Annotated in this window: 56 protein-coding genes, 2 pseudogenes and 1 riboswitch (1 of these 59 cut by a window edge); of the genes and pseudogenes, 44 read left to right on the top strand and 14 right to left on the bottom strand. The window is 57.2% G+C overall.

Annotated features, from left to right (window positions below; translation table 11 throughout):
• From murG to FC75_RS01320, 16 genes and pseudogenes are all read left to right on the top strand, one after another.
• Positions 1-321, top strand: the final stretch of a protein-coding gene (gene murG, locus FC75_RS01390; protein ID WP_056988912.1) for an undecaprenyldiphospho-muramoylpentapeptide beta-N-acetylglucosaminyltransferase. 777 nt of this gene lie to the left of the window's left edge; the window shows 321 of its 1098 coding nt (coding positions 778-1098); the start codon falls outside the window, past its left edge; it ends in the stop codon at positions 319-321.
• A 25-nt stretch (positions 322-346) separates the two neighbouring features.
• A complete protein-coding gene (locus tag FC75_RS01385; RefSeq protein WP_082623074.1) occupies positions 347-1171 on the top strand; it encodes a cell division protein FtsQ/DivIB in 825 nt (274 codons plus the stop codon).
• A 119-nt stretch (positions 1172-1290) separates the two neighbouring features.
• Positions 1291-2592: a cell division protein FtsA gene (gene ftsA, locus FC75_RS01380; RefSeq protein WP_056988911.1), complete on the top strand. Its 1302-nt coding sequence runs from the start codon at positions 1291-1293 to the stop codon at positions 2590-2592.
• 22 nt (positions 2593-2614) lie between these two features.
• Positions 2615-3566 (top strand): annotated as a pseudogene (gene ftsZ / locus FC75_RS01375) (cell division protein FtsZ); the annotation flags it as partial.
• Positions 3567-3655: 89 nt separating this feature from the next.
• A pseudogene (locus tag FC75_RS13210) lies at positions 3656-3868 on the top strand (cell division protein FtsZ); the annotation flags it as partial.
• Between the two features lie 284 nt (positions 3869-4152).
• A complete protein-coding gene (locus FC75_RS01370) occupies positions 4153-4623 on the top strand; it encodes a cell division protein SepF (RefSeq protein WP_054663583.1) in 471 nt (156 codons plus the stop codon).
• Between the two features lie 8 nt (positions 4624-4631).
• Positions 4632-4916, top strand: coding sequence for a YggT family protein (locus FC75_RS01365; RefSeq protein ID WP_056988909.1), 285 nt, complete (start codon positions 4632-4634; stop codon positions 4914-4916).
• Between the two features lies 1 nt (position 4917).
• Positions 4918-5532: a YlmH family RNA-binding protein gene (locus FC75_RS01360; protein ID WP_225350751.1), complete on the top strand. Its 615-nt coding sequence runs from the start codon at positions 4918-4920 to the stop codon at positions 5530-5532.
• 180 nt (positions 5533-5712) lie between these two features.
• Positions 5713-6447: a DivIVA domain-containing protein gene (locus tag FC75_RS01355; protein ID WP_054663579.1), complete on the top strand. Its 735-nt coding sequence runs from the start codon at positions 5713-5715 to the stop codon at positions 6445-6447.
• A gap of 287 nt (positions 6448-6734) precedes the next feature.
• A complete protein-coding gene (gene ileS / locus FC75_RS01350) occupies positions 6735-9521 on the top strand; it encodes an isoleucine--tRNA ligase (RefSeq protein WP_054663577.1) in 2787 nt (928 codons plus the stop codon).
• Between the two features lie 2 nt (positions 9522-9523).
• A complete protein-coding gene (locus FC75_RS01345; RefSeq protein ID WP_054663572.1) occupies positions 9524-9751 on the top strand; it encodes a cold shock domain-containing protein in 228 nt (75 codons plus the stop codon).
• A gap of 138 nt (positions 9752-9889) precedes the next feature.
• A complete protein-coding gene (locus FC75_RS01340; RefSeq protein ID WP_054663569.1) occupies positions 9890-10453 on the top strand; it encodes a hypothetical protein in 564 nt (187 codons plus the stop codon).
• Positions 10450-11025: a hypothetical protein gene (locus tag FC75_RS01335; protein ID WP_054663567.1), complete on the top strand. Its 576-nt coding sequence runs from the start codon at positions 10450-10452 to the stop codon at positions 11023-11025. Before FC75_RS01340 ends, FC75_RS01335 begins: the two co-directional genes overlap by 4 nt.
• 9 nt (positions 11026-11034) lie before the next feature.
• Positions 11035-11253, top strand: coding sequence for a helix-turn-helix domain-containing protein (locus tag FC75_RS01330; protein WP_054663564.1), 219 nt, complete (start codon positions 11035-11037; stop codon positions 11251-11253).
• The gene (locus FC75_RS01325) at positions 11246-11728 is read left to right on the top strand and encodes a prolyl-tRNA synthetase associated domain-containing protein (protein ID WP_054663561.1); all 483 of its coding nucleotides are present in this window, start codon (positions 11246-11248) and stop codon (positions 11726-11728) included. Before FC75_RS01330 ends, FC75_RS01325 begins: the two co-directional genes overlap by 8 nt.
• A gap of 60 nt (positions 11729-11788) precedes the next feature.
• The gene (locus tag FC75_RS01320; RefSeq protein WP_056988908.1) at positions 11789-13978 is read left to right on the top strand and encodes an alpha-galactosidase; all 2190 of its coding nucleotides are present in this window, start codon (positions 11789-11791) and stop codon (positions 13976-13978) included.
• Between the two features lie 52 nt (positions 13979-14030).
• Here FC75_RS01320 and FC75_RS01315 read toward each other — a convergent pair whose 3' ends face one another.
• Positions 14031-15506: an MFS transporter gene (locus tag FC75_RS01315; protein WP_054664662.1), complete on the bottom strand. Its 1476-nt coding sequence runs from the start codon at positions 15504-15506 to the stop codon at positions 14031-14033.
• Between the two features lie 130 nt (positions 15507-15636).
• Positions 15637-16545, bottom strand: a complete 909-nt coding sequence (locus FC75_RS01310) for a phosphate ABC transporter substrate-binding protein PstS family protein (protein ID WP_056988906.1) — start codon at positions 16543-16545, stop codon at positions 15637-15639.
• A gap of 195 nt (positions 16546-16740) precedes the next feature.
• Here FC75_RS01310 and FC75_RS01305 point away from each other — a divergent pair, with 195 nt between their 5' ends.
• The gene (locus tag FC75_RS01305; protein ID WP_054664658.1) at positions 16741-18165 is read left to right on the top strand and encodes an MFS transporter; all 1425 of its coding nucleotides are present in this window, start codon (positions 16741-16743) and stop codon (positions 18163-18165) included.
• 63 nt (positions 18166-18228) lie between these two features.
• Here the strand turns inward: FC75_RS01305 and FC75_RS01300 are convergent, their stop codons facing one another.
• Positions 18229-18906 carry an MmcQ/YjbR family DNA-binding protein gene (locus FC75_RS01300; protein ID WP_054664655.1) on the bottom strand — a complete coding sequence of 226 codons (678 nt, stop codon included), beginning with the start codon at positions 18904-18906 and terminating at the stop codon, positions 18229-18231.
• Positions 18907-19115: 209 nt separating this feature from the next.
• Between FC75_RS01300 and FC75_RS01295 the strand changes: the two genes are divergently transcribed.
• On the top strand, positions 19116-19919 hold the full coding sequence (locus FC75_RS01295; protein ID WP_054664652.1) for a MerR family transcriptional regulator: 804 nt from the start codon (positions 19116-19118) through the stop codon (positions 19917-19919).
• 51 nt (positions 19920-19970) lie between these two features.
• The gene (locus tag FC75_RS01290) at positions 19971-20948 is read left to right on the top strand and encodes a zinc-binding dehydrogenase (RefSeq protein ID WP_056988904.1); all 978 of its coding nucleotides are present in this window, start codon (positions 19971-19973) and stop codon (positions 20946-20948) included.
• Between the two features lie 100 nt (positions 20949-21048).
• On the opposite strand, the gene FC75_RS01285 is transcribed toward FC75_RS01290, so the two are convergent.
• Together FC75_RS01285 and FC75_RS01280 are read right to left on the bottom strand one after the other, a co-directional pair.
• A complete protein-coding gene (locus FC75_RS01285) occupies positions 21049-22275 on the bottom strand; it encodes a toxic anion resistance protein (protein WP_056988902.1) in 1227 nt (408 codons plus the stop codon).
• On the bottom strand, positions 22268-23011 hold the full coding sequence (locus tag FC75_RS01280; RefSeq protein WP_054664648.1) for a 5-bromo-4-chloroindolyl phosphate hydrolysis family protein: 744 nt from the start codon (positions 23009-23011) through the stop codon (positions 22268-22270). Before FC75_RS01280 ends, FC75_RS01285 begins: the two co-directional genes overlap by 8 nt.
• Positions 23012-23189: 178 nt before the next feature.
• Between FC75_RS01280 and FC75_RS01275 the strand changes: the two genes are divergently transcribed.
• From FC75_RS01275 to FC75_RS01250, 6 genes are all read left to right on the top strand, one after another.
• Positions 23190-23726 carry an NUDIX hydrolase gene (locus tag FC75_RS01275; RefSeq protein ID WP_054664645.1) on the top strand — a complete coding sequence of 179 codons (537 nt, stop codon included), beginning with the start codon at positions 23190-23192 and terminating at the stop codon, positions 23724-23726.
• Complete coding sequence (locus FC75_RS01270) at positions 23719-23988, top strand: hypothetical protein (RefSeq protein ID WP_056988900.1); 270 nt, start codon at positions 23719-23721, stop codon at positions 23986-23988. The genes FC75_RS01275 and FC75_RS01270 overlap by 8 nt, the downstream gene beginning before the upstream one ends.
• Before the next feature lie 65 nt (positions 23989-24053).
• A complete protein-coding gene (locus FC75_RS01265) occupies positions 24054-24746 on the top strand; it encodes a 5'-methylthioadenosine/adenosylhomocysteine nucleosidase (RefSeq protein WP_054664642.1) in 693 nt (230 codons plus the stop codon).
• Between the two features lie 12 nt (positions 24747-24758).
• Positions 24759-25919: a cysteine desulfurase family protein gene (locus tag FC75_RS01260; RefSeq protein WP_054664639.1), complete on the top strand. Its 1161-nt coding sequence runs from the start codon at positions 24759-24761 to the stop codon at positions 25917-25919.
• A gap of 157 nt (positions 25920-26076) precedes the next feature.
• Complete coding sequence (locus FC75_RS01255; protein WP_056988898.1) at positions 26077-28359, top strand: HAD-IC family P-type ATPase; 2283 nt, start codon at positions 26077-26079, stop codon at positions 28357-28359.
• A gap of 99 nt (positions 28360-28458) precedes the next feature.
• On the top strand, positions 28459-28800 hold the full coding sequence (locus tag FC75_RS01250) for a DUF1831 domain-containing protein (RefSeq protein ID WP_054664636.1): 342 nt from the start codon (positions 28459-28461) through the stop codon (positions 28798-28800).
• Positions 28801-28860: 60 nt separating this feature from the next.
• Here the strand turns inward: FC75_RS01250 and FC75_RS01245 are convergent, their stop codons facing one another.
• A complete protein-coding gene (locus FC75_RS01245; RefSeq protein ID WP_054664633.1) occupies positions 28861-30255 on the bottom strand; it encodes an FAD-binding oxidoreductase in 1395 nt (464 codons plus the stop codon).
• 238 nt (positions 30256-30493) lie between these two features.
• Between FC75_RS01245 and FC75_RS01240 the strand changes: the two genes are divergently transcribed.
• The 7 genes from FC75_RS01240 to FC75_RS01210 all read left to right on the top strand — a co-directional run bounded on the left by FC75_RS01240 (position 30494) and on the right by FC75_RS01210 (position 38062).
• Positions 30494-31024, top strand: coding sequence for a helix-turn-helix domain-containing protein (locus FC75_RS01240; protein WP_056988896.1), 531 nt, complete (start codon positions 30494-30496; stop codon positions 31022-31024).
• A gap of 133 nt (positions 31025-31157) precedes the next feature.
• Positions 31158-32276: a tRNA 2-thiouridine(34) synthase MnmA gene (gene mnmA / locus FC75_RS01235; RefSeq protein WP_275453009.1), complete on the top strand. Its 1119-nt coding sequence runs from the start codon at positions 31158-31160 to the stop codon at positions 32274-32276.
• A 129-nt stretch (positions 32277-32405) separates the two neighbouring features.
• A complete protein-coding gene (locus FC75_RS01230; protein WP_056988892.1) occupies positions 32406-32942 on the top strand; it encodes a methylated-DNA--[protein]-cysteine S-methyltransferase in 537 nt (178 codons plus the stop codon).
• Positions 32943-33019: 77 nt separating this feature from the next.
• Entirely contained in the window at positions 33020-33685 is a 666-nt protein-coding gene (locus FC75_RS01225) for a histidine phosphatase family protein (protein WP_056988891.1), read from the top strand.
• 12 nt (positions 33686-33697) lie between these two features.
• The gene (locus FC75_RS01220) at positions 33698-34363 is read left to right on the top strand and encodes a tetratricopeptide repeat protein (RefSeq protein WP_056988889.1); all 666 of its coding nucleotides are present in this window, start codon (positions 33698-33700) and stop codon (positions 34361-34363) included.
• Positions 34356-36827 (top strand): SF1B family DNA helicase RecD2, encoded by a 2472-nt coding sequence (recD2, locus tag FC75_RS01215; RefSeq protein WP_056988887.1) that lies wholly within the window; start codon positions 34356-34358, stop codon positions 36825-36827. The genes FC75_RS01220 and recD2 overlap by 8 nt, the downstream gene beginning before the upstream one ends.
• A gap of 17 nt (positions 36828-36844) precedes the next feature.
• Positions 36845-38062 carry a GNAT family N-acetyltransferase gene (locus FC75_RS01210; RefSeq protein WP_056988885.1) on the top strand — a complete coding sequence of 406 codons (1218 nt, stop codon included), beginning with the start codon at positions 36845-36847 and terminating at the stop codon, positions 38060-38062.
• A 79-nt stretch (positions 38063-38141) separates the two neighbouring features.
• On the opposite strand, the gene FC75_RS01205 is transcribed toward FC75_RS01210, so the two are convergent.
• From FC75_RS01205 to FC75_RS01195, 3 genes are all read right to left on the bottom strand, one after another.
• Positions 38142-39101, bottom strand: coding sequence for a diacylglycerol/lipid kinase family protein (locus tag FC75_RS01205; RefSeq protein WP_056988883.1), 960 nt, complete (start codon positions 39099-39101; stop codon positions 38142-38144).
• Positions 39102-39575: 474 nt separating this feature from the next.
• Entirely contained in the window at positions 39576-41258 is a 1683-nt protein-coding gene (gene rnjA, locus FC75_RS01200; RefSeq protein WP_054664191.1) for a ribonuclease J1, read from the bottom strand.
• 2 nt (positions 41259-41260) lie between these two features.
• Complete coding sequence (locus FC75_RS01195) at positions 41261-41473, bottom strand: RNA polymerase epsilon subunit (RefSeq protein WP_054664194.1); 213 nt, start codon at positions 41471-41473, stop codon at positions 41261-41263.
• A 183-nt stretch (positions 41474-41656) separates the two neighbouring features.
• On the opposite strand from FC75_RS01195, the gene FC75_RS01190 reads away from it, so the two are divergent.
• Entirely contained in the window at positions 41657-42103 is a 447-nt protein-coding gene (locus FC75_RS01190; RefSeq protein WP_056988881.1) for a hypothetical protein, read from the top strand.
• 68 nt (positions 42104-42171) lie between these two features.
• On the opposite strand, the gene def is transcribed toward FC75_RS01190, so the two are convergent.
• The gene (gene def, locus FC75_RS01185) at positions 42172-42726 is read right to left on the bottom strand and encodes a peptide deformylase (RefSeq protein WP_054664200.1); all 555 of its coding nucleotides are present in this window, start codon (positions 42724-42726) and stop codon (positions 42172-42174) included.
• Positions 42727-42936: 210 nt separating this feature from the next.
• Positions 42937-43098, top strand: a riboswitch (M-box (ykoK) riboswitch).
• Positions 43099-43347: 249 nt separating this feature from the next.
• Here def and FC75_RS01180 point away from each other — a divergent pair.
• A complete protein-coding gene (locus tag FC75_RS01180; RefSeq protein WP_156314371.1) occupies positions 43348-44157 on the top strand; it encodes a hypothetical protein in 810 nt (269 codons plus the stop codon).
• Positions 44158-44374: 217 nt separating this feature from the next.
• Here FC75_RS01180 and FC75_RS01175 read toward each other — a convergent pair whose 3' ends face one another.
• Positions 44375-44812: an Rrf2 family transcriptional regulator gene (locus FC75_RS01175; protein ID WP_054664206.1), complete on the bottom strand. Its 438-nt coding sequence runs from the start codon at positions 44810-44812 to the stop codon at positions 44375-44377.
• Between the two features lie 76 nt (positions 44813-44888).
• Positions 44889-45755 carry an SDR family oxidoreductase gene (locus FC75_RS01170; protein ID WP_056988879.1) on the bottom strand — a complete coding sequence of 289 codons (867 nt, stop codon included), beginning with the start codon at positions 45753-45755 and terminating at the stop codon, positions 44889-44891.
• A 321-nt stretch (positions 45756-46076) separates the two neighbouring features.
• On the opposite strand from FC75_RS01170, the gene FC75_RS01165 reads away from it, so the two are divergent.
• The 10 genes from FC75_RS01165 (at position 46077) to FC75_RS01120 (ending at position 54870) form a co-directional block, all read left to right on the top strand.
• Complete coding sequence (locus FC75_RS01165) at positions 46077-46964, top strand: Rossmann-fold NAD(P)-binding domain-containing protein (RefSeq protein ID WP_054664217.1); 888 nt, start codon at positions 46077-46079, stop codon at positions 46962-46964.
• Between the two features lie 2 nt (positions 46965-46966).
• Positions 46967-47281, top strand: a complete 315-nt coding sequence (locus FC75_RS01160; RefSeq protein ID WP_056988877.1) for a UPF0223 family protein — start codon at positions 46967-46969, stop codon at positions 47279-47281.
• Complete coding sequence (locus FC75_RS01155) at positions 47253-48023, top strand: inositol monophosphatase family protein (protein WP_056988875.1); 771 nt, start codon at positions 47253-47255, stop codon at positions 48021-48023. The genes FC75_RS01160 and FC75_RS01155 overlap by 29 nt, the downstream gene beginning before the upstream one ends.
• A 177-nt stretch (positions 48024-48200) precedes the next feature.
• A complete protein-coding gene (typA, locus tag FC75_RS01150; RefSeq protein WP_054664220.1) occupies positions 48201-50051 on the top strand; it encodes a translational GTPase TypA in 1851 nt (616 codons plus the stop codon).
• Between the two features lie 190 nt (positions 50052-50241).
• Positions 50242-51615 (top strand): Nramp family divalent metal transporter, encoded by a 1374-nt coding sequence (locus FC75_RS01145; RefSeq protein WP_054664223.1) that lies wholly within the window; start codon positions 50242-50244, stop codon positions 51613-51615.
• Between the two features lie 121 nt (positions 51616-51736).
• A complete protein-coding gene (locus FC75_RS01140) occupies positions 51737-52105 on the top strand; it encodes a GntR family transcriptional regulator (protein ID WP_054664226.1) in 369 nt (122 codons plus the stop codon).
• The gene (locus FC75_RS01135) at positions 52102-52974 is read left to right on the top strand and encodes an ATP-binding cassette domain-containing protein (protein WP_056988873.1); all 873 of its coding nucleotides are present in this window, start codon (positions 52102-52104) and stop codon (positions 52972-52974) included. The genes FC75_RS01140 and FC75_RS01135 overlap by 4 nt, the downstream gene beginning before the upstream one ends.
• Positions 52964-53695: a hypothetical protein gene (locus FC75_RS01130; RefSeq protein WP_054664232.1), complete on the top strand. Its 732-nt coding sequence runs from the start codon at positions 52964-52966 to the stop codon at positions 53693-53695. Before FC75_RS01135 ends, FC75_RS01130 begins: the two co-directional genes overlap by 11 nt.
• 12 nt (positions 53696-53707) lie before the next feature.
• Entirely contained in the window at positions 53708-54457 is a 750-nt protein-coding gene (locus FC75_RS01125) for a hypothetical protein (RefSeq protein WP_056988871.1), read from the top strand.
• A 65-nt stretch (positions 54458-54522) separates the two neighbouring features.
• Positions 54523-54870, top strand: a complete 348-nt coding sequence (locus tag FC75_RS01120; protein ID WP_056988869.1) for a hypothetical protein — start codon at positions 54523-54525, stop codon at positions 54868-54870.
• A gap of 398 nt (positions 54871-55268) precedes the next feature.
• On the opposite strand, the gene FC75_RS01115 is transcribed toward FC75_RS01120, so the two are convergent.
• Both FC75_RS01115 and FC75_RS01110 read right to left on the bottom strand, forming a co-directional pair.
• Positions 55269-55796, bottom strand: a complete 528-nt coding sequence (locus tag FC75_RS01115; protein ID WP_054664238.1) for a nuclease-related domain-containing protein — start codon at positions 55794-55796, stop codon at positions 55269-55271.
• 49 nt (positions 55797-55845) lie between these two features.
• A complete protein-coding gene (locus FC75_RS01110; RefSeq protein WP_056988867.1) occupies positions 55846-56724 on the bottom strand; it encodes a hypothetical protein in 879 nt (292 codons plus the stop codon).
• Positions 56725-56782 lie beyond the last annotated feature (58 nt).

Raw genomic sequence — 56782 nt, 5'->3', positions numbered from 1 at the left:
CCGGACGTGACCTTGGTCGTCGGGCGCAGCGGGGCGACCAGCATTGCTGAACTCACGGCGCTGGGGCTGCCCAGTGTGCTGATTCCGAGTCCTAACGTCACGCACAACCACCAGTTCGTCAACGCGAAAAGCCTGGTGGATGTGGGCGCCGCCGAGGTCATCACGGAGCCGGAGCTGGACGCGAACTTTGCCTCGCAGGTGGCGGCCCTAATGGATGACGATTCCAGGCTGTCCCGCATGGCGCAGGCGGCCAAGAAAATGGGCACCCCAGACGCGGCCGATCAGCTGATTGCCGTGCTGGAAAGTGTTCAAAAGCATTAACGCTTGATAGAAGGGAGGCCTGCCGATGGCCTGGCGCAAACACGCAAAACCAAATGATCCGCTTACGCCATGGGAGGCCTACCAGGCCAAACAAAAACGCCGGCCGGAGCGGGCAACCAAGCTCCATTTGCCAGGAGTGGCAACGTTGCGCCGCCGCAAGCGCACGCGCAACCTGGTCCTGCTGCTGACCCCGCTGTTGCTTTTGCTGGCTTTTTTTGGTTATATGGTCTCGCCGCTGGCCAAGGTGCAGCAGGTTTCAGTGGCTGGCACGGTCAACGTGCCAATTCAGACGGTGATCGATGCCAGCGGCCTGTCCGACCGAGTGTTGATCCCGCAGGTGGTGGTCAGCAAGCACAAGTTGGCCGCAAGAATCGAAAAACGAGTGCCGCAGATCAAAACGGCGCGCGTTTCGGTCAGTGCGCTGGATCACGTCACCATTCACGTGGCAGAGCATCAGCCAATCGGGTACGTTGTCACAAAAAAACGTTACCACATGATTTTGGCTAACGGGACGATCATTAAGTCAGGCACCACGACCCCCCTGGATAACTATCCGGTGTTCACCGGCTTTTCTGCAGGCGAGGCCGGCAAGCTCGCCCAGACCCTCAGCCGCTTCCCGGCGGTGGTGCGGCGCACGACCTCAGAGGTCACGGCCAGTCGCGGCGAAGGCAATCCTTACCAGATCACGATGACCATGACCGACGGCAACACCGTGGTTGCCGATTCGCGCACGGTGGCCAAACAAATCAAATATTACCCCAGCATTATCGCCCAGGTGAAGGGTAAGGGGACCGTGGACCTAGAGGTGGGCGCGTATTTTAAGCCTTACAGCAAGTCCACTTCAAAGTAAGCGAAAATGTGCGTTTCGCCGAGATGGCGCCGCAAATCGCAATGTGGTGTGTTAAACTAAATTCAGCGTTATATTTTCTCATCCTACTATAAAAAGGTTGGTAAGGAGGTTCCGGGTCCATGGGAAATCAAGACATTTATGTCGGGCTTGATATCGGGACCACCTCAATAAAAGTGATCGTGGCCGAGCGTGTTCAAGGCCAGTTAAACATTATTGGCGTGGGCAATTCACGCGCGCAGGGGTTATCCCGCGGCGTGATCGTGGATATTGATAAGGCTGCCTCGGCGATTCGTCAGGCGGTGCAACAAGCTTCTGAGAAGGCAAGCATTGAGATCAAAGAGGTCGTGGCCGGGGTGCCGGCCACGATGCTTCAAATCGAGACCGTCTCCGGCATGATCGCGGTGGGCGATCAAAGCAAGGAAATTACGGCCGCTGATGTGAAGGCGGTCGCCTCGGCAGCGCTGGTGCGCAACTTGCCACCGGAGCGCGAGATCCTGTCTTTGACGCCGACTGAGTTCATTGTTGATGGCTTTGACGATATCAAGGATCCGCGCGGGATGATTGGCGTCCGCTTGGAAATGCGCGGCATTTTGTTCACCGTGCCGAAGACTGTGTTACATAACACCAAAAAAGCGATTGAAAAAGCTGGTTTGTCGATCAGGCAGATCGTGGTTGCACCCCTGGCTGAGGCGCGAGTCGCCTTAAGCGATGGCGAGGCAGACTTTGGTACCGTCCTCATCGATTTGGGCGGCGGCCAGTCCACGGCGGCGGTCATTCATGACCACAAGCTGAAGTTGACCACGCTGGACCAAGAAGGCGGTGACTACATCACCAAGGACATCTCGGTGGTGCTGAACACCGGCTTGACCGACGCGGAGAAGCTGAAGCGCGATTACGGCAATGCCGATAGTCAGGCAGCGCCTGAGGGTAATCAGTTCCCGGTCACGGTGGTTGGCCAAACGGAGCCGGTCATGGTGTCGGAGCACTATCTCTCAGAGATCATTGAGGCGCGGTTGACGCAGATCTTTACCCGCCTGAATGAGGCGCTGGCGCAGTCCAACGCCTTGGACCTGCCCGGTGGAATCGTGATCACCGGGGGCACCGCTGCATTGCCAGGCATCGAACCGCTGGCTTCGGACATTTTTCAGCGCAACGTCAAGCGCTACATCCCGGATCAAATGGGGATGCGGCACCCGGCGTTCACGTTGGCGCTGGGCCTGATCACCTACGCGGCGGAAATGACCGATATCGACATCCTGGTTTCCAGCGTCCTGCCGACCCCAACGACCAGTCAGATGGCCGAGGCCGCAGACGCGCCGGTAACGAAAGTGCCAAGCAAACCAAGCAAGGCCGAACCGGACCAAGACAGCGAGAAGAAACCTTCAGCCTTGAAGCGCTTCTTCGGCAACTTCTTCGAATAAACCTTTTTAAGGAGGAACGACAATGGAATTCTCACTGGATACAGATAAAGACACCGGTGCGGTGATCAAGGTCATCGGGGTCGGCGGCGCTGGTGGCAACGCGGTCAACCGCATGATTTCTGAAGAGGTCAAGGGCGTGGAATTCATCGCGGCCAATACCGATGTACAGGCGCTGTCCAACTCGGACGCGGAAACCAAGATTCAGCTTGGGCCGAAACTGACCCGGGGCTTGGGTGCTGGTTCAACTCCTGATGTTGGCCAAAAGGCGGCAGAGGAAAGCGAAGAAGCCATCGAAAACGCTTTGAAGGGCGCCGACATGATCTTCGTTACCTGCGGCATGGGCGGTGGCACCGGGACCGGTGCAGCCCCGGTCGTGGCTAAAATTGCCAAGGACCTTGGCGCGCTGACTGTTGGGGTCGTGACCCGGCCGTTCACGTTTGAAGGGCCCAAGCGCGCAAAGAACGCGGCTGAAGGCATCGCTCAGCTCAAGGAGCAGGTCGACACGCTGGTCATTATCGCGAATAACCGGCTGCTGGAAATCGTCGACAAGAAGACCCCGATGCTTGAAGCCTTCCATGCCGCCGACAACGTGCTGCGTCAAGGCGTTCAGGGCATTTCCGACCTGATCACCAGCCCCGGCTACGTCAACTTGGACTTTGCCGATGTTAAAACTGTGATGGCCAACCAGGGCACTGCCTTGATGGGCATCGGTTCTGCGACCGGTGAGACCCGGACGGTTGAGGCGACCAAGAAGGCCATCTCCAGTCCGCTGCTTGAAGTGTCAATCGACGGCGCCAAGAACGTCTTGCTGAACATCACGGGCGGCCCTGACCTGTCCCTGTTTGAAGCGCAGGACGCCTCGGACATTGTGGCACAGGCGGCAAGTTCCGACGTCAACATCATCTTTGGGACTTCCATCAATGAAGAACTCGGCGATGAGGTCGTGGTCACGGTGATTGCGACTGGGATCGATGATTCAACGATTCAGCAGAACAATGGCCGCGGCAATCGCCGTCAAGTCAATCGTCCGGCTCAGGATGCCAAGGGTAATGGCGCAAAACCGGCCCAAGACGATCCGTTTGGCAACTGGGATCTGCGCCGTGAACCAAAGCGCGACACCCCAAAGCAAAACGGTGATCAGGACGCGGACTTTACAAACGTCAAGAAACAGGAATTCGACATTTTTGAAAGCCAGCCAGAACCGGAAGACGAGAAGAAGCCGGACGACAAGGGTGACGACGACCAGCCGCCATTCTTCAAGCTGCGCCGGCAGTAAACAGGCTGCAAAGCTGAGTGTTTTTAGGCCGACAGCCAGCATAGCGCGGCGCGTTGCCGCTGGTTTTTAGCGGCGAGGCGTTGAGCGTAGCTGGATGCTCGGCCGTTGCTCAGCGTAGCGCGACTAACCAGGCTGCAAAGCTGAGCGCACTTAGGCCGACAGTCAGCCCAGCCTGGCGCATTGCCGCTGGTTTTTGGCGGCGAGGCGTTGGGCGTAGCTGGATGCTCGGGCGTTGCTCAGCATAGCGCGACTCAGCAACATGTCTTTATCAGGGAGGAATTCTCATGGCTTTTGAAAAACTTGGCAGTAAATTCAGCGAGTTCTTTTCGATGGACCCGGATGAGGATGACGCGGCTGAAACGCCTGAGCAGGACACTGCAACGGCGCCAACTGCGGCGCCGACCGCAAATCATCAGAACAAGCCCAAGTACCGCGGCAATAAAGTCGTCGCAATGGGCGATCCGGCCGATAAGACCGCGCGCATTGTGGTTTACGAGCCGCGGATCTACTCTGACGCAAAAGAGATCGGCAACCACCTGCTGAACAACAAGGCGGTGGTGGTCAACTTTGATCAGATCAAGGCCGAGGACGCCACCCGCATTGTTGATTTCCTGACTGGCACGGTGTTTGCCATCAATGGTGAGATCCGGCGGGTCGGCGAGATGATTTTTCTGGTCACCCCAGCGAACTTCCAGATTGATGGCACGCTGGCATCCACGCTGGGCACTGACAGCGACCTTGATATGACCAACTAGGAGGGCGTATGGCGACAGTTCTGTATTGGCTTTTTACGATCATCAATTATGGTCTGTATATTTACATGCTGGCAATGGTCGTGTACGTGCTGATGTCTTGGTTCCCAGGAGCGTGGCAATCGCGCTTTGGCCAGTGGCTGGGCCGGATCGTCAATCCGTTTCTGAATGTTTTCGATTTCATTCCGCCGATTTTTGGTATTGATTTTTCGCCGCTGATTGCGTTTTTTGTCCTTGACCTGGTCCGTTCGGGTCTCGGCACGATATTCAGCGCGATCCTGATGCGGGTGGGCTAACATGGATGCGATTTATCAGCATTTCAGAAAAGAAGAGGCACCGCTGATCGACGAGTTGCAAAGTCAGATCAGCACTGCCGCCACGGAATACCGGCCGGTGTTGACCGATTTTCTTGATCCGCGCCAGATCCATATAGCGCGGACTTTGACCGGCACTAACGGTGACGTTAAGTGCCACGTGTTCGGCGGCTACATCGGCGCGGAGCGCGCCCGGGTGATTTTCGCGCCGGACTACTTTGCCCCTGACCTGATCGACTTCGAGGTGGCCCCACTGGAGATCCATTACCCGGAAAAGTTTGCCGAGCTGCATCACAGCCAGGTGCTGGGAACAGTGGCAAACGCGGGCGTGCGGATGACTGCGTTTGGCGATATCATTACCGATGGCAGCCGGTGGCAGATCTTTACCACCAAAACGATGAGCGACTGGGTCCAGGAGAACATTATTAAGCTTGGCCGCATTAGTGTGCGGCTGGTGCAAGTGGGCCTGGACCAGGTCGTCACGCCGCGCAATGACTGGGAGCCTGCGCAGCTGTCAATGAGCAGCTTGCGGCTGGACAGTTTGGTCGGGCATGCGTTCACGATGTCGCGGGCGCGCGCCAAGGCGTTGGTTGAATAGGCCAAGGTCAGACTGAATTTTGAACTTACGGACCGCCCGGACGCGGCCGTGGGGGAGGCCGACATTGTGTCGGTGCGCGGCTATGGCCGCATTCGCGTCAACGAAGTGCTCGGTGTCAGCAAAAAAGGCAAAGAACGAGTCGCTGTCGACATTATTAAGAAATAGCTGGGAGGGTTCATCATGGCATTAAGTCCACTGGACATACACAATAAGGAATTCAATCACCGCATGCGCGGCCTCGACGAGGATCAGGTCAATGACTTCCTCGCCCAGATCATCAAGGATTACTCCGCTTCGCTCAAGAAGAACGAAGAGATGGAAAAAGAACTCAAGGAACTTCAGGACAAGAACAAGTACTTTAATGATCTGAAGGATGCCTTAAACCAGTCGATCATCGTTGCGCAAGAGGCGGCCGACAAGGTTAAGAAGAACGCCGACGATGAGGCCGCGCTGATCCAGTCGAAGGCTGAAAAGACCTCCCAGGACATGTTGACCTCGGCCACCGAAAAGGCCAACCAAATCGTCAAGGACGCTTCGGACAAGGCGAAGAACATCACCGTGCAAACCGAGGACCTCAAACGTCAGACCCGTGTCTTCCGTCAGCGCCTGCAGGTCATGCTCGAATCGCAGCTGGAAGTCGTCAAGAGCCCAGAGTGGAAAGAGCTGCTTGCAAGCACCACGGAATCTGCAGAGTACCTTGATCCCGCCCAGGAGAAAACGCCTGAATCTGCTGCAGAGGTTGACAAGCAGCCTGTAGATTCAGTACACTCAGAGGCAGCTGAGGACACTGATGGCGACACGCGGTACACGGAAATTGTTTTTCCAACCGATGAACCTGAAGACACCACTTCATCAGCAGCGCCTGCCGATTCGGCAAGCGCCGCGAGTGATGCCAGTGAGGCGCCTCAAGAATAAGTCGTGAACACGCGTCGCTAAGCACAACTGCACGCAGCGAGCCGGGGAGGGTGCAAGCCCGGTGGCAGTCGTTTGGCGGTATCAGTTTGCGTAAGTCGGAGGTAACTTCGACGGGTGACCACCGTTATTGGGTCGACTAGAGGAAGCAAAGACTTTTGCTTTGAACTTAGGTGGTACCACGAGCACGCTCGTCCTATTGAGAGGACGGGTGTTTTTTTGTCAGGTGCAAGGGTTCACCCATGTGCTGGCGGCAGCCAAGTTTATCCAGATTCAGAAAAGGAGTAATCATGAAAGTTAAAGATACGTTGAACCTCGGCCACACCGACTTTAAGATGCGGGCGGGGCTGCCGAACAAGGAACCGAAGATGCAGGCGGCCTGGGAAGAAAACCACTTGTACGAAATGCGCCAGAAGCTGAACGAAGGCAAGCCGGCCTTCATTTTGCATGATGGCCCTCCGTTTGCGAACGGCAACATCCACATGGGGCACGCCCTGAACAAAATCTCTAAGGACATTATCGTGCGCTACAAGTCGATGAACGGCTTCCGCGCCCCTTACGTGCCTGGATGGGACACGCACGGTCTGCCGATCGAGCAGCAGCTGGCCAAGAAGGGCGTTCACCGCAAGGAAATGCCAATGGACGAGTACCGTGAGCTCTGCCGCCAGTTTGCCATGAAGGAAATCGAAAAGCAGCGCACCGACTTCAAGCGGCTTGGCGTGCTGGGCGACTGGGATCACCCGTACATCACCCTGCAGCCGAAGTTTGAAGAGCAGGAGATCCGCGTCTTTGGGGCTATGGCCGAAAAAGGCTACATTTACCACGGCCTGAAGCCGGTTTACTGGTCCTGGTCCTCGGAGTCGACCCTGGCTGAAGCCGAGATCGAGTACCACGATGTGAAGTCACCGTCGATTTACGTTGCGTTCCCAGTTAAGGACGGCAAGGGCATCATCGGTACTGACACCAGCTTTATCATCTGGACCACGACGCCGTGGACCATTCCAGCGAACCAGGGGATTGCCGTCAATCCGCGCTTTGAGTACGCCCAGGTCGAAGCCGATGGCAAAAAGTACGTGGTTGCGTCCGAGCGTCTGCAGGTCGTCAAGGAGGCGCTCGGCTGGAACGACGTGGCCGTGCTGAAGACCTTCTCCGGCAAAGACATGGAGCGCATGGTGGCCAAACACCCGCTTTACGACCGCGACAGTCTGGTGATCCTGGGCGATCACGTCACCCTGGATTCAGGGACTGGGTTGGTCCACACCGCGCCAGGGCATGGTGAGGACGACTACAAGGCCGGCATGAACTACGACTTGCCGGTGGTTTCAGTCGTCGACGCCAAGGGCTTTATGACCAAGGACGCCCCAGGCTTTGAAGGCGTGTTCTACGACAAGGCTAACCCGATGGTCACTAAGGCCCTCGAGGAAAAAGGCGCGCTGCTCAAGCTCGACTTTTTCACTCACTCGTACCCGCACGACTGGCGCACGAAGAAGCCGGTCATTTTCCGGGCGACGACGCAGTGGTTTGCTTCTGTTGACGCGTTCCGCCAGCAGATCCTCGACGCGATCGACAACGTGTCCTTCACGCCAAGCTGGGGCAAGACCCGACTTTACAACATGATCCGCGACCGCGGCGACTGGGTCATCTCTCGTCAGCGCGCATGGGGCGTGCCGCTGCCAATTTTCTACGCTGAAGACGGCACCCCGATCCTCGAAAAGGAAACCATTGACCACGTGGCCGACTTGTTCGGTAAGTATGGGTCAATTGTGTGGTCGCAGCGCGAGGCCAAGGACCTGCTGCCGGCGGGTTACACCAACGTGCACTCACCAAACGGTAAGTTCACCAAGGAAACCGACATCATGGATGTCTGGTTCGACTCCGGTTCCAGCTGGGCCGGCGTGGCCGAGGCGCGGCCAGAGCTCGAGTACCCAACGGACTTGTACCTGGAAGGCTCCGACCAGTACCGCGGCTGGTTCAACTCCAGCTTGATCACCAGTGTGGCGGTCAACGGCGTCGCCCCATACAAGCAGGTCCTGTCGCAAGGCTTCACCCTGGACGGCGAAGGCCGCAAGATGTCCAAGTCCCTGGGCAACACGATTGCGCCGGACAAGGTGGAGAACCAGTACGGTGCGGAAATCATCCGTTTGTGGGCCGCGACGGTCGATTCGTCTTCTGACGTGCGCGTGTCGATGGATAATTTTGCCCAGACCTCTGAGGCCTACCGCAAGATCCGCAACACCCTCCGCTTCATGATCGCCAACACCGGTGACTTCGACGAAAAGACCGATACGGTGCCGTTCTCGCAGCTGGGCAGCGTGGACCAGTACATGCTGGTTCGCCTGAACCAGGTCATCAAGACGGCCAAGGCCGCGTACGACAAGTACGATTTTGCCACGGTGGAAAAGACTATCTCCAGCTTCCTGGTCAACGACCTGTCCGCGTTCTACTTGGACTTTGCGAAGGATGTTGTTTACATTGAGGCGGAAAAGAGTCTGGCTCGCCGGCGCATGCAGACGGTGATGTTTGAAGCGCTCCTTGACCTGACCAAGCTCCTGACACCGATCCTGGCCCACACCGCCGAGGAGATCTGGCCGTACCTGCGCCAGCCCGAGCAGTATGCCGCCCTCAGCAACATGCCGGAAGCCCAAGACTTTGCCGGCCAAGACGATTTGCTCAAACAGTGGTCTGCGTTCATGAGCTTCCGCGCCGAGGTGCAAAAGAGCCTGGAAATGGCGCGCGACGCTAAGCTGATCGGCAAGTCCATGGAGGCTGCCGTTACGGTTTATCCGCAAAATAGCGTCCGGACGCTGCTGGCTGGCCTTGACGCCAACGTGATGCAACTGCTGATCACGAGTGGCTTTGCGGTGGCAGCTGATGGCGAAAGCGCGCCCGCCGGTGCCGTGCACTTTGACGATGCCGACATTCTGGTTGAACACGCGCAAGGCGATGTTTGCCAGCGTTGCCGGATGACCACGACTGACGTTGGTGCGGACAAGCGCTTCCCGACGCTGTGCGGCCGCTGCGCGAAAATTGTCGCGGAGAATTTCCCGGAAGCCGTTGAGAACGGCTTCGAGGCCTAGCCATGGAAGGCCGCGTGAGACTGTTCAACGAGAAACAGGGCTACGGGTTTATCGAACCGGATGATCCGGACCTGCCTAAGGATGTGTATGTTCACTTTTCTGCCATCATCGGCGGCGGCTTCAAGTCGCTGAAGGCAGGGCAGAAAGTTAAGTTTGTGATCATTCAAGGCGCCAAGGGCCCTCAGGCCGCGAACGTTGAGATCATCGAGGATTCTACTTACGGCAAGTAATCTGAACGCCGACCCCACAGCCTACACAGCTGCGCGGTTGGCGTTTTTGATTTGGCTAAATGCCAGCCAGAAAGAAACTGGTGATTATTGTTTAACGATATGGTATTATCGTCTTACAATAAGAAAAGGGGCGACACAATGAAACAACCACAGTTGAGCCGGCGCACCAAGACCCTTTTGACGGGGTTGCAGGTGGTGCTGGCCGGTTTGATCTTACTGATTGGCGGGATTGCCCTGAGCAGCTTAGGGCTGCTTGGCCGAATCTTTAGCGGCGAGCGACCGGCCGCGGTTCAGGCCAACCAGGTGAAGCTTGCCGGGGGCGACCATGCCGCGACCACATTCAGCAATGGCCACTTTCATCTCACGTTGAACGGCCAGGGCAACTGGTTGAAGCTGAGTGCCGCGGACTGGCTGCTTAGCGTCATGCTGACCCTTGCCGCGCTGGTCCTGATCAGTTTGTTGGTTCACCGGTTGCGCCACGGCGAGTTCTTTGTCCAGGCCAACTTGATGATTCTTCACCGCCTATTGTGGGTGGTGGGCGCTATCATGATTCTGGAGTATGTGGCCGCACTGGTTGGGCCAGGGTCTTCGGGCTTGATGGCCGCTGTGGCCGCGACCGGCCTGGCGGTTGGCCTCTATGTGCTCACGGCGCTGTTTCAGCGCGGTTTTGACCTGATGCAGGAAGGAGCGCGGCTGATATGAAACACATTCGCTATGCATTGCAGATCATCGCGAACGTCCTGTGGGTCTTGGGGTTATTGGCGCTGGTCACCATGGGCCAGACAGTTTGGCAGATGGTTCAATCCAGCCACGCCAAGATCCAGCCAAAATGGTCGGTCCTTTGGCTGACCATCAAACCCAACAACTGGGGCACCGCCACGTGGACGCGCAACGGCCGGCACGTGACCAAACTGTTGAATCTCTACTATACACCGGCGCTGCAGTGGCAGCTGATGGGCATATGGCTGCTGGCCGTGACCGCTTTGGGGCTGGTGCTGCTCGGGCTGTTGAGTCGGCTGGTCAGGCGGATGCGTCAAGGCGAGTATTTTACCGCCGGCAATGCGCATTTGCTGACGCTCATCGCGCGGGTGCTGCTTGGGGGACTGCTCGGGTCGCTGGTGATGACCATGGCGGAAATCCTGTTGCAAGGCGTCATCACAGTCGACTTTGTGGCCTTGCTGACGGCCGTCGGGGTCGTGGGCGGCGTGTATGCGCTGCGGGTCTGGTTTAATTACGGCGTCGCGCTGCAGCAGGACCAGGACGCAATTATTTGAGGTGATCTTGTGATTGAAGTTGATCTGGATAAAATGTTGCTGGCGCGCGGCCTGACCAGTGCCGCTGTGGCCGAGGCAGTCGGCATCACCCCTGCTAACTTGTCCATCTTAAAGACGGGAAAGGCCAAGGGCATTCGCTTTGCAACGCTAGCAAAATTGTGCGCGGTGCTGGACTGTCAGCCCGGCGACCTGCTTTCCTATCGTGAGGGGGGAAACCCCGATGACTAATGCGGCTGCAGTGATGGCCTGGCTAAAGGCGCAGGGGCTCGCGTACCGAGTGATCGAGCATCCAGCCGTGTTTACCACGGCCGAAGCTGACCGGCTCGTGCCGCCCTTTGAGGGCAGCAGGCCCAAGAATCTGCTGGTGACAGACCAAAAGCGGTTCTTCTTGGTGATTCTTGACGAGGCAAAGCGGCTGGACTTCAAAGCCCTGTGGGTGCGACTCGGGAGCGGCAGACTGACCATGGCGTCAGCGGCTCAGCTGCAGACCATTCTTGGCGTCGCCCCGGGCAGTGTCTCGGTGTTTAACGTGCTGAATGATGAGGCCAACGCGGTGACGGTGGTGATCGACCGGCCTGTGCTGACTGTCAGCCCGGTGGCATTTCATCCGAACGACAATACAAAGACGGTGCTGATCAGCGGCGAAGCGGTGCTGAAGTTTTTGGCGGCCGCCCATCATGCGCCGGTACTTTGTGAGTTGTAAGGCGTAGTTTTAACTTTTGCGGCAATTCCCACTATACTCAGGGGGGAGGAGGGCGTTGTGATGGCAATATTGATCGATAAAAAGACCCTGACGTTTCATCTGTGCAATGATCAGATCAGCTATGTCATGCAGGTGAAGGATCACCAGTTCCTGCTGCATGTGTACTACGGCCCGCGCATCAAGCACTTCACGCAGGTGCTGCCGCATCCGGATGTGGACCGCGCGTCTTTGGCGCCGCAGCCGGCGGGGTATGAAGGCACGCCGTTTTCGCTGGACACGGCGCTGCAGGAGTTTCCAGGCAACGACCACGGGGACTACCGGCAGTCTGCCTTCGATGTGACATACGCGGACGGGACGAAGGCCACTGCCTTGGCGTACCAACGCTACACGGTAACGCCAGGCAAACCCAAACTGCCAGGGCTGCCGGCGACTTATGTGAATCAAGAAGACGAGGCGGACACGCTGACCATTGTGCTGGCCGATGGTTTTCGCCACCTTGAAGTGTGGCTGCAGTACACGATTTTCCGCGACCTGCCAGTGATCACGCGCGCGGTCAGCTATCACAATCTGGGGCAGCAGCCACTGTACTTGGAGCAGGCCGGCAGCTTTGCGCTGGACCTGCCGGATGCGCGCTACGAGCTCCTGCAGTTGCCCGGCGCTTGGGCCCGAGAAAAGCAGATCGTTCGCAGCCCGCTGCCGGCTGGCCGCCATGTCTTGGAAAGCCGGCGCGGGGCCAGCAGTGCGCATCAGCAACCCTTCATGGCGCTAGTGCGGCCGGAAACCACCGAGCGCAGCGGCGAGGTGTTCGCGGTGCACCTGGTCTACAGCGGTAATTTTGAACTCAGCGCCCAGGTGGATCCGTACGATCAGACCCGCCTCACCGGCGGTATCGGCAGCAGCGATTTTCGCTGGCAGCTCAAGCCAGACGCCAGCTTTCAAACGCCTGAAGTAGTGATGGTGTACAGCAGTGCTGGTTTGAACGGCATGTCGCAGGCCTTTCATCAGCTGTATCGCAAGCACCTGACGCGTGGGCGGTTCCGCGACCAGGTACGGCCAGTGGTGATCAACAACTGGGAAACGACATACTTTCACTTTGACGCGGCCCGCATCTTGGCTCTAGCGAAAAAGGCGAAAGCGGTCGGCGCGGAGCTGTTCGTACTGGATGATGGCTGGTTTGGCCATCGCAACGATGACCGTTCGTCGCTGGGGGACTGGCATCCCGACTTGAAAAAGCTTCCTGAAGGTTTGGGCAAGCTGGCGCAGGACATTCACCACTTGGGGCTGAAATTCGGTCTGTGGTTTGAGCCGGAAATGGTTTCGCCGGATAGTCAGCTTTACCGCCAGCACCCGGATTGGGTGCTGGGTGTCCCGAAGTATCCGTTGTCCACCGGCCGCCATCAACTGGTGCTGGACTTCAGCCGGCAGGATGTGCGCGCGGCAATCGAGCAGCAGATCGCGACGGTGCTGGACACCGTGCCCATCGATTTTATCAAGTGGGATATGAATCGCAACATCACTGAAGTCGCCAGCGCCAAGCTGCCCCCGGAACGCCAAATGGAGACGCTGCACCGCTACATCCTGGGCCTATACGACCTCGCGGATAAGCTGACGACTCAGTATCCGAACGTCCTGTTTGAGAACTGCTCCGCTGGTGGCGGCCGCTTTGATCCCGGCATGAGTTATTACATGCCGCAAAGCTGGACCTCTGATAACACTGACGCAATCGAGCGGATGAAGATTCAGTACGGCACGAGCCTGATTTTTCCGCCGATCATGATGGACGCGCACCTGTCCGAGGTGCCCAATGACCAGGTGGGGCGGGTCACGCCGCTGGCGACGCGGTTGGCCGTGGCCGAGTCGGGGAATTTTGGGCTGATGCAGGATCTGACCAAAAAAGATGACGCGACGCTGGCGGTCTTGAAGCAGGCCGTGGGCGATTACAAGGCACACCGGCAGCTGATCCAGTTTGGCACGTTTTACCGGTTGCTGGACCCGTTCACGCAGCAGGACGGTGCCTGGATGTTCGTCGACCAAGCCAGGGCGAACGCGCGGGTCGTGTACGTGCAGAGCCTGAACCAGGCGTCCAAGCCGCTGCGCAACATCAAACTGGTCGGGCTCACCCCTGATGCGACGTATTCGGACGGCGTGCGGCAGTGGCAGGGCGACGAGCTGATGAATTACGGGCTGTACCTGAATCAGCTGTTGACCCACGACTTTGAAAGCATCGTGCTGGACCTGACGCGGGTCTGAGGCACAGAAAAGAGGCAGCGCAAGCGCGCTGCCTCTTGTTGTCTCTTGAGTCTCACTGGGCTCTGGTTTTGAGGCTGGCCTCTTTGCGCCCGGCGTAGAGGTTCAGGACCAGGGAGATCAGCATCAGTGCTAAGGCCAGCAGCATAATGTTGTGCAGGCCGCTGTGCAGGATCTCGCGCATCGCCGGCAGGAGCTTTTTGGGCAGGCTGGCGGCGCTGTTAGAGTCGCTGAGTTTGTTCATCATGCCCATGGTGATGCCGGGATGGGATGCCACCCCTTTGGCCAGCTGCTGGTTCATCAGCAGACCAAAAATGGCCACGGTGAAAGTTTGGCTGAGCATGCGGATCAGAAAGCTGAACGACGTGGCGACCGAAACGTCCTGTTCTTCGGCGTCGACCTGGACCTTGACCTGCAGCTCGTTGAAGCAGGCCCCGTTGCCCCAGCCTTCAAAGGCGCCGGCGACCAGTAGCAGCCAAAATGGCGCGTGCACGTTCAGGACCGCCATCAGGACAAAACTGATCGTCAGCAGGACAATGTTGAACGTCAGCACCTGGTGCGGGGTGTAGTGCCGCCGCATCATCGGCACGGACTCCGAGCCGGCGACGTTGGTGAAGGCAGCAGGGATCTGCGTTGCCCCGCCGACCAGCGCGGTCGTGCCGAGCAGGCCTTGTGCCCACATCGGAGCGTAAGTCAGAAACGCCACGAAAGCCCCCCAGACCAGGGTGAACAGCAGAAAATCCATTACAAGCGGAAAATTCCGAAACACCCGCAGTGGGATGACCGGATCTTTGGCGTGCTTTTCGGTGCGCAGTAGCAAGACCATGGCCAAGACCGCGACGACCACCAAGCCAAGGATCACTGGCAGCTTGACCATGCCGATCATTTCAATGGCCCCAAGCAGGCTGATCAGCAGCACGACCAGCGCGACACTGCCGCGCACATCAAGCGGTGCGGCGACAGGCGCGCTGCGTGGCACCTTGTAGTAAATTTGCACCAGCAGGATCGACAGCAGGCCAATTGGCACGTTGATGTAAAAAATCCAGTGCCAGGACAAGGCATCGACGAGGAAGCCGCCGACCAGCGGCCCGATGATGGTCGCAAAGCTATAGAAGCCGGACACCAGGGCCAGCGTCTTCATGCGGTCGCGCACGTTCGGGTACAGGTCGACGAACATAATGTACGGCAGCGAGATCATGCCGCCGTTGTCGATCCCAGCGATCCCGCGGGTGATGATCAGGAGCCATATGTTAGGCGACAGCCCCTGAAGCAGTGACCCGATAACAAAAGTCAAAGCCGCAAGCTGGTAGGCGAATTTGTACGACCTGCGCTGCCCGAGCTTGCTCCACAGCAGCGTGGACACGGCGGTGCCCAGCAGAAAGACGGCGACTATCCACGCCATGAGCTGTAGCCCGTGCAGGTCGGCGATGATGGCGGGTAGTGCGGTGTTGACAATGGTGCTGTCGATTCCGGACATGACGTTGGCCAGCAGTAAGGCGACAGTGACGAGTCTAATGTTGCTTTTAGACATAAACGACTTTCTCTCAATTAGTGTCATGAAAAATACATGCATAGATAATCTTATGCTTTTCACGGCGCGGCGTCCATGTTGACCGGAAGCAAAAAAGCACTGACCACAGGGGTCAGTGCTTGAATGCATGTTACTTGTCTTCAATTGTGCCGTCATGGGTGCGTGCCACTTTCATGTCGACGACGGGAATGTAGCCCATTTTCTTGACCAAATTGTTTTGCACGGGCTTGCTCTGGATGAAGTGGATGAATTTGGCCGTTGCCGCGTTCGGTGAGCCCTTGGTGTACATGTGCTCGTATGCCCACACCGGCCAGGCGTTGGTGGTCACGTTGGCGTCGGTTGGCTTGACGTTGTTGAGGGCCACCGCGGTGACGCCTTCCTTAATGGCAGAAAAGGCGAGATAGGAAACGGCGCCAGGCGTGCTTGAGACCATTTTCTGCACGGTGCCGCTGGAATCCTGTTCCTGAGCAGTCTTGACCTTGTTAGTCTTGAGGGCGAACTGCTCGAACGTCGCGCGAGTCCCGGACCCCTGGGCGCGGTTGATCAGGACGATTGCCTTGTCGGCGCCGCCCACCTGCTTCCAGTTGGTGACCTTGCCAGTGAATATGTCTACCAGCTGTTTTGAGCTGAGGTTGGTGACTTTCGTGTCCGGGTTGACGACCGGTGCCATGCCGACCACCGCGACCTGGTGATCGACCAGCTTAGTGGCTGCAATGCCTTTTTGCTGTTCGGCGAAAATGTCGGAGTTCCCAATCGTGACGGCGCCTGATTGGACTTGAGACAGGCCGGCCCCGGAGCCGCCACCTTGGACCGTGATGTTGGCGCCTGGTGTCTTTTCCTGGTACTGGGCAGCGGCCTGCTCGACCAACGGCTGCAGGGCCGTGGAACCCACGGCCATAATTTTAGTTGAGTCGGCGGCCTTGGCCGTTGATGGCTTGGTGGCGCCGGTGCCTTGCTTAGCGCCACAGGCGGCAAGGATCAGGACGACCCCGACCGTGAGCAGCAGTGACCCCTTTTTCAATACGGAACCTTTTTTCATGAATATTTCCTCCCCTAGTGGAATGAGTTAAGCATACGCGGGAAGTGTAAAAGCCTTGCAGGTTGGGTGTAATAGTTAGGTATCCGGTGTAAAGACAAGGACCCACTTGCGTAAATATTGCCAGCTGTGTCAATTGTGTTTCTGAAACTGACACCATATAATAAAGAGGCCAATTTAGGATACTGGAGGCCAACAATGAAAAATTACGTCGACGATCCGCACGTGCAGAAGAACCGCTGGTGGATCATGACCGCAGTCGGGATGTTCACCATCATGTCCACGCTGGATGCTTCGATTGTGAACATTGCGCTGCCTGTCATCGCCAAAGACATGCGCCTGCCGATGAACCTGGCGGAGTGGACGGTCTCGATTTATCTGATCGTGATCTGCGCACTGCTTCTGCTCATGGGCAAGCTGGGTGACATCTACGGCAAAATTCGCATCTTTCGGATGGGCGAAGTGCTGTTTACCATCGGGTCGCTGTTTGCCGGTTTCAATCACTCGTTTGTGATGCTGCTGGCGGCGCGGGTCGTTCAGGCGTTGGGGGCCTCCATGACGATGGCCAACAGCAATGGCATCGTGACGGAGGTGTTCCCGTTCAAGGAGCGCGGGCGGGCCTTGGGCATGATTGGGTCGTTCGTCGCCGTGGGCTCGATTGCCGGGCCGGGCCTCGGCGGCTTGATCCTCGGCGTGCTGCCGTGGGGCTACATTTTCTGGATCAACGTGCCGCTGGGCATTCTGGCCATCATCGTCGGCCAAGTCGTGTTTCCGAAGGACATCGATCACAGTGAGGCGAACATTGATTGGCCCGGGTTTGTCGCGTTTGCGCTGTTTATCGTGCCGCTGTTTGCCGGAATTTTCATCGGTCAGGAGATTGGGTTTACGCGGCCGGTGATCCTCGCAATGTTCGCGGTGGCGATCATTGCCTTTGGTGCGTTTATCTGGATCGAGCAGCACACTGCCGATCCGATGCTGGCACTGTCGCTGTTTGCCAACAAGGAGTTCACGATTTCACTGTTCGCCGGGTTTTTAATTTTCGTCACCAACTTCTTCTTCAATGTGATCTCACCCTTTTATCTGGAAAATGCGCGGGGATTGTCGGCAACGACGGCCGGGTACATGCTGATGCTGTTTCCCATTGTGCAGGTGATCGTGGCGCCGCTGTCCGGTTCTCTGTCGGATAAAATCGGGCCGTATGTCATCACGCTGGTGGGGCTGCTGGTGATCCTGGTCGTGCAGATCGGGTACGTCACGCTGAGCCTGACCACCCCGTGGCTGCTGGTTTGTGTGATCATCGCCGTGATGGGCTTTGGCAACGGGGCGTTCCAGTCGCCGAATAACACGTTGGTGATGTCGGCGGTCGCTCCCAAAGATCTGGGCATCGCCGGCGGCCTGAATGCGCTGGCCCGCAACATGGGGATGGTCGTTGGCATCTCCGCGTCAACCACGGTGCTTTATGCCGCGATGAGCCGTGAGGCCGGACGCAAGGTCACAACCTTCGTGGCCGGGCAGCCGCAGCTGTTTATCAACGGAATGCACGTGGCCTTCAGCGTCGCGGTGGTGATGTGCACGATCACCGTGCTGCTGACCGCCTACCGCATGATCACCATGCGCAAGTGAGCACCAAATAGGCACCGAAGCTGATTTTGTCGTCAGTTTCGGTGCCTATTGATTTTGTGGGAATCACTTGGCTAAGTCGCGGCTGGCCTTCACTCGGGCCATCAAGGTGGCGAGTGGGGTACCGGCGTCCAACTGATAGGATAGCCAGTGCTTCTTGTTCATGTGATAGGCTGGCAGCGCCTGACCGTTTTTCAGCTGCGTTTCGATGGCTTGTGGGTCGGCGCGCAGCACCAGAATGTCAATGGGGTCAGCGCCGGTCAGGCCGACTTTGTCCGGGGTCACCTTGACCATCAAGGCGTACCACTTGCGGTTGTCGCTGCGGCGAATGATTGCGTTGTTGGGAAACTGCTTCCACAGGTATTCAGGCTGTTCAGCGAACGCCTCGTCGATGGCCGCGGTAATTTTTTTCATCTGCCCGGCGTCGAACATGGTCGGCACGAAGCAGTCCTTTGAGATTGCCGTCAAGGCGGCGATGTAGGCCCCGCGGATCTGACCGATGAACATCCCCGAGTTGGCCGGGTCCAGGTGGAGGGTGTACAAGTCGCCCGATTCCTGGTCAGTCACCGGGCTGGTGATCGTCTTCCCATCGATGTTGACGGTGAGGCTGAAGCCCGGGACCAACGCAGTTTGGTAGCGCCAGCCGGTACCGGTCTGTTTGAACCCATAGGCGGCCAGCTTTTTGGCGTCGGGCTGGCGATTGTGAAAAATCGTGTCTTGAATTGAGTGTTGTAAGGTGGTCATAGTCGTCCTTCTTTCGGGGAGTCATCAAGGTAGCGAGTTAATCAAAGCGGTTGGCAATTTGAGGTAAAATGGCTTGACTGTCAGGTGGCGTCACAGTTTATTCTAAGGTTGTCGGTGGCAGTTGCACGGCAAAATGCCGGCCTGAATCACTGTGTTACACTAGTTATAAACCATACCGTTACGTGACAGTCAACCCAAAGGACAGTGCCATGCTCAAAATTAGTGAAATGGCCAAGTTAGCCAATACCACCAGACGAACCCTGATTTTTTACGATGAGCAGGGGCTTTTTAAGCCGGCGAAGGTGAGCGACACGGGATATCGGTACTATGAGTATTCGCAGCTGTACGACCTGATGACCATCCTTGGCCTGCGCCACATTGGGCTGTCGCTTGATCAGATCAAGGCCATTAGGTCCGCCGACAACCGGCAGGCCATCCCGCAGCTGCAGGAAGCCCAGGCCAAAATCACCAGTCAGATCGAGGATCTGCAGCGCGTGCAGGCGGTGATTCAGCAGCGGCTGACGCGGCCCGGCAAGGCGCCGGCCGGCAAGTTATACGCGCCGGTGGTCGCGACGCTGAAGTCCGCAACATTCTGGTGCTCCCGCAAGGCGGTGGACTGCACCGAAGAAGAGGTCGCTCAGCTGTTTTCAGAGTTTTATCAGAAGCTGGACGCGCTGGCGCTGATGAACACGGCCACTTCAGGGTATTTAACCGATTTGCCGGTTGAGGATCCGGCAGGGTACATGGACGCCTCATTTCGGATCCTTAAAGAAACGCAGGGCAAGCCTGACGAAACCTTGCTGCCGCTGATCAAAAAGCCGGCGGGCCGGTATGTTCGCGTGCGCGTTGCCAACACGCTGGACGGGATCACCCGTGGGCTTAACGAACTGAACCAGTTCTGCCAGACCGCGGGGCTGCACCCGAGCACGCATCTGTGGCAGATCAATGACCATGACGCGGTGGTGGCGCAAGGCGCAACGCCGTACGGCTGGCTCGAGTACGCGCTGGATTAATTGGTTGAACCAGAAGCATTGTCCAATCAGACAACCAAGGAGGAAACGAATATGCAAGCAATTAGATTAACTGGGCCGTGTGAGGCCAGTGCGCTGAAACCCGTTGAGGTGCCAAAGCCAGAGGCCAAGGCGGGGTTTGACGTGGTGCAGGTCAAGGCCTTTCGTGTGAATGAGTCGGAAGTCACCAGCCGCAAGGGCGAATCCGATGGCGATTTCCAGTATCCCCGAATTCTGGGAATTGAAGGCACAGGCGTGATCGACACGCCGGCTGCCGACTCACCGTACCAGCGCGGCCAGAAAGTGGCGATGATGATGGACGGCCTCGGCCGTGCGATTGACGGCTCTTACGCCGAGTATTGCCTGGTGCCGCATGCGGCAATGATTCCGCTGGAGACTGATCTTGACTGGGACCTTGTTGGCGCCTTGCCGGAAATGCTGCAGACGATTTACGGCTCGCTGAACAAGGGGTTAAACCTGACGGCCGGTGACACCGTGCTGATTCGCGGCGGTTCGTCAACAGTCGGGCTCATGAGCATCGGCTTGGCTAAAATGCTGGGGGCGACCGTCCTCGCCACGACTCGCAGCCAGGCCAAGGTGGCCAAACTAACGGCCATGGGCGCAGATCATGTGCTCATCGACGACGGGCACATTGCCGCTCAGGTGCACGACCTGCTTCCTGAGGGCGTGGATAAGGCGCTCGAGCTGGTCGGCACCACGACGCTGACGGACACCTTTGGCGCGGTCAAACCAGCTGGTAAGCTCTGCTTCACTGGCGGGCTTGGCGGCGGCTGGGAAATCGAGCACTTCTCACCGTTCATGATCCCCAGCGGCAAGTTCTTGACCAGTTATGCCGGTGAAGCCCAAGACCTGCCGGCCAAGATCTTCAACCAAGTCCTGGCGGAGGCCAAAGCCGGCAAGCTGAGCGTTCCAATCGCCAAGGTCTATCACGGGCTTTCAGAAGTCGGTGAGGCCCAGGCCAACCTGGAATCCGGCCACTTTGTCGGCAAGCACGTGGTGGTGTTAGATTAATTTCCGTTATGCGACCGCACACCCTGATCAACAGGCGTGCGGTTTTTTGTCTGCCAGACAAAAAAAGCCAGCCGCTTGAGCGACTGGTTGCAAGAAGCTGTTAGGCCTTTGGATTTTTGCCCTGCATGTTGCCGTGGGTGTAATCGAGCAGGTGGTTCTTGAGGTCTTCCTCCATCTTGCCGAGTTCCTGCTCTGCGGCCTGGCGCTTGGCCCGGCCTTCCTGCTGGATCTGCAGGGTCTGCTGCAAGGTGTCGACCAAATCGTTTTGCGTCTGGGTCAAAGTCTCGATATCGACCACGCCGCGCTCGTTTTCCTTGGCGGTTTCAACGGCCGAGATCTTCAGCATTGACGAATTTTTCTTGAGCAGGTCGTTGGTGGTTTCGGAGACCTGGCGCTGCGCGGTGACTGCATCCTTTTGCCGCAGGAGGGTCAGGGCGATGGCGACTTGATTCTTCCACAGCGGAATGGCCGTATTGACGCTGGCCTGGATCTTTTCCGCCAGGGCCTGGTTCGTGTTTTGAATCAGGCGGATCTGCGGCGCCTGCTGCAGTGTGATCTCGCGCGCCAGCTGGAGGTCGTACGCGCGCTTTTCCAGCCGGGTTTCGAACTGCTTGAGGTCGTTGACTTCCTGGACCTTCATCTGGTCGCCGGAGGCCTGGGCGTCGGCGAGGGCGGCAGGGATGGTCTTGTTCAGCAGTTCGTCCTGCTTGATCTTGGCGGCGGCAATGTAGATGTTCAAGGCGTCAAAGTACGCTTTGTTCTGGGCGTACAGCTCATCGAGCATCTTGTTGTCGTTGAGCAGGCCTTGCTGCTCCTTGGTCAGCCGCGCGGCGATCGTGTCGATTTGCGCACCGATTTTCTGGTACTTGGCGGTGATTTCAAAAATCGAGCGCCGCACTTTGCCAAAAATCTTCTTGAACACGTTGTTGCTTTCGGCGCGCAGCTCGTCCGGATTGGCCTCGTTGAGGCGCGCCATCAGGCTGGTAAGGGCGTCCCCGACCGCGCCGGTGTCCTGGCTTTGCACCTTATCCAGCATCGTCTGGGAAAACTGGCCGAGCTGCTGCTGGGCCTGGGCGCCGTAGCTCATCACGCCGTCATTATTTTTGACGTCGATTTGTGCCGCCAGGTCCTGCGCCTGTTTCTCCTGCTCAGGGGTCAGCTTGGCCGTGGGATTATCACTGGCGGCGCTGGCCGGCGCTGCCGCGGCGGTGCTGCTGGGCGTCTGGGTCGCAAACGGCTGGCTCAACAGGTCGGCGACCAGGTTTGAATCCGCGGCAGTACTGGTGGCTGCCGATTGTGCGGTGGTTTTTGCTTCTTCATCACTCATGCTGTTGCCCCGTTTCTTCTGATTTTGGTGTGATGGTGGCGTGCTCTGGTGTTAAATGAATGCTGCGGTCCACGGTGTCGGTCGATTCGGCCAGGCGCGGCTTGATCTGCTTTTTGGCCAAGTCAATGTCCGCTTCCAGGTCATCGATATCGCTTTCCACAAATTCGCTGTAGCCGTCCTTGATCGTATCGGCGAGATCACGCAGGGTGTTGGCCGCAGTGGTCAGCACGTCGTAAGTATCCTGCGTTTTGACCTCGTGGTGCGTGATGGTTTCGTATTTCTGGGCGATGCTTAGCACATTTGGCAGCTGCTCGTAGATAAACTTGCCGGCTGCGCCCAGCTTCTTGGGGGTTTGCACGATGGCCTTGAAGTAGGCGTGCATGATGTCGAGCAGGTCAGCGTTCACAGCAATGGTCTTGATCTTCGGCACGCGGTCGGCGATGGCCTCGAACTCGTGAATCTCATCAGCCGCCTGGTCCATTGTCTCGCGAAACAGGTTGATCTCACTTTCGCTCAGGCCGGACTCAGCGTAGTGGGCGGCCATATCCGGTGTGATCGGTGGGGTGGCCGGTTTCTCGACCGGCCGGCTCAGCTCGCCGACAAGCCGGGCCCCGGCGAAGACCACCATGACGAACAGGCCGACCCACAGGTGCTGGGTCAACAAGCCAATCACCAAGCCGGCCGCGGCCCACAGGCCCACGCGCAGCCAGCGGATGCGTTTTTCTGGTTTCTTCAACGTTTTTCACTTCCTGAATATGCTTTCGTGCCTTCAGTTTACCATACTATCAACCCCCAAATATCGGGCTTGCGATGGACTTTCCTGAAGGATTTCTAAAGGCGTTGGTATTCTCGCCGGCCATTGGTATCATAGGGTTGATGACGCCTGCCCAGGCGGCAAGAAGGAAGGCTCCCGGATGGAAAAAATCGAAGGACGACAGCAGATTTATCAGGACCAGATCCTGACGCTGAGTCAGCTTACAGTACGACTGGAGGACAATACTATGGCGAAAAGGACTCTGGTTCACACGACCGGTGCGGCGGGGGTGCTGGCCGTACACCAAGACAAGGCCCTGTTTGTCCGCCAGTGGCGCACCCCAATCGGCCAGGAGACCATAGAGCTGCCGGCGGGCAAGATCAATCCTGGGGAAACCCCCTTTGAAGCCGCCAAGCGCGAGCTGAATGAGGAGGCCCAGTTGGCCGCTGACGAGTGGGCGCCGCTGACGCACTTTTACCAAAGCGCAGGGTTTTCCGACGCCGAAACGACGCTGTTTTCGGCCCGCCGCTTGCACGCGCCAGCCGCGCAGCGCAGCCAGGACGTTGGCGAATTTGTCACCGGTGAGTGGCTGACGCTGGCGCAGGCCAAACAGGCCCAGGCGGACGGTTTGATCTGCGACGCCAAAACGACGCTGGGCCTGGCGCTTTGGGCGCTTCAGGGGGTGCAAGATGCCTGAGTTAACCCGCAAAGAGTACCGTCAGCAGCAAAAGCAGGCCGAGCGCGAGGCCGAAAAGCGCGATGCCAAGCGCGTTGAAACCGAGCGCGAGTACGCCAAGCAGGCCCATGATCCAGACAAGGCACCGAAAGCGCCGCACCGCGGCGATTTTGACGAGCAGACCTTCAGGAAGGTCAACAGCTTAAAAAAACGCCTTAACTGGGCGATCGGGATCGTGGTGGTGCTGCTCATTGTGGTCGCGCTGGTGCTGTTTAAGCTGTAATTTTCGCTCGCCTGGCGTACAATTAGTCAGTTGCTTTTTCACTGTCATAGAAGGGATGAACTTTAATGAAGATAGGCGTTATCTGCGCGATGGAAGAAGAGATCCGCACGCTGCTGCCCAAGCTGGCAGATCAAGAAGAATGGGTCGTGGCCAGCCAGCATTATTACCACGGCACCATTGACGGCACCGAGGTGACTGTGGTTGAATCCGGCATCGGCAAGGTGCAGGCGGGGATGACGGCGACGGTGCTGCTCAGCCAGTATCAGCCGGATGTGCTGATCAACACAGGTTCGGCCGGCGGCATCGGCCAGGGGCTGAACATCGGTGACGTCGTGATTTCGAGCAAGGTCGCCTATCACGACGTGGACGCCACGGCGTTTGGCTACAAGCCGGGCCAGCTGCCGCAGCAGCCCCTTTATTTTGACGCTGATCAGCAGGTGGTTGAGGCCATTGCCCAGGCCGCGCGCGAGACGGACCTGAAGACGCACGTTGGCTTGATTGTGTCCGGCGATGAGTTTGTTTCTAGCCAAAGTGCCGTCAAGCGCATTTTGGCCATGTATCCGGACGCGTTGGCCAGCGAAATGGAAGGCGCCGCGGTCGGCCAAGTTGCGCACGAATTCCACACGCCGTTTGTCATCATCCGTGCGATGAGCGACAACGGCGATGACAGCGCCTCGGTCAACTTTGACGATTTCATTATTGACGCGGGCAAACGCTCGGCGGCGATGCTGCTGGCGTACATTCACAACTTGAAATAAGGAGCGAGAGATTTGGATCACATCTATCTCGATAACGCGGCCACAACTCCGATGGCAAAAAAAGTCATCGAGACCATGACCACGCAAATGCAGTCTGATTTTGGCAATGCGAGCTCGACCCACTGGTTCGGCCGCAACGCGCGCGCCGTCATGGACGACAGCCGCGCTGTGCTGGCCAAAAGTATCAACGCCAACCCCAATGACATCGTGATCACCAGCGGCGCGACGGAGGCCAACAACACGGCCATCATGCAAACGGCACACGCGCGGGCCGGGCTCGGCAAGCACATCATCACCACGGCCATCGAGCATCTCAGCGTACTAAAGCCGATGGCGCAGCTGGAAAAAGAGGGCTTTAGGGTCACCTATTTGCCGGTGAACGAGGAAGGCGAGATCAGTTTGGCCGACTTCGACGCCGCGCTGGATGACGACACCATCTTGGTTTCGATTATGATGGGCAATAACGAGGTCGGCTCGCGCATGCCGATACAGCAAATCGGGGAGCGGCTTGTCGACCACCAGGCCTGGTTCCACACGGACGCGACCCAGGCGTTCGGGCTGCTCGACATTGACGTGGATGCACTGCACGTGGACATGCTGAGCGTGTCCGCCCACAAGATCAACGGCCCCAAGGGTATCGGCTTCCTGTACCGGCGCACCGGGATCAACTTCCCACCGTTCTTGCGCGGCGGCGAGCAGGAAATGAAGCGCCGGGCGGGCACTGAGAATCCACCGGCCGTGGCCGGGTTTGCCGAGGCGGTGCGCCTCATCACGTCGCAGGAAAAGGCAGACCGGCAGGCCAAGTACTACGGCTTCAAGGAGCAGATCATGCACGCGCTTAAGGCCGCAGGCGTGGACTTCAAGGTCAACGGCCCGCTGAAGCCGGATGCGCTCAATCACGTATTCAACCTCTGGCTGCCCGGCGTCTCGACCTACGCGCTGCAGACCAACCTGGATCTGGCCGGATTTGCCATTTCAGGTGGCTCCGCCTGCACGGCTGGCTCGCTTGAGCCGTCGCACGTCTTGACCGCCATGTACGGCGCGGATTCACCGCGCGTCGCAGAATCGATCCGAGTGTCTTTCGGCGCGTTCAACACCACCATGGACATCGTGCAATTCAGCGACGCCCTGGTCAAAATCGTCAACCGGCTCCGTAAGAAAGCCAACGCTTAGGCACGACTAAAGCACCGAATTCGCAGCGTCTCTGTGGGTTCGGTGTTTTGGTGTCCAGTTGAAAGAAAAGGTAAAATCTGCGCCGGGCTTTCAGTGGCTGGGGGCAAAAGCGTAGAGTGGAAGTAGTGACTAGGGGATTTTTGAGGGAGGAATTGAATTGGCGGAGGAAAAAAGCACTCTTTCTGGATTAACGCAGGTCGAAGCAAAGGCGCGTTTGGCCAAGGACGGGCCCAACGAGGTGGCGGAAAAACCCTTCAGCTTTCCCCGGGCGATCGCGCAGCGCCTGTGGGAACCCTCCGCTTGGATCTTGGAAGGGGCACTGCTGCTGGAAATTATCCTTGGCAAGGGCATTCAGGCCGGCTTCATCATCGTCATGCTGCTGTTTGCAGCCGTGAACGGCGCGGTTCAGAACCGCAAGGCGACCAAAATTCTGTCCGGGCTCACCGACCAGCTGACGCTGACGGCGACCGTTATGCGCGACGGCCAGTGGCGGCGGGTGCCGGCGCGCGAGCTGGTGGTCGGCGACCTCGTCAGCTTGACTTCAGGCGACTTGGTGCCGGCGGATGTGAACCTGCTCCAAGGCCACGCCGACCTCAACGAAAGCTCGATCACAGGGGAAGCCCAAGGCGTGTCTCGGCGCGTCGGCGATGCCGCATTTGCCGGCACCGAGCTGACTGCCGGCCACGCCTTGGGCCGCGTCACGGCCACCGGGAAGGCCAGTCGTTCCGGCAAAACCATCAGCCTCATCAACAAAAGCTCGGCGCCTGGGCACTTGCAGCAGCTGCTGGGCAAAATCATCGGCTACCTGGCCGCGGTGGATGCAGTCCTGGCCGTGATTCTGATTGTGGCAACCCTGGTGCGCGGGCAGAGTTTGCTGGCGCTGTTGCCATTTTTGGCGATGCTGGTGATCGCGACGATTCCGATCGCCATGCCCTCCAGTTTTGCCGTGGCCAACTCCGTGGAGGCCAAGGTGCTCAGCGGCCAACAAGTCCTGGTCAGCGATTTGACCGGAATTCAAGAGGCGGCCAACATGAACGTGCTGCTGGTCGACAAAACCGGCACCATCACGGCCAACAAGCCCAGTGTGGTGGCTTTTTACAACTTGTCGGCGCAGCCAGATGAGACTGTCCTGCAATTGGCGCTGACCGCGACTGACCAGCGCAAGCCCAGCGTGATTGATGCGGCCATTCAAAATTACGCCGGCCAAAAGCAGGTTGCCCCACTGACACAAACCAATTACCTGCCGTTTGATTCCGGCACTGGCTACTCCCAAGTTCAGGTGTCAACTGAGGCAGGGCCGCAAATGGTCCGGCTCGGCTCTCTGAAGCAGCTGACCAAGATCACGGCGGCTTTTACGCTCCCTGCCAGCGTTGATTTTTCCGCCGGTCGCACGACCGCCGTTGCAGTCGCGGACCAAATGGTCGGGTTGTTCATCATGCAGGATCAGCCGCGTGCGGACAGCGCGGCAGCTCTCGCTGAGATCCGCGCCCACGGCGTCAAGGTGCTGATGCTGACTGGGGACAACCAGAAAACAGCGGCGGCCGTGGCCAAGCAGGTCGGGTTGCCCGGCCGCGTGATTTCTATCTCTGAGCTAACACCGCATCAGCCGCTGGATGACCTCGCCGGCATCGCCGATGTCGTCCCTGAGGATAAACTGGCCATGGTCACCAATTTTCAAAAGGCCGGTTATATCGTCGGGATGACCGGTGACGGCGTGAATGATGCGCCCGCGTTGAAGCAGGCGGACCTGGGAATCGCGGTTGCGACCGCCGTGGATTTGGCCAAGCGGTCGGCGCGCATGGTGCTTTTGACGCCGGGATTGAGTTCGATCACCAACGTGCTGGACAGCGGCCACCGGGTGTACAAACGCATGATGACCTGGACCATCACCAAGCTGTCGCGGGCGGCTCAGCTCAGCATCCTGCTGACGTTCGGCTACCTGATCTTCGGCTTCCTGCCGCTGAGTTTGAATGCGATGATCCTAGTCGCGCTGCTCAACGATTTGGTCACGCTGGTGCTGGGCACCGACCACGCGCAGATCAGCCACCAGCCGGAGCGCTGGGACATGAAAAAATTGAGCAAAACGGCCGGTCTTTACGCCGGTGGGTGGACGTTTGCCGGGTTTGGCTGGCTGCTGTGGCTGATCCACGTTGGGCAAACCGCGGCTCAGATCAGCACCGCGCTGTTCTGCTTCCTGATGTTTAGCGCAATGCTCACCATCCTGATGACCCGCACCACCAAACCATTTTGGGCCAGCGCCGCCAGCAAGCAGGTCAATTGGGCCATCGGGGGCAACACCGTCGTGACCATGATCTTGGCTGGGGTCGGGCTGGGCGTCACGGCAGTCCGGTTGCCCATCATTTTTCTCGCGCTTGCCCTGACGCTGGTGGTGGGAGTCCTGTTGACCGGCTTGACGCGGTGGCTGCACCCCGCGGCGTGAAACGCCAACGATTGCGCGGCAATCTTTGGCCCCGGATAGGCGATTATGGTAAGATAAAAGCGAATACAAGCGCCGCTGTGCGCACAGGGAGTGGGAGTTATGGCATTACAGGCAACTGGTTCCGTCTTGGGCGATCCGAAGACCTACAAGATTTCACCGCAGATCAAGCGTTACACGCTGATGGACCTGGGGTTTGTGAAAACGAAGAACGGCAACTTCCAGCTGGAGCGGTCGCTGGACCCGAATTCGCCGTTCACCCAGGCCAATAAGCTGAAGGTGACCTTCAAGGCCGACCTGTCCGGCTTTCAAATGGGTGTGACCACGGCCAACGGGCTGAAGGCCATCAACATTTTCAAATCCGACAAGACCGCTGATAACGTGGAGCAGTATCATTTCATTATTGACAACATGATCGAGCGTCAGGTGCTTGAAGAGGCCTGAGCGCACAATAAGGCCGCTGCGAAAATTAAATCGCAGCGGCCTTTTGCGTCCAATTGGCGGCTAGTTGATCTTGCGCTTCGGGTTCAGCAGGTTCATTGGATCCAGCAGCGCCTTGATCTGGTGCTGGAGCATGTCAACATCCTCGCCGAGCTCGGCGTTGTTCCACTGGTTCTTCAGCATCCCCACGGCGTGCTCGCCGGAAATGGTGCCACCCAACGCCAGTGTTTTCTTGAACATCAAGGACAACGCCTGGCTGACTTTGGCCGGGACCCCTTTTTCTTCAATCGGCCAGACAATGGACGGGTGGACGTTGCCGTCGCCGGCGTGACCCGCCGTGTAGATCTTCAGGCCGAGGTCTTGGCCGACCTGCTTGATGTAGTCCATCATCGGCGCCAGCTGGGACAGTGGCATCGCCATGTCCTCCATAATGTGGTTCTGGCCGGTGAAAATGGCTGGGAGCATGTCGCGGCGGACTTTTTCCAGCTGGGCCTGCTCCTCGGGCTTCTCGGTGACGGTGATGTCGCGGGCCCCGTGCTTGGTCAGCAGCGCGTTCAGCACGTCCATGGCCTGCTTAGTGCCGTTATCGATTTTAAAAATCAGCATCGCCCCGGACTCCTTGCTGTAGTCGGTGCCATCGTACTGATCAATGGCCTGAATGGTCGGGTGATCCATCGCCTCGAGCATCGTCGGGTAGACGCCCGAGATGCGGATCTCGGCGACGGCCTCGGCCAAGGCCGTCATGTTCTCGAAAAAGGCCATGCCCATGACCGGCGTTCCCAGCGGGATCGGCATCAGCTTGACCGTGATCTCGGTGATGATGCCTAAAGTGCCCTCAGAGCCGACAAACAGCTGGGTCAGATCGTAGCCGAACGCCTGCTTGAGCGTGCGGCCGCCGAGTTTCAGCTCGCGGCCGTCCGCCAGCACCACTTTGAGGCCGAGCACGTTGTCCTTGGTCGCCCCGTACTTGACGGTGCTCATGCCGCCGGCGTTGGTCGCGACGTTGCCGCCGATGCCGGAAATCGGCTTCGACCCAGGATCAGGCGCGTAGAACATGCCTTGCTTACGGGCGGCCTGGTCGAGGTCGCCGTTGATGACCCCAGGCTCGACGACGGCCAGCGAGTCGGCCTTGCTGATCTCCTTGATCTGGTTCATGCCGGCGGTGGACAGAATGAAACTGCCGGCGATACCGTCCGCCCCGATCACCGTACTGGTGAACCGGTTCTGGGTGACGACTGGAACGTGGTACTTGCGCGCGGTTTTCAGCACGCCTTGTACGTCGGCGGTGCTGTGCGCCTCGATGAAGGCGAGGGCCAGTCCGGAATCATCGTCGGTCAGGTTGGGGGAGAAAGACTGCTTTTTCAAGGTGGCCGGGTCGGTGATCACGCTGCCGGCGGTCACATTGGCTTTGAGGTCGGCAAGAATCTCATCGTTAGAAAATGCCGCAAAAACTGTCATGCTAATGGCTTCCTTTCTTTAAAACGCTTACAAAAATACCGTAACACTATTTTACCAAAAAGGGTGCCATAAGCCATTGGCGGTACCTGCTTCCCGATGATATTTCTGCCGGCAGTGCAGCTAACACTTTCGTCATGTTCAAATGCGGCAGGCAAAAAGTGTTATGGTATGAGCCATGCAGCCGCTGTGCTGCAAGTAAACCAAGCAGGCCTGCCGTGGTGGGCCGAAGGAGATTGACATGGCTTTTGCAATTGGGAAGTATCTGGCCGCCGGACGCGCTGCGAGCGGAAAGTCGCAGGAAGACACTGCGCTGTTGCTGGGAATCACTCCTGGAACGGTAGCCCAGTGGGAAAATGGGCAAATCGTTCCGACGCTCAGTCAACTCGGTCAACTGAGCCGTGTGCTCGGTGCGGCGCCGCAAGCGCTTGTGGGGTTGAAACCAAAAAAGAAGCGCCTGCCGCTGATCGGCCAGCGGGATCAAAGTAAAAGTGTGAGCTGGGGAGCGACCTCTGACGAACTGCGCCGCCTGGTGTTGGCCAATCTGATCAGCCTTAGCGCCAGCTTGACCACGGAGCAGGCCGCCAGCTTGCAGCCGGTGCTGGAACAGCACTACCAGTTGTTGATCCAAGGGGTCACGGCGGTCGCCTATGTGGTGCAGACGATGTCGCTGGGCGTCAGTAAGGCCATGCGGCAGGCTGGCATCATGTTTTCGCCAGCGCAGGAGGCGGATTACATGGCCATTGTCCGGGCGGATTACATTCGCAAGTGAGGGTGTAAGCGACGTGCACTGCTTACTTTCAGATAGCGTTGTTTTTCCCAGTTGCACTGGTATAATTAACCTTACTGGAATTGACGACCTTCAAATCGGATAACTCCAGAATCTGATTGAAATGATGGTGATCATTTTGGACAACAGCAACACCCGCGTTGTGGTGGGGATGTCCGGCGGCGTGGATTCGTCCGTGTCGGCGCTTCTCCTTAAGCAGCAAGGGTATGACGTCGTCGGGGTGTTCATGAAGAATTGGGACGATACAGACGAGAACGGGGTCTGTACCGCCACGACCGACTATGCGGACGTGGCTAAGGTCGCCGACGAGATCGGCATTCCTTACTACGGCATCAACTTCGAAAAAGAGTACTGGGACCGCGTGTTCCAGTACTTCCTGGACGAGTACAAGGCCGGCCGCACTCCGAATCCCGACGTGATGTGCAACAAAGAGATCAAGTTCAAGGCGTTTCTCGATTACGCCGAGGAGCTTGACGCCGACTACATTGCCATGGGCCACTACGCCCAACTGACGACCGACGAAAACGGCACCGTGCACATGCTGCGCGGCGCTGACGCCAACAAGGACCAGACGTACTTCCTCAGCCAGCTGTCACAGGCGCAGCTGAAGAAGTCGATGTTCCCGATTGGCGGCATGCAGAAGTCGCAGGTTCGGGCCATTGCCGAAAAGGCGGGTCTGGCCACTGCCCACAAGAAGGACAGCATGGGCATTTGCTTCATCGGCGAGAAGAACTTCAAGCAGTTCCTCAGCACTTATCTGCCGGCTCAGCCTGGTAAGATGATGACCTATGATGGCGAGGAGAAGGGCACGCACGATGGCCTGATGTACTACACCATCGGCCAGCGCCAGGGGCTTGGCATCGGCGGCAACTCGGAGAACTCTGAGCCGTGGTTCGTTGTCGGCAAGGACATCGAGAAGAACATTCTCTATGTCGGCCAGGGTTACAACAACCCGCACCTGATGGCGACCAGCCTCGACGCGTCCGGCATGAACTTCTTCACCGGCAAGGCGCCTGCGACCGACTTTCACTGCACGGCGAAGTTCCGCTACCGCCAGCAGGATGTCGGCGTCACCGTGCACCTTGACGGCGACAATGCCCGCATTGAGTTCGACCACCCGGTCCGGGCCATCACGCCCGGCCAGGCCGTTGTCCTGTACGACGGGACGGAGTGCTTCGGTGGTGGGACCATTAACGTGGCCTACAACGATGCTCAGGTCCTGCAGTACGTGTAATGAGTTAGGCAAAAATCTCTGGCACTCCTGCGCAAGCGGGGGTGTTTTTTTAACGCCTAAGCGGGTGAGTCGGCCACTATTCGGAACACGCGTTCGTATGGTAAAATATAGGCAATTGGAGGTGCCGTGATGCAAGCACAAAGCACGTATGAATCCCCGTTCGGCGAGTTGACGTTGCTGGCCGACTCAGACCATTTGCTGGGCATTTGGTTCAAGGATCAGGATCACTTTGGCGGGCAGTTTGACTTGACGCAGGTGCCGCGTCAAGTGACGCCGGTCTTGATCAAAACCGGGCTGTGGCTGCAGGACTATTTTGCGGGCGAGAGGCCGGATCCCCAAACGCTCCCGCTTAAGCTGACCGGCACCGCGTTTCGGCAGGCCGTTTCCCGGGCACTGCTCGCGGTGCCGTACGGTGAGGTGACCACGTACGGTGCGCTGGCCGCCGCGGTGGGCGACAGCTTGGGGCGGCCGACCTCGCCGCGCGCGATCGGCAACGCCGTGGGGCATAACCCGATTAGTATCGTCGTCCCGTGCCACCGCGTCGTCGGCAAGCACGGCGAACTGGTGGGGTACGCCGGCGGCATGGACCGCAAAATGATGCTGCTCGGGCTGGAAGGGCACACCATCGATGTGGATAAGGCCTGTTTGATGTCCGCAAAGGCCTGATGATTTTAGCCCCCTTGAATTAGGCGCGGTAAATCGCGATAATTAGTAGTTATATAAGACCATTAGGGGGAGCAAGATTGACGCGGTTATATTTTGTCCGGCACGGAAAAACTGAGTGGAACTTGGAAGGGCGCTACCAAGGCGCAAACGGGGATTCGCCACTGCTCAAGGAAAGCTACGAGGAAATCGGTCAGCTGGCCAATTATCTGACAGTGCGCGGGGTGAAGTTTGCCCACGCGTACATCAGTCCCTTGCCGCGCGCGCAAAAAACGGCGCAGTACCTGATCAAGCAGCTGGGTCAGGACATTCCGACCACGACGACCGTGGGGATGCGCGAATTCAACCTGGGCCGCATGGAAGGCATGCGCTTTACCGACGTGGAGAAAAAGTACCCCACGGAACTGCACGCGTTCCGCTATGCGCCTGGTGACTACGACCCGACCAAGATTCAGGGCGAGTCGTTTCCCGAGTTGATCCAGCGGATGCAGCCGGTGGTGCTCGATGCCGTTAAAAAGGCCGAGCCTACCGATAACCTGCTGTTTGTCAGCCACGGGGCAGCCCTGGTGGCGCTGATCCAAAGCCTGCTGGGCACGCCCATTAAAGACATGCGCAAGGACGGCGGTTTGACTAACAGCAGCGTCACGATTCTTGACGCGACTGGACCGAAGCTGCCGTTCAAACTGGTCCGCTGGAATGACACAGACTACATCACCAAGAAACTCGATCCAACCGACACGATTTAGGAGGCACTTGCCATGGCGTCATTGACTGACCAATTCAATAATGGGGACCACGACGCGGCGATTCAGGCCGCGGTCAAACGCATCGATGAAAAGCCGACGGACCCAAAGCGGTATTCCGTGTTGGCCACGATGCTGATCGGCATCCACGCCTACGATGAGGCCAGCCAGCTGATCGTCAAGGCGCTGGGGCTGTTCCCAGGCGATGACGAGCTGACCTATGATGCCGGCCTGTTGGCATTTAGCCAGGGCAATTCGACGCTGGCTATTAAGTACTTCGCGCAGCTTGCAAACGCCAAAAAGGGGAGCCTCAAGCAGGACGCGCAGTACATGCTGGCGCTGAGCTACCAGCAGGCGGGGCAGGTGCAAAAGGCGCTGGCGTTTGCCCTGACGGCGCATGAGGCGGCCCCGGAAAAGGTGGACGCCGCGCTGCTTTCGGCTGAGCTTTTGCTGGGGCTCGGTGCGTTCAAAGAGGCCGCCAAGCTGTTGGCACCATTTTTGCAGATCAACAACGCGCGGGTGCTGTTTACCTATGGGATGGCGCTGACCGGCCAAAACCTTGATGGCGGCAAGTACCTGGACGAGGCGAAGAAGCTGGATCCGCAGGGCTATGACCAGCAGGCGGGCAAAGTCCGCGACATTGCTGGGTTCCTCAAGGCGCAGGGTGACGCCGATGAATGAAGACGGGCAGCAAAGTGTCAGTGGCCGGGTCAAAAGCATCATTTTCCAAAGCCCGACGACCTTCTTCAAAATCGTCGCGGTGACGATCACTAAAACAAATATTCAGTGGCCCGATGACGAAATTACCGTCACCGGGAATTTTGGTGACATCAAAGAAGACGAGACCTATACGTTCGTCGGTAAAGTGGTCAACCATCCGCGCTACGGCCTGCAGTTCGCGGCAGACAATTATCAGGTCGACAAGCCGACGTCGAAGCAGGGCCTCATCAATTACCTGGCGTCCGACCGCTTTCCCGGCATTGGGAGCATCACCGCCAAAAAAATCGTCGACGCCTTGGGCACCGGTGCCATCGACAAGATCCTCAAGGACGAGAATGTGCTGAAGCCGCTGGGCCTGAACGCGGAAAAACGCGCGACCTTGGTCGACAACCTCCAGCTGAACCTGGGTATGGAGCAGGTCATCATCGGCCTGAACGACTTTGGCTTCACGTCTAACATGGCGGCCAAAATCTACCAGAAATACAAAACCGACGCGCTGGACGTGATCAAGGAGAATCCGTACCAACTGATCGCCGACATCGACGGCATCGGGTTCAAACGTGCCGACGCCATTGCGGCCAACCTTCACATCGCGCCTGATTCCCAGATTCGGCTGGGTGGGGCGGTGTTGTCCGAGCTGCAGCGGTTGACCGACGGGGAAGGCGACACCTACGTGATGCTGCCCCAACTGGTCAGCTCGGCGGTCGGGGTGCTGGAAAGCGCCCGCAACGTCGAGGTCGATCCCAACCGCGTGGGCCAGGCGATTTTGACGCTGACGAAAAAGGGTGAGTTGTACGCCGATGACCAGCGCATTTTCCCCAAGCGCTTGTACGACGCGGAAGGCGAGATTGCCACACGGCTGGCCGGCCTGAAGGAGCCGGTCGAGGATCCGCCCACCGATAAAGCCGTCGTCAAGGTGATCAAAACCGTTGAAAAAAGCGCTGGCATTCACTACGACGAGACGCAAACCGCCGCTATTAAGCAGGCCCTGAAAAACGAGATTTTTCTTTTGACCGGCGGCCCCGGCACCGGAAAGACCACCGTGGTCAACGGCATCGTGCGCGCCTACGCGGAGCTGAAGGGCCTGAGCCTGGATATTAACTTGTACAAGGACGAGCCGTTTCCGCTGATGCTGGCCGCGCCGACGGGCCGGGCGGCCAAGCGCATCATGGAGACCACCGGCCTGCCGGCGTCGACGATCCATCGGCTGCTCGGGCTGGCCATCGATGCCCAGGAGTACGAACCCAAGGACCTGCCGGACGGACTTTTGGTCGTCGACGAAATGTCGATGGTCGACACCTACCTGTTCCGCACGCTGCTGGCGGCGCTGCACCCCGGCATCAAAGTCATCCTGGTCGGGGATAAGGACCAGCTGCCGTCAGTCGGGCCCGGCCAAGTGTTTGCGGATCTGCTGCGCAGCCGGACGCTGCCGGCGATGGAGCTGCGGCACATTCACCGCCAGGATGAGGACTCGTCCATCATTCCGCTGGCCCACGCGATCAATGCTGGCCGGCTGCCGGCGGACTGGCGCGAAAGCAAAAAGGACCGCTCGTTCATTCTGTGCCCACCGGATCAACTGGCGCGTGTGGTCGGGCAGGTCGTTGGCAAGGCCGCGACCCAGTTCGATAAGGCCGATGTGCAGGTGCTGGCGCCAATGTACCGCGGCGCCGCCGGTATCGACCAGCTCAACCCGCTGATCCAGGACATTTTGAATCCCAAAAAGTCCAACCGCACTAAGGAAGTCGAGTTTGGCCCGGTGAAATACCGCATCGGCGACAAGGTGCTGCAGCTGGTCAACAACCCAGACGCCAATGTCTTTAACGGCGAGCTGGGCATCATCACCGGCATCACGGCGGCCAAGGACGCCGACAGTAAAACCGACGAGCTCACCATTGATTTTGACGGCAACGAGCTGCAATACCAGCGCAGTGACTGGAGCAAGATCACGCTGGCCTACGCGACCTCGATCCACAAGGCGCAGGGCTCGGAGTTTCCGGTGGTGATCCTGCCGCTGACGCTGGGGGCGCGGCGCATGCTGCGGCGAAACCTGCTGTACACGGCGGTGACGCGGGCCCGCGATTTTCTCATTTTAATGGGGGACCCACGGGCGTTCGAAACGGCGGTCGAAGCCGTGGCCGACAACCGCCAAACCGCGCTGGTCGACCGGTTGACCAAGGTCATGAAGCAGGACCAGCCGGATATTTTCGCGCCAACTGCGCCGACTGACACGGTGCCTCAAGCACCGGCCACCCGGGTGGTTGACAGTGCGCCGGTTGCTTCGGATAATAATGATAGTGAAGCGATTGATCAAAATAAAGAATACCGCCTGACCAAAGCATTGATCCAGGCTCAGACCATCGACCCGCGCATCGGGCTGAACGGGCTGACGCCGGCCAAGCTGTTGGCAGCGCAGGAGGCTGAGTAAGCCACTAAGGAGTTTTTATGGCAGACGACATCCGCGATTCGCTTGAGATCAGACCGGTCACTCCGGCCAACCTTGAGCAGTTCAACGATTTATTAGCCTACGTGTTTCAAGTCACGGCCAAGGAAGTTGAGGAGTCTGGCTACGAAGACGGTGAGCTCGAGCGGGCTAAGCGGCCGGTGCTCGAAAAGTCCGACGTCATCGGCTGGTGGCAGGGCGACGAGCTGATTTCGCAGCTGGCCATTTACCCGTGCCGCGTCAACATCCACGGTAAGCTGTACGACATGGCCGGGCTGACCGGCGTCGGGACGTACCCCGAGTATGCCGGTCACGGGCTCATGCACGATCTGGTCAAAATTGGCCTTTCGCACATGCGGGACCACCACCAGTGGATCTCGTATCTGTACCCGTACAGCATTCCGTTTTACCGGAAAAAGGGCTGGGAGATCATGTCCGACCACCTGACGTTCGACGTGAAGGACACCCAACTGCCCAAGGTCGACAATTCGTTGCCCGGTCACGTGGAGCGGCTGGAAATCGATGACCCGGACGTGATCGAGATTTACAACCGGTTTGCCCTGCACAATCACGGGGCAATGATCCGCAACCAGCTCAACTGGGACGAGTACTGGCGCTGGGAGGACGAGGACGAGCGTATCGCCGGGGTTTACTACGACGACAACGATATTCCTCAGGGTTACGTCCTCTACTGGATCGCCGATGAGGTGTTCCACATCAAGGAAATGGTGTACAACACTCAGGAAGCGCGCATCGGCCTGTGGAACTTTGTCGCGGCGCACTTTTCCATGGTCGAGCACGTCAAAGGCGACATTTATAAAAACGAGCCGCTGCACTTCCTGCTCGATGACGGCGACATCATGCAAACCATTCACCCGTACTTCATGGCCCGCATTGTCGATGTGGCCCAGTTCCTCAAGGTTTACCCGTTTGAGGAAGCGGAAAAGCCGTTGCACTTCATCGTGTCCGACCCGCTGGCGGATTGGAACAACGGTGTCTTCGGCCTGTGGTGGGACGAAGGTGGCCACTTGCAGGTGACCGACCGACCAGTCGGGGACCCGGTTAAGCTGGACATTCAGACCCTGACGACGATGCTGATGAGTTACCGCCGGCCGTCGTACTTGGCGAAAATCGAGCGCATCGAAGCCAGCAAGGCCGCCATCAAGCAGCTGGAGCGCATTATTCCCAACGATGAACCGTACTTCTCCGATTACTTCTAACCGAATAGGAGTCAAAAACAAACGTGTCATTGCCTAACGAAAGGGCAGTGACACGTTTGTTTTTGGTCCAGGTTAGTAATTAATTTTTTGTTGGCAGGTTAAACCAGAAGTTCTGCTTGGCCACAGTGAATTCCAGCTCAAACGGGCGGGTCCCCATTTCCTCACCGTCCATTTGGCCCTGTTCCAGTTCTGCTGTTTCCAGGCGCAAGTGGGTGCCCTTGAAGTAGTGCACGCGCTCGTACTTATGCGCCTTGCCGCGGATCATCTGAATCAGGTAAAAAAGGAACGCGACCCAGTTGGGGTGTTCGGCCACGACCAGATCCAGCAGCCCATCGGTGGGCACCGCACCAGGCATGAAGCGAATCCCCCCGCCAAAGTACGGGTGGTTGGTGGCATCCACTAGGAAGGCGTTTTGAATGATCTCCATCCGGCCTTGCTGATCGTAGACGATCACCGTGAACGGCTTTTGCGCGAAGAACACGATCACCGCGGTGACAAAATAGGAGAGCTTACCCAGATGGAACCGGTTGAGAAAGGTCTTGATCTGACTGTGCGAACTGTGGGCGATGGTGTTGCCGTCATAGCCGATGCCGACGTTGTTGACAAAATAGCCGCTTTCTTGGTGGGTTTGCTCAGTGTACTGCCCGACGTCCAGGACCAGCGGCTTTTCAGCGCTCAGGACGCATTCAAGCGCCTGCATGGGGTCGTCCGGCAGTCCGATCCCGCGCGCGAAATCGTTGCCGGAACCGGCGGGGATGTAGCCAACTGGGAGGTCAGCTTGCCGCGTCATTTTCAATCCGGTAATCGTTTGGTTAAGTGTCCCATCGCCGCCGATCACCAGCACCACCGCACCGGGATGGTCGTTGAAGCTGCCGATTTGCTTGGCAAGCTGCACCGTGTGGCCGGAGTACCGGCTGACTCGCACCTCATACTCGATTGCGCGGTCGTTCATGACCTTGCGGACTGCCTTTAGCGTGTCCACGGCGTTGCCAGAGCCTGCTGCCGGATTGAAAATAATGTAGTAAAATGCCGCCGCCATGCGTTCGCCTCCTCCAAAAATCACTAATACTGATTATACCGGCCAGGCATGAATAACACAATAAATTCAGTGGTACACGATGAATATTTATACGTTTAAATTAAGCTCGCAGCAGTGCGACAGCCTGTGCAGGCGGGATTGGTATCGTCGACGACCTTGCATCCCGCCTTCATAATGAGTTCCGGCGCCATTGGAAGGGAGGACAACCATGTCAAATTTGATTTTCGCATGACGGTGCTGCTGCTCTTGAGAGGCGCCGTTTTTCGCCATCAGCAACAGCGCTCGCGCTTTGATTGGTGCTGCTGGGTCTGGTGCTGCTGGTCGGCGTCAGCGGTTGGGGGATCAGGCTGTTTGACGTGACTGACCTGGTACTTAATTACTCATGGTGGTTTGATCGGGGATGGATTTGTCACTGTGGTTTTGAAAATACAAAAAAATGATTCTCAGCGGTGAGCCGAGAATCATTTTTGCTTTTTACAGCGTGATCAGCATTGGCAGGATCACAGGGTGGCGCTCCGTCTTATCAAACAGGAATTCCTGCAGGTTGGACGTGATCGCATCCTTAAGCATGCCTTCAGTGACTTTTTCGTTGTCCTTGAAGGTGTTCTTAATCGTGCGGTAAACCCGGTGCTGAGCTTGGTTGATCAGCTCACCGGATTCGCGCATGTAGATGAACCCACGCGATAGCAGGTCGGGGCCGGCAAACACGGCCTGTTTCTGCATGTTGATCGTGGCCACGACCACGACCAGGCCTTCTTCGGAAAGCATGCGGCGATCGCGGATGACCGCGTTGCCGATGTCACCGACGCCATTGCCGTCAACGTAGACGTCGCCAGCCGGGAAGTGGCCGGCACGGTGGGCCGTATCGGCAGTCAGTGCCAACACATCACCGTTGTCCATGATGAAGCAGTGGTCGGCTGGGACGTGGCATTCCTGCGCCAGCTCGGTGTGGATCTTCAGCATCCGGTACTCACCGTGAATTGGCATGAAGAACTTCGGCTTCATCAGCCGCAGCATCAACTTCTGCTCCTCCTGGCCGCCGTGACCAGAAGTGTGGACGTTGTTGACCTTGCCGTGAATGACGGTTGCGCCAGCTTCTTCCAGCTCGTTGATCACGTGGTTCACGGAAACCGTGTTGCCAGGGATCGGGTTGGAAGAGAAGACGACGGTGTCGCCAGGCTGAATCGTGATCTGCCGGTGCGTGCCGTTGGCGATCCGAGATAAGGCCGCCATCGGTTCGCCTTGCGAGCCGGTGCAGAGGATCATGACTTTTTCCGCCGGCATCTTGTTGAGTTCGTGCGGATCGATCAGCTCGTCATCTGTGACGTCGAGGTAGCCGAGTTCGCGGCCGTTGACCAGCGCGGTTTCCATCGACCGGCCGAAGACGGCGATTTTGCGCCCGTGCTCACGGGCAGCCTGAATCGCTTGCTCCATCCGGGAGATGTTCGACGCGAAGGTGGCAAAAATGATGCGACCCTTGATGTCGTCGAAAATGTGGCGGATTGAGCGGCCAACGAAGCGCTCAGACTTCGTGAAGTTCGGGATCTCGGCGTTGGTCGAGTCGCTCATTAAGAGCAGCACGCCTTCCTCGCCAAGCTTGGCCATGCGCTGCAGGTTCGGCGCCGGCTGATCGCCGACTGGGGTCAAGTCAAACTTATAGTCCCCAGTTTCCACGATGGCACCGTACGGGGTATGAACCGCGACCCCGAGGGTATCGGGAATACTGTGAGTGGTGCGGAAGAAGTCGACCCAGAGGTTTTTAAACTTCAGGACGTCTTCTTCCTTGATTTCGTGCAGCTCGGTGGAACGCAGCAGTCCGTGTTCCTCCAGCTTGCCGCGAATCAGCGCAGCGGCAAGCGGTGGGGCGTAAACCGGGACATTCGGGACTTCGCGCAGGAAGTACGGAATGCCGCCGATGTGATCTTCGTGCCCGTGGGTGATCACGAGGGCATCGATCATGTCCTTGTGATCCACCAGGTACGAGTAATCAGAAATCACGTAGTCAATGCCCAGCAGGTCATCTTCGGGGAATTTGATCCCGTTATCGATAATGACGATTTCATCCTTGTACTGGACGCCATACATGTTCTTACCGATCTCACCGAGACCGCCGATGGCAAAGACTGCGACTTCATCTTTCTTTATGTTCAAATCCATGATCAGAACTCCGTCAACTTATAGTTTGGGGACTTCTGCTCGTATTCCAAGAAGTTGCCATTGAGCTCCTGCACAAGCTCAATGTTGTAGTCCGTGTGTTCTTCGACAGCAGCGCGCGCAGCGGCCGCGGATTCGGCCTCCATGTAAAGGGTCTGGGTGGTTTCCCGCCGCGGATTGCGGATCTTGTCTGGTTGGTACAATACTTTGTAGATCATTGATAAAAACTCCTTTGCACGCGAAAATGGCCTCAGCGTGAGGATCTTCGCAAATTTTGCCGGTCAAATGTTGAAAACTCAACAGTTATAGATAGTTTAGCATATAAGGAGGGCCGACGCCACCAGCTACCAGCGGCATCGCCGGCCCGAAAGCGGTATAATGAGTAAAAAGGAGGCGAGGCCATGTACTGGTTGCTTGCTGTGATTGCCGTCGGTGTGGTCTTCGCCATCGTGATTTGGTTGCGGATCGCCCGCAGGCGTCGCGCGCTGCGCCTGTTTGTCTGGCACAGTCAGCAGCTGACGGACCAAGTCGTTGAAGAGGTCCTGACCGTGCTGCATTGGCCGTATGACAAGCCGCTGCACTCCGCCGCGGTCGCCGATGTCTGGGGCCACGGCATCATGGGCTTTGAGTACGAGACAGAGACACCGAAAATCAAGATCACGCGTGACCGGCTGCAAAATCAGCTGCGTGACACGGCGGAAGATCAGCACATCGCCAGTTCAGATCCGCGTTATCCGGCGTTTGTGATTACCGATTTTTGGGAGCGGGACGGCAAGACGCACTTTGACGTTGCGTTTGTCACGAACGCGCCGACCATTGCCTACCTGCAGGATATCCAGCGCGTCTAGGCGAGAAAAAGCGTCCCTGATGGTTTTGCAAGGGTTTGCCTTGCAGAGTCATCGGGGACGCTTTTGAATCAGTCGATCAAGATGCCTTCAGGGTCCATCTTGAATGGCGTCTTCTTGTTGATGTGATCATAGAATAAAATGCCGTTGAGGTGATCGATTTCGTGCTGGCAGACGATCGCCGGGTAGTTCTTTAGGCGCACCTTCTTGGTTTCGCCCTCGAGGTTTTGATAACGGATGGTGACGCGATCGTGCCGGACCACATAGCCCTCGACATCGTTATCGACCGACAGGCAGCCTTCCCCTTCAGACAACGCGGCGTCCTGCACAGAGTTGGAGATGATCACGGGGTTGACCAGGACTTCCTTAAACAGGATCGTGTCGTCCGGACCTGGGACCAGGACGGCCGCCATGCACTCGGACACACCGACTTGCGGGGCGGCAAGGCCAACGCCTGGCCGAAGGTGATACTTTTTGTTTTCCTCTTCATCCTGACTGACCACAAGGTATTCCATCAGGTCATGGGCCAGCTGTTTGTCTTTATCAGACAAGGGAAATGCCACTTTCTTGGCCCGTGCGCGCAGGATCGGATCACCATCTCTGGTGATATCTTTCATTAAGTACAAGAGAACCCCTCCACTTCGAATCGTTTCCATATTACTGTAGCACAACTGGCAGTCAAGAAAAACCGCGTATCTCGCGGCTGGTGCGCGGTTCCGCTAGATTTTGCGTGCGGTCGGTCTAAATGAGAAAATGCTCATCAGGCCCGATAGACCGGGCCTGGGTGGTTGACAGGCACGGCAAAAGTAAGTAGAATGAACTTTGTAGTGAAATATGGTGCTTTCCGTTAGGTGAGGCTCCTATACGAACAATGCTGCTGCTCAGAAACATCCAGAGATGCCAATGAGTCAACTGCGCCTGTCTATTAAGGCCCGCGCTAATGCAGCTGAGATTTTTTCTAGGCGTATAGTGCTAAAACTAAACGATTGGGATGCAAATCGCGCAGGCCTAATCGGTGTGCGCTTTTTTCAATTCTAGATGAGAAAAATGCGGGTGGAAACCGTAAGCACAACGGTAAGACAACTGGAAGGTGGTGAGCGCAATGAAACAAACAGCGATTGACGGTGGCGGTAGTCCGGACAGTGCGGATCCCGGAAGGTTTGTCATTGTGCCACCACTTAGTTCTACATATAAGTAAATAGGCGCATCGCAAGCCCTCTCTGGGAAGAGAGGAGAACACGATGTTCATGCAAGAATATTCTGGCCTGAGCACGACTCAGGTCAACAAGATGCAGTTCAACTTGCGCACTGTTGCGACGCCACTTCGTTCCACGTTCCCACTGCGCCCAATTGCCATGCTCAGCGCTGGCTTGGGTCTGCTCAGCGACGTCCTGCTTGACCGGGTTTGGCTCGGGCTGGCGCTGACGGCGCTGCTGGTGATCGGTGGCTACGCGGTGCACGCAGCATTTTGCCGCTGGCTGACCAACTTCAATGGCAACCGCCAGGTCCTGGTGGTTCGCGACGGGTTGGTTCGGGGCACCACGCTTGCCGGACTTGTCGCTGGTGACATCGTCAAGATCCCAGCCGGCACGCTGCTGGCGACGGATGTGGCGACCACTGCTTCAGCAACACCAAGCCGCTGGCTTCAGGTTATCCTGAAGTTGACCGGCAAGACAATGCCGCAAGGGGTTGCTCTAGCCGGCAGTCGCGTCAACGAAGACGTTCAGGCGAAAGTGCTGGCTGTGGGCGACGAGCGGTACATTGCGAAAATGGCAAACGACATTTTTGCAGTCAAAAGCGAGCTGCCTTTAGCAATGATTGCCAAGGCCATCCTGGCTAGCATCAAGTGCGCAGTGATCCGGTTGAGCCGGGCACTCGGCGCAAGCAAGTTGATTCGGCAAGTTGAAATTAAAGTCAAGCAGGTTCACGACGACTTGGCCCTGATCCCGCAGGTTGCGGGACGGGCTTCCCTGGTTAAAAGTGACGTGAGTGCGGTCAAAGAGACCGCGTTCCGGTATAACCAGGACCCAGTCACGTCGCCCCGACCCTCAATCTAATTGAAAATGAGATGCCTACCGTCCATCATTCGATGGGCGGTATTTTTGCGTTTTCCTGCTGGGCGTGGAGAGCCGATAGCTCATCCGGCGCGCAAGTTTGGCAGCAGGCGGGTACTCAGGGGCCAACCGAGTCATCAGTTTACCCCACAGAAAAAGCGCATTGGTGAGAGCCTTAAGCTCATCATCAATACGCTTTCGAGTTAGTTTTTGATTGTAGCTACCGCATGGTTTTGGCGTCCTGGCGAACCAGAATGTCGGCGATTATCTCTGCCAACGTGTGCTTGGCCATGCTGGCTTCAGTATCGCGTTGAATGGCGGCGTACACGTCATTCAGGGTGTCTTGAATATTGCCGCCAACAATGCACAATGGGTTAGTTTTATCATCGATGTGCAACAGGTTGTGATTGTCCTCAACCGCCAGATAAACGTCGAGCAGAGTGATGTTTTCAGGGGACTTAGCTAGAGTCACCGCGACCTTGCCAGGTTGGCTATTGAGCAGGCCGGCCTTGACTAGTTTAGACATCATTTGCCGCACCATGCTTTGGTTGGCTTCCACGCTTGCGGCAATCGCGGCACTCGATAGGTCGCCGCCGGCATAAATCTGGACGTACGCCAAAATGTGGAGAGCATCACTGAGTTTATGGGAAAATTTCATCGTTTATCCTGCTTTCAGAATGGCGGCGGCAGTGGCGGTGTTACCCACCCGATACTGGTGAAAGGAACCAGGGGTCCTACGCTTCTGGGCGGTAGCTGCGCTTCAGGAAGGCCGACATGCTTTCTGGCTTATCGCCAGTGATCTTCGCAAAATCGTGAGTGGCCTGGTCGAACAGACCCAGGGCGCCGGCGGCATACATGCTGGCGAGTTCTTCACCATCACCTTCCGCCGCGTAAATTCGGCCGAATTCTGCCGTGGTCACGGGTTTATAGCCAATTTCATGACCGGTGACTTTGGTCATGATCCGTCCTAGTTCTGGCATGGTCAGGGCTTTTTCCTGGGTCAGCGTGTATATTTGGCCAGCGTCGCGCAGTTCCGGTTTTACGGCCAGAGTGGCAATTGCCTTGGCGCTGTCGTCCTGGGTGATAAAACTCATCGCCTGATTGCCGACGGGATAGATCAAGGCCTGGCGCTCGATCAACTCCGGCAAATAAGGGACGAGCGGATCGGCGTACAGCGAGTTTTTCGCGACAGCATATTGGAGGCCGCTGGTTGCCAGCTTGCGTGGGGCGTAGGCGTAGTATGGTGACATTCTAAAAGGATTATTCTCCTGGTCGGCATAAAAACTGACGAACACGACAGACGGCACCTTCGCGAGTTTGAGCGCTTTAATTGAGTTTTCAAATTCGGTGATTCGCTGTAAGACATCGTAGGTTTTGCTGGGAATGTAGATGACGACGTCTTGACCAGAGAAAGCCTGACGCATGGTCTCGACGTTGAGGTAATCCAGAGCGACCGTGTTGATCCCTCGCTCGCTCAGGGCAGTGGCTTTTGCTGGGGTGTGCACAGCCGCGGTTAACGCGGACGCGCCGACCAGAGCGACCAACTGATCGATGACTTTGCGACCGAGATGTCCGGTAGCGCCAGTGATGAGATATCTCATGAATTGGGCCTCCTAGTAGAATGATGGACTGACATGACCTGGTGTTTTTCTGTGATTAACCTGTTGCTTTAATAATAACAGCTAATAAACATTATGCAAGAATTTTTCCGAAACATTTATATGTACAGTGGCATTTCGGTGGGGAAAGTGCGATAGTCCACTAGTTCAGGGACCGGCATCTCCCCTGAAAACTGCGCGTGTTCCCTAGTTAGACACGCCCGCCACTGTCCACGATCCAGTGTCCACGTTTTGACATGAAACTGTATCCTCTTCTCGCGCAGCAATTGTTTAATATGGCATTAAGAGAGTTGGAGGGTAAGCATGCAAAAAGTAGTGGTTTGTGGGGACACTGCGGCGACGGAAGACATCGCCGCCAAACTGATCCAGAGTCGGTTGCCGCTGACGGTCCTGCTTGACGCGCCGGATGCTGATAAGGTGGGCATGGATGGTCTGATCGCACTGGCGGCGGTGAGTGAAAATCCGCTTCAAAAGGCGACGCCGAAGCAGTTGGCCGACACGGATGTGCTTGTCATCACCGATTTTGCCGACGGGGCGGCGGAAATGGTGCAGGCGGCCAATCTGGCCGGCATGCGGCGCGTACTGAAGTCGGCCATGGGGGTCGGTTTTGCCGGCAAGGTGCTGGTGGCGACACAGGAAAGTGAGCTGTGCACCTATTTTGCGCAGCGCTTTTCAGGACTGAAGGCCAACGCGGTGATGGGCATCGGGACGATGGGGCTGACCCGCTGCTTCGAGCACAGCCTGGCGCGCGAGTTTGACGTGCCGGCCGGGGCCGTGACGGCTTACGTCATCGGCACCCAGCCTGACTTCACGCTGCTGTGGAGCCGGGCGTACATCGGCGCGACGACGGTGATGAGCCTGCTTCAGGAAACCGACGACGCGGCCGGCCTCATGACGCGCGTGCAGGCGGCTTGTCAGGCATACGCTAGGGCAGCAGATGGCCACAGTTTCTGCGGCCTGATCGAGCGGCTGCTGGCGGCCAATGCTGGCAGCGCCTTGATTGCCCCAGTGGCGGTGCGCTACGATGAGGGGGACCAGCCGCTGGTGTACTCGCGGCCGGTTCAAATTGATCGACGCGGGGTGACGGCAGTCGCGAGCGTTAGTGGGTCCGAAGCCGAGCAGCAAAGCCTGGCTGAGGCGCTGACGCGGCTTTCCGCGCAAATCGCCGCGATCGAGGCAGGAGAGAATTGAATTTGAAACCCAACTATGAATACCCATTGGACTTGGATTGGTCCAAGGCCGACATGATCAAGGTCACCACTCTGTACAGCTTGGTAGAAGACGCTTATGAAAAAGGGGTCGACCGCGCCAACTTGCAGGCCGCCTACGCCGCGTTCAAAACGGTCGTGCCCGACAAGGGGACTGAGCGGCAGCTGGACCGGGAGTTCGAGCAAGCCTCGGGCTACTCAATTTACCGCGTGATGAAGGCGGCGCAAGGGACCAGCTCAGGCCGCGTGCGCATGAAGGAGGCAACCCGCAATGCTGAAAGCACTCGCAGCAAACATTGAAGCCTGGCTGACTGAAAGCCGCACGCGCATCCTGACGGCGATGCAAACGCCGGTCAGCGTGGCCACAAAAACGGGTCGCAACGACCTCGTGACCAACGTCGACGCCGACAATCAGGCCTTTCTGGTGGGCAAGATTCGCACCGCCTATCCGCAGGCCAAAATTGAGGCCGAGGAAGGCACCGCCGCCAAGGTCACTGACTTAGACGGCCTGGTTTTTTTTGTCGACCCCATTGACGGCACGATGAATTTTGTCAAGCAGCGGGCCAACTTTGCCGTGATGATCGGCGTTTATCAGGACGGGGCCCCGCTATACGGCGCCATCATGGACGTGATGCGCAATGAGCTGGTCACCGGTGGGCCGAGCCTGCCCCCGGCGCTGAACGGCCAGCCGGTGAGCCTGCCACTTGACCGCTTGCTGAAAGATGGCCTGCTGGGTGCCAGCGGGCCGATGACTATTCACAACTACCTGAACTTGGGTGACATCGCTTTGGCTAGCTCCGGTGCGCGGATCTCCGGGTCTGCGGGCATGGAGTTCAAGGCCATTACGTTGGGGCAGCTGGTGGGCTACGTCTCCTACCTGCAGCCTTGGGACATTGCGGCGGGGATGGCGATCGGCGCCGGGTTTGGTCTGCAATGCAGCCGCCCGGACGGTCAGCCTGTTGACCTGCTTCAAGCCGGCGTGGTAGTTGCCGCCATGCCGCAGGCACACGCCGAGATCCTGCACCGGATGCAAGCAAAGTAGTTTTCAAGGATTCCTCGCACGACTTTTCAGAAAAGCTATCCGAGGAGGCCCGTTTGTGCTATACTCTTATTTCGAAGACTGTCTCAGAAGAGGCATGTTTTTTTATGCCAGAACCAGCGCCGAGTTGGTTGGCATTCTGCAGCCACACAAGGCCATTCTGAAAGGAAGTTAATTAATTTGAAGACTCGCGACGATATTCGCAATATTGCGATCATTGCCCACGTTGACCACGGTAAGACCACTTTGGTCAACGAAATGTTAAAGCAGTCCGACACGTTGCCGGAACATATGCAGATCGGGGACCGCGCGCTTGATTCCAACGCGATCGAAAAGGAACGCGGGATCACCATCCTGTCGAAGAACACTGCCGTTAAGTACGGTGACACGACCATCAACATCGTGGACACGCCAGGGCATGCTGACTTCGGTGGGGAAGTTGAACGCATCATGAAGATGGTCGATGGCGTGCTGTTGGTCGTTGACGCGTTTGAAGGCACGATGCCCCAGACCCGCTTCGTTTTGAAAAAGGCCTTGGAACAACACCTGACCCCAATCGTCGTGATCAACAAGATCGACCGTCCCGGTGCCCGTCCGGCAGAAGTCGTCGACGAAGTCCTCGAATTATTCATCGAACTGGGTGCTGACGAAGACCAGCTCGAGTTCCCAATCGTGTACACGTCCGCCATTAACGGCACGTCCAGCTACTCGGACAAGCCGGAAGACCAGACGCACACGATGAAGCCGCTGTTTGACACCATCTTGAAGACCATTCCGGCGCCGGAAGATACATCCGACCAGCCGCTGCAGTTCCAGGTTTCCATGCTGGACTACAACGACTACGTAGGCCGGATTGGGATCGGCCGGGTGTTCCGCGGTTCAATCTCCGTTGGTGACAACGTGACCTTGATGAAGCTGGACGGCTCGACTAAGAACTTCCGCGTCACCAAGATGTTCGGGTTCTTCGGTCTGAAGCGGATCGAGATTCAGCACGCCGAATCCGGCGATCTGATCGCCGTTTCCGGGATGGAAGACATTTACGTCGGTGAAACCGTCGCCGCTGCCGATCACCCAGAAGCACTGCCGATTCTCCGCATCGATCCGCCGACTCTGCAGATGATGTTCATGCAAAATGACTCACCGTTTGCCGGCCGTGAAGGCGACAAGGTCACCGCGCGTAAGCTGGAAGACCGCCTGAAGGCCCAGCTGCAGACCGATGTCTCACTGCGCGTTGACGACACCGACAAGGCTGGCGCCTGGATGGTTTCCGGTCGTGGTGAACTTCACCTTTCGATTTTGGTCGAAGAAATGCGCCGTGACGGCTTTGAGCTTCAGCTCGGCCGGCCGGAAGTCATCTATCGCGAAATCGATGGCCAGATCATGGAGCCGTTTGAAGAGGTCCAGATCGACATTCCTAGCAAGTACACCGGCACCGTTATCGATGCGATGTCCCAGCGCAAGGGTGAGATGCAGGACATGTCCGATGAGGGCAACGGCCAGACGCGTTTGGTCTTCCTGACCCCGTCGCGTGGCCTGATTGGTTACTCGACTGAATTTCTTTCCTCGACCGGTGGTTACGGCATCATGAACCACACCTTTGAAAAGTACATGCCAGTGGTTCGCAACTGGACGCCTGGCCGTGTCAATGGTGCGCTGGTTTCCATCAACGCAGGCGTGGCCACGACTTACTCTCTGCAGAGCATTGAGGAACGCGGGCAGCTGTTTGTTGACGCCGGCACTGAAGTTTACGAAGGCATGATCGTCGGCATGAACAACCGTGAAACCGATATCGCCGTTAACGCGACGAAGGGCAAGAACTTGACTAACACCCGTGCGGCCGGGAAAGACCACGCGGCGGCCATCAAGACTCCGAAGAACATGAGCCTTGAAGAGTCGATCGAGTTCCTGAACGACGACGAGCTTTGCGAAGTCACCCCGAAGAGCGTGCGGCTGCGCAAGAAGATCTTAAACACTGGCGAGCGTCAAAAGGTCGCTAAGCGTAAGAAGATCGCCACCACAGACAAGAAGTAATTTTGTTAAGACGCTGAGAACCGTTACCACAACTATGTGGTGGCGGTTTTTTTGCGTTGGCCCGCAAAAAGTCCTGACCCGGGCAAATTAGGGGCTTTCGGGAAGGCTAAAATATCGCTATACTTACATATGAAGTTTTATCATATACCTAGAGCATATTTGGGGAATCATGAGAAGGGGAGGTGGCGTGATGGCAAAGTCATCCCGAAAAGAGCACCAAGTCATGTTCGCTGAAGAGGAGGCCGGCTCGAAAAGCCTGGACGAAATCAACGGCAGCATTAAGGTCCCGAAGAACGCCGGATTCTGGAAAACCCTGCTGACCTACACGGGACCCGGGATCCTGATCGCGGTCGGCTACATGGATCCCGGCAACTGGATCACCTCGATCGCCGGGGGCGCGCAGTTCAAGTACACGCTGTTGACAGTGGTCCTGATTTCCAGTTTGACTGCGATGCTGCTGCAGGCGATGGCCGCCCGGTTGGGCATTGTGACCGGGAAGGACTTGGCGCAGCTCACCCGTGAGCGCACGGGTAAAGCCACTGGCATTATTTTGTGGATCATCACCGAGTTGGCGATTATGGCGACCGATGTCGCGGAAATCATCGGGTCGGCGATTGCGCTGGAGCTGCTGTTCAAGATCCCGCTAATCGTCGGCATCATCATTACTTCTGCCGATGTGTTGATTCTGTTGTTGCTGATGAAGTTAGGCTTCCGCAAAATTGAGGCCATCGTCGCGGTGCTGGTTGCCGTGATCCTGCTGGTCTTCACATACGAAGTTTTACTTTCTAAGCCAGATGTCGGGCAGATGCTGCAGGGCTACATTCCGTCCCCGCGCATTCTGACGAACCGCTCTGAGCTGTACTTGGCCCTGGGGATCGTCGGCGCGACCGTTATGCCGCATGACCTTTACCTGGGCTCGTCGATTTCGCAGACCCGCGCGGTCGATCGCTCGGACCACAAAGCCGTTAAGCGGGCGATCCGTTTCAGCACCATCGATTCCAACATTCAGCTGAGCATCGCGTTCATCGTGAACTCGCTGCTGCTGATCTTAGGGGCGGCGCTGTTCTTTGGCACCAACTCCGACCTGGGCCGCTTCGTCGACCTGTTCAACGCCTTGCAGGACAGCAAGGTCGTCGGCGCCATCGCTAGCCCGGTCCTGTCGATGCTGTTCGCCGTGGCGCTGCTGGCGTCCGGCCAAAGCTCGACCATCACCGGCACCCTGGCCGGCCAGATCATCATGGAAGGGTTCATCCGGCTGAAGATGCCGCTGTGGGCCCAGCGCTTGCTGACCCGGTTGCTGTCGGTCACCCCAGTTTTGATTTTTGCCATTATTTACAAAGGTAACGAGGCCAAAATTGAAGGCCTGCTGACGTTCTCTCAGGTGTTCCTGTCGGTGGCCTTGCCGTTCGCAGTGGTGCCGCTCGTCCAGTACACCTCCAGCGAGGAGTTAATGGGCGAGTTCAAGAACCGAGCGTGGGTCAAGTACGCGGCGTGGTTTGTCACAATCGTGCTGGTCATCCTGAACGTCTGGCTGATTCTCCAGACCCTCGGCATTAATATTTAAATCAAAAGTCGTCCAGATATTTGGACGACTTTTTTGTTGACGTCCTTTCGTTAAGGGGGTATCTTGACAGCGTAGGTTAGTTACTCAACTAATTAACTAAACAACTGGAAGGAGGCGGCCCATGAAATTCGATGCTAGCAGCGTCGTGCCGCTGTATCAGCAAATCGCCGACCAGTTCACGGCGGGGATTCTGAGCGGCGCGTTCGCTGAGGACACGCAAATTCCGTCGACGACTGAAGTGGCGAAGACCTACGCCATTAATCCGGCCACCGTGCTAAAGGGGATGAACGTTTTGGTCGATTTGGGGTTGATCGAGAAGCGGCGCGGCATCGGGATGTTCGTGGTGCCTGGGGCGCAGGCTAAGATCAAGGCGAAGCGCAAGCATGATTTTTACGCCGAGCGCATCGCGAACTTGATTGCGGCCGCCAAGGCGTTGGACATCAGTCAGGCGGAACTGATCGCCGCGATAGAAGAGGGGTATGGGGCATGAGCAAGTTAGAGTTCAAGCAAGTGACACGCAACTTCGGCGCCAACAAGGTGCTGCGCGGCGTCAACATGACATGGGAGGCCGGCCAGCTGTACGGCTTGCTCGGCCGCAACGGCGCCGGCAAAAGCACGCTGATGAAAATCGTCAACAACCGCCTTTTCCCGACGGCCGGCAAGGTGCTGCTGGACGGCAAAAGCGTTACCGAAAATGCTGACGCCCAAAATCGCATTTTCCTGATGAGCGCGGCGATGCTGTACCCAGGCGATAGCCGGATCGAGCAGCTGTTTACGCTGACGCGGGAGATGTACGGGAGTTTCGATGACGAACTGGCCGCTCACCTGGCCAAGGCGTTTGGGCTGGATCCGCACCAGCGGTTCCGCAAGCTGTCGACCGGGTATCGCACCATCGCCAAGCTGATCATCGCGTTGTGCGTACCGTGCGAGTTCGTGATGCTGGATGAGCCGGTGCTGGGGCTGGACGCGAATAACCGGGAGATTTTCTACCAGGAGTTGGCCAATACTTTTGCCAGCAAGCCGCGGACGTTCATCATCGCGTCCCACCTGATCGAGGAAATCGAGAATCTGGTCACGCATGTGTTCGTGCTGGACGGCGGGACCATCACCTTGGACGAGGACGTGGCCGACCTAACCGCCAAGGGCCGCGTGGTTACGGGTCCGACGGCACTGGTTCACGAGTGGCTCGGCGGCACCTGCACGCTGCGCGAAGTGGCGCTGGGCGGCATGTTGACGGCATACACGTTGGATGCGCCACTGGAAAAGCCGGTGCCGGCAGGCGTCACAGTCGGCGGCATGGATCTGCAACAGATGTATCTGGAGCTGACCCGCAACGGGGGTGAAGTCGATGAGGCGTAAATTTCAGGCGATGCTGAAAGTGCAGCTGCAGATGATGAGTATCGTCATGATTGGCGGCCTGGTTGGCTGGGGCGTGCTGGTGGGGATGAGTGTGTTCGGCGGCGCGTCTGATGCCAACGGCTGGTCTGGCGAGTTTATTGGCCTGTACATCGCTGCAATTTTGGGCTATTTTGCCATGCCCTGGGCGCTAGGGTCGGCGTTTCAAAACGGGGTCAGTCGCAAGCTTTATCTGCAAACCGCAGCGGTCGGGCTGGTAGCTTGTTCCGCGCTGCTGGCGGTGTTCGTCACCATGGTCAGTCTCATTCCCCTGGTTCGCGGTACGGGCAGTTTTCTCGCTTCTGTTTATCACCTAACTGGGCCAACTGGGGTGCTGATGGGTGCTGTGCTGCGGCTGGTGGCATACTTAGCTTTCGCAGCCATCGGGGCAGCCCTCGGTTTTGCCACCCTGCCACTCAGCGGAAAGATCAGGTTTGCGCTGGTGTTTGGTGTGTATGGGCTGATGGTGCTGCCGGGGCTGGCACTGGTGCTGATTATGCTGGCATTGCCGAGTCTGGCCACCGATTCGGGCGTGCTCCAGTTCCTGCTGGCGCTGATTGGACTGCCGCTGCACGGGGCGCCTCAGCCGCTGATCCTGCTTTTGGTCTTCGCAGTGGTGACGGTCGGGTTTGGCTTTCTGGCGGCGCGCTTAGGTGGCCGCGCCGAACTCAACGACCGGGTTTAGGAGGGAAAAGTCATGAAAAAACAGGTCATGTTAAAAACTCAGCTTCTGGACCTGGCGAAACCGTTTCTCATCTTTGCGGTGGTGATGCTTGGACTTAGTTTTGTCTTTGTCGTCGGTATCAACTCGATGATCGGCGCCAAGATGGACTGGAACCAGCCCTTCGGCAACACTATGATTGTGCCGACCGGCATTTTCACCCTTGCAGCAGGCATGATCCTGACCCCCAAATGGCTGCGTCTGGCCGCTCAGTTCGGGATCCCGCGCTGGCAGCAGTTTTGGACGCAGCTGACCGGCTGGCTGTGCTATGGCTTGGTCGGGTTTGCCCTTGACTGGCTGATCATGACCATCTTCGGCGTACCGATGCTGTTCATCAAGGAGCTTGGGTACTCGGGGACGTACACATCAGTTGCGTGGGTCGCCAACGCGCTGTTCATTGTGCTGGTGTTCGCCTCACTCGGCGGCATTGGAATGTTCTTCAACGTGCTGATGCAGCGGGTGGACCGGGTGGCAGCAGCCTTGACGCTTTGCGGGGTGATCATTGCCGTTGCGTTGGCCTGGTTCCCGGTCGGCCGGCTGATTGCGCCTTCCGACAGTGATGCGGCGGCGCTGACTCGGCACTTGGCCAGCGGCTCGCTGACCCAGACGCTGCCGGCAGCTCAGGCGAACCCGTTTTTGATCGTGGCAGCAGCGCTGTTGGTCTTCGCTGTAATCTTTGGGTTGACCGCGCTGGGGATGCGGCGCATGACCGTGGCCGAGCAGTAGGCGAGGCGAATTGCTTGCCTCTGCGCTGACCCGCGCGTAAAGTGAGCGCGAAAGGGGCGGTTTAGATGTTAGACGTGAAGAACAGTATCGATAACCTGGAATGGACCACCACCCATCACTTGGCGCACATTCAGAATCAGCATCCGTTCATGCGCCGGTGGGCGGTGCAATTTGAGCTCGCATACACCGATTTCCGCGTGATTCAGATGGCGTTGCAGATGGACGGCCAGCACCACGAACTGCTGGCCGATTTCAGTCAGACGTACGAGGCCATTCACAACTACGAGTTTGCCTTTGCCGGCGACGGGCTGGAAGGCTTTAACCAACAATACGGTGGCGAGTTGGACGAATACGCAAACCAGGTCGACCATTTTGAAGATCTGATTGATCAAATTCGGGACCTAGAGCCATGATTTTTGCGGCGTGGAAGCGGTGGACTTTGCACAATCTGCGAACACAGTTTAAAGTCCCAACGGACATGTATAAGTCGTGCTGATTAATGATCATCCTAATCAAGATCGTCTGGTATCACGGTTTTCAATCGCGAGCACTGTTAGAAATGAAGGACTGACCCGAATACATTCGGGCCAGCCTTTTTAGGATTAGATATTCGTCTTTCAGATGCAGTCACTCAATAATTTCAGTTTCGATGCACTTGGCAATCTCCGCGGTGCGCTCCGCCGTCATTACTGTCTTTGGCATGTGTTCATAATAGTTTCTAAAACTGGCTAAGCTAGAGAAGCCGTCCGGTTCAGAGACATTGCGTCCGGTGAATTCTTCGGCATCGGCGTTCTTAGAGTCGTCATCGTCGTCAAGCCGGCCATTTAAATCGACAATCGTGTTGGCATTCGACTGGGGGGTACACGTACAGCACAAAGCCATGAACGAACGGGGGGATCTGTAAGTGGCCCTTCAAAAATCTGTGCAGTTTGGCCATTGTCGTTTTCACTTGTTGTGCAGGGTCGTGCCAGTTTGCATAGCCTTCGAGTGCCTCGTCAGTCTTGGCAACCAGCGTGAAGAACTCTGAAGGATTCAGGTTGCGGATAGTACCAGGCAGTGAATCTTTGATGATCGGCCAAAATGCGGCGCACTCTTGCCTGAGCTGGGTGAGGGTGATCTCGTGATAAATGGTGCCGCTCCAGTACTTGGTCTCGAGAACAAACAGGCCGCGGTGACTCAACAAGAGATGATCAATCTGCCGATTCGGCTCGCCGTCATTGAGGCTGAGGAACAAGTTGGCGTATATTTTAATACCGTCTTCGGGATACTGCTCCTGCAGGGCTCGTGCCATCTTGTAGGTTTCGTATTCTCCGCGGTTGGTGTATTGACGTTCTTGCATCTGAATAACCTTCTTCCCGTTCCGTGAGACTCCATCACTCTACATTCAACTAATTGTCATTTATATTATTTGAAAGGCCCGATTCTGGTACCTCGTAAATTGTCGTATAGGTTGCTTTTTCCATATCAATGGACGTTTGTTGATTATAATCCACGACAGTCACATCTTTTTCACGGGGAATCTTGTGGTGATCAATCAGATCCTTCATGAAATCTTTGGTTTCATCCGTATCAAAATTGTAGGATAACTCAATCTTTTGATTATCGCTAGAGACCTTGGGTCCTTGTGTCGGGTCATCAGTTTCTTTTAGACCAAATGTGACTTTAACGTGTTCGTGCAGAACTGTGTCAAATTCAATCACAATCTTGTCAGTTAACAGTTTATTTACTACTTGTTCACGGGGCACTGCGCTGTCATAGAGGCCATACTTGTCGTTGGCATTTATGCCTTTCTGTTGTTCAAATGTGTCCATTTTTTTAAACATGTCCCCGGTAAGAATAATATTGTTCTTCCCAGGTTCTAGGAAAGGAATGTATAGCTTTCGGTTTGCCCCCGTGCCTTTATTGAAACATATACAAACGTGGTGGATAGGCTCGCCATACAGTAGTCTAAGTTCGAAAAGTTCAATACTATCTTTCCGTGTTTTATTTAAGTAATCGACATACGAGCTGATATTTGTTGTGTCAATCTCGCTGTTATCTTGCTTAACTTGTTGTAATCCCGTCGAGCTAATGAACAGCCTATCACCTGGTTGTATTCTGGGTGTCGAATCATTTCGTCTGTATGTTTTCGGGAAGAAATATAGCATCGGTCTGACTCGGTTGTATTCTCTTGCCTGCTGTATTTCATTTTCGCTTTGTTCTTGATCTCTTTGTCTCTTTCGTTCCTCCTCAAACTGTTTCTTTTGTCTCTCTTCTTCATCCTTCATTTGTTCCCCAGTTTACAATTCAAGTGCAACACCCTGACGACTAGACCAGAAAGGCCAT

The sequence above is a fragment of the Lacticaseibacillus camelliae DSM 22697 = JCM 13995 genome, from assembly GCF_001436615.1.
Taxonomy (GTDB): Bacteria; Bacillota; Bacilli; order Lactobacillales; family Lactobacillaceae; genus Lacticaseibacillus; species Lacticaseibacillus camelliae.
Note: the sequence above shows the minus strand (reverse complement) of the source record. Positions and strands in the feature narration are given on the sequence as shown.

What these genes read in the sequence shown, in the direction of transcription:
- FC75_RS01155 (WP_056988875.1), top strand. Translation starts at nt 47,253, where the DNA reads ATGCTGAAAGCACTCGCAGCAAACATTGAAGCCTGGCTGACTGAAAGC.
- FC75_RS01355 (WP_054663579.1), top strand. Translation starts at nt 5,713, where the DNA reads ATGGCATTAAGTCCACTGGACATACACAATAAGGAATTCAATCACCGC.
- FC75_RS01295 (WP_054664652.1), top strand. Translation starts at nt 19,116, where the DNA reads ATGCTCAAAATTAGTGAAATGGCCAAGTTAGCCAATACCACCAGACGA.
- FC75_RS01135 (WP_056988873.1), top strand. Translation starts at nt 52,102, where the DNA reads ATGAGCAAGTTAGAGTTCAAGCAAGTGACACGCAACTTCGGCGCCAAC.
- FC75_RS01310 (WP_056988906.1), bottom strand. Translation starts at nt 16,545, where the DNA reads ATGAAAAAAGGTTCCGTATTGAAAAAGGGGTCACTGCTGCTCACGGTC.
- FC75_RS01175 (WP_054664206.1), bottom strand. Translation starts at nt 44,812, where the DNA reads ATGAAATTTTCCCATAAACTCAGTGATGCTCTCCACATTTTGGCGTAC.
- FC75_RS01245 (WP_054664633.1), bottom strand. Translation starts at nt 30,255, where the DNA reads ATGACAGTTTTTGCGGCATTTTCTAACGATGAGATTCTTGCCGACCTC.
- FC75_RS01110 (WP_056988867.1), bottom strand. Translation starts at nt 56,724, where the DNA reads ATGAAGGATGAAGAAGAGAGACAAAAGAAACAGTTTGAGGAGGAACGA.
- FC75_RS01130 (WP_054664232.1), top strand. Translation starts at nt 52,964, where the DNA reads ATGAGGCGTAAATTTCAGGCGATGCTGAAAGTGCAGCTGCAGATGATG.
- FC75_RS01180 (WP_156314371.1), top strand. Translation starts at nt 43,348, where the DNA reads ATGCAAGAATATTCTGGCCTGAGCACGACTCAGGTCAACAAGATGCAG.
- FC75_RS01370 (WP_054663583.1), top strand. Translation starts at nt 4,153, where the DNA reads ATGGCTTTTGAAAAACTTGGCAGTAAATTCAGCGAGTTCTTTTCGATG.
- FC75_RS01335 (WP_054663567.1), top strand. Translation starts at nt 10,450, where the DNA reads ATGAAACACATTCGCTATGCATTGCAGATCATCGCGAACGTCCTGTGG.
- FC75_RS01165 (WP_054664217.1), top strand. Translation starts at nt 46,077, where the DNA reads ATGCAAAAAGTAGTGGTTTGTGGGGACACTGCGGCGACGGAAGACATC.
- FC75_RS01320 (WP_056988908.1), top strand. Translation starts at nt 11,789, where the DNA reads ATGGCAATATTGATCGATAAAAAGACCCTGACGTTTCATCTGTGCAAT.
- FC75_RS01230 (WP_056988892.1), top strand. Translation starts at nt 32,406, where the DNA reads ATGCAAGCACAAAGCACGTATGAATCCCCGTTCGGCGAGTTGACGTTG.
- FC75_RS01240 (WP_056988896.1), top strand. Translation starts at nt 30,494, where the DNA reads ATGGCTTTTGCAATTGGGAAGTATCTGGCCGCCGGACGCGCTGCGAGC.
- FC75_RS01305 (WP_054664658.1), top strand. Translation starts at nt 16,741, where the DNA reads ATGAAAAATTACGTCGACGATCCGCACGTGCAGAAGAACCGCTGGTGG.
- FC75_RS01190 (WP_056988881.1), top strand. Translation starts at nt 41,657, where the DNA reads ATGTACTGGTTGCTTGCTGTGATTGCCGTCGGTGTGGTCTTCGCCATC.
- ftsA (WP_056988911.1), top strand. Translation starts at nt 1,291, where the DNA reads ATGGGAAATCAAGACATTTATGTCGGGCTTGATATCGGGACCACCTCA.
- FC75_RS01360 (WP_225350751.1), top strand. Translation starts at nt 4,918, where the DNA reads ATGGATGCGATTTATCAGCATTTCAGAAAAGAAGAGGCACCGCTGATC.
- FC75_RS01220 (WP_056988889.1), top strand. Translation starts at nt 33,698, where the DNA reads ATGGCGTCATTGACTGACCAATTCAATAATGGGGACCACGACGCGGCG.
- FC75_RS01290 (WP_056988904.1), top strand. Translation starts at nt 19,971, where the DNA reads ATGCAAGCAATTAGATTAACTGGGCCGTGTGAGGCCAGTGCGCTGAAA.
- FC75_RS01345 (WP_054663572.1), top strand. Translation starts at nt 9,524, where the DNA reads ATGGAAGGCCGCGTGAGACTGTTCAACGAGAAACAGGGCTACGGGTTT.
- FC75_RS01315 (WP_054664662.1), bottom strand. Translation starts at nt 15,506, where the DNA reads ATGTCTAAAAGCAACATTAGACTCGTCACTGTCGCCTTACTGCTGGCC.
- FC75_RS01115 (WP_054664238.1), bottom strand. Translation starts at nt 55,796, where the DNA reads ATGCAAGAACGTCAATACACCAACCGCGGAGAATACGAAACCTACAAG.
- FC75_RS01340 (WP_054663569.1), top strand. Translation starts at nt 9,890, where the DNA reads ATGAAACAACCACAGTTGAGCCGGCGCACCAAGACCCTTTTGACGGGG.
- FC75_RS01365 (WP_056988909.1), top strand. Translation starts at nt 4,632, where the DNA reads ATGGCGACAGTTCTGTATTGGCTTTTTACGATCATCAATTATGGTCTG.
- FC75_RS01275 (WP_054664645.1), top strand. Translation starts at nt 23,190, where the DNA reads ATGGAAAAAATCGAAGGACGACAGCAGATTTATCAGGACCAGATCCTG.
- FC75_RS01250 (WP_054664636.1), top strand. Translation starts at nt 28,459, where the DNA reads ATGGCATTACAGGCAACTGGTTCCGTCTTGGGCGATCCGAAGACCTAC.
- FC75_RS01125 (WP_056988871.1), top strand. Translation starts at nt 53,708, where the DNA reads ATGAAAAAACAGGTCATGTTAAAAACTCAGCTTCTGGACCTGGCGAAA.
- FC75_RS01195 (WP_054664194.1), bottom strand. Translation starts at nt 41,473, where the DNA reads ATGATCTACAAAGTATTGTACCAACCAGACAAGATCCGCAATCCGCGG.
- FC75_RS01285 (WP_056988902.1), bottom strand. Translation starts at nt 22,275, where the DNA reads ATGAGTGATGAAGAAGCAAAAACCACCGCACAATCGGCAGCCACCAGT.
- ileS (WP_054663577.1), top strand. Translation starts at nt 6,735, where the DNA reads ATGAAAGTTAAAGATACGTTGAACCTCGGCCACACCGACTTTAAGATG.
- FC75_RS01170 (WP_056988879.1), bottom strand. Translation starts at nt 45,755, where the DNA reads ATGAGATATCTCATCACTGGCGCTACCGGACATCTCGGTCGCAAAGTC.
- FC75_RS01205 (WP_056988883.1), bottom strand. Translation starts at nt 39,101, where the DNA reads ATGGCGGCGGCATTTTACTACATTATTTTCAATCCGGCAGCAGGCTCT.
- recD2 (WP_056988887.1), top strand. Translation starts at nt 34,356, where the DNA reads ATGAATGAAGACGGGCAGCAAAGTGTCAGTGGCCGGGTCAAAAGCATC.
- FC75_RS01325 (WP_054663561.1), top strand. Translation starts at nt 11,246, where the DNA reads ATGACTAATGCGGCTGCAGTGATGGCCTGGCTAAAGGCGCAGGGGCTC.
- FC75_RS01210 (WP_056988885.1), top strand. Translation starts at nt 36,845, where the DNA reads ATGGCAGACGACATCCGCGATTCGCTTGAGATCAGACCGGTCACTCCG.
- FC75_RS01385 (WP_082623074.1), top strand. Translation starts at nt 347, where the DNA reads ATGGCCTGGCGCAAACACGCAAAACCAAATGATCCGCTTACGCCATGG.
- FC75_RS01120 (WP_056988869.1), top strand. Translation starts at nt 54,523, where the DNA reads ATGTTAGACGTGAAGAACAGTATCGATAACCTGGAATGGACCACCACC.
- FC75_RS01140 (WP_054664226.1), top strand. Translation starts at nt 51,737, where the DNA reads ATGAAATTCGATGCTAGCAGCGTCGTGCCGCTGTATCAGCAAATCGCC.
- FC75_RS01265 (WP_054664642.1), top strand. Translation starts at nt 24,054, where the DNA reads ATGAAGATAGGCGTTATCTGCGCGATGGAAGAAGAGATCCGCACGCTG.
- FC75_RS01270 (WP_056988900.1), top strand. Translation starts at nt 23,719, where the DNA reads ATGCCTGAGTTAACCCGCAAAGAGTACCGTCAGCAGCAAAAGCAGGCC.
- FC75_RS01300 (WP_054664655.1), bottom strand. Translation starts at nt 18,906, where the DNA reads ATGACCACCTTACAACACTCAATTCAAGACACGATTTTTCACAATCGC.
- rnjA (WP_054664191.1), bottom strand. Translation starts at nt 41,258, where the DNA reads ATGGATTTGAACATAAAGAAAGATGAAGTCGCAGTCTTTGCCATCGGC.
- FC75_RS01145 (WP_054664223.1), top strand. Translation starts at nt 50,242, where the DNA reads ATGGCAAAGTCATCCCGAAAAGAGCACCAAGTCATGTTCGCTGAAGAG.